Source organism: Pseudobdellovibrionaceae bacterium, assembly GCA_015163855.1.
In the GTDB taxonomy this organism is placed as follows: Bacteria; Bdellovibrionota; Bdellovibrionia; order Bdellovibrionales; family UBA1609; genus JAAOIH01.
This window is the reverse complement of record JAAOIK010000049.1, coordinates 1-42,451: the sequence shown is the minus strand read 5'-3', so window position 1 is coordinate 42,451 and position 42,451 is coordinate 1. Positions and strand designations below refer to the sequence as shown.

General features: G+C 34.4%; 38 protein-coding genes. 13 read left to right on the top strand and 25 right to left on the bottom strand.

Translation table 11 applies throughout. The features are described from left to right. Positions 1-176: 176 nt before the first annotated feature. Both HAW63_05955 and HAW63_05950 read right to left on the bottom strand, forming a co-directional pair. Positions 177-2,093: an ABC-F family ATP-binding cassette domain-containing protein gene (locus HAW63_05955; GenBank protein MBE8163510.1), complete on the bottom strand. Its 1,917-nt coding sequence runs from the start codon at positions 2,091-2,093 to the stop codon at positions 177-179. Next, on the bottom strand, positions 2,090-3,382 hold the full coding sequence (locus HAW63_05950) for an HD domain-containing protein (protein ID MBE8163509.1): 1,293 nt from the start codon (positions 3,380-3,382) through the stop codon (positions 2,090-2,092). The genes HAW63_05955 and HAW63_05950 overlap by 4 nt, the downstream gene beginning before the upstream one ends. 177 nt (positions 3,383-3,559) lie before the next feature. Between HAW63_05950 and HAW63_05945 the strand changes: the two genes are divergently transcribed. Continuing rightward, positions 3,560-4,354 carry a thymidylate synthase gene (locus HAW63_05945; protein MBE8163508.1) on the top strand — a complete coding sequence of 265 codons (795 nt, stop codon included), beginning with the start codon at positions 3,560-3,562 and terminating at the stop codon, positions 4,352-4,354. An 88-nt stretch (positions 4,355-4,442) separates the two neighbouring features. Here the strand turns inward: HAW63_05945 and HAW63_05940 are convergent, their stop codons facing one another. The 3 genes from HAW63_05940 to HAW63_05930 all read right to left on the bottom strand — a co-directional run bounded on the left by HAW63_05940 (position 4,443) and on the right by HAW63_05930 (position 7,865). Next, positions 4,443-5,942, bottom strand: coding sequence for a S8 family serine peptidase (locus tag HAW63_05940; protein ID MBE8163507.1), 1,500 nt, complete (start codon positions 5,940-5,942; stop codon positions 4,443-4,445). A 422-nt stretch (positions 5,943-6,364) separates the two neighbouring features. Then, positions 6,365-6,514: a hypothetical protein gene (locus HAW63_05935; GenBank protein ID MBE8163506.1), complete on the bottom strand. Its 150-nt coding sequence runs from the start codon at positions 6,512-6,514 to the stop codon at positions 6,365-6,367. A 76-nt stretch (positions 6,515-6,590) separates the two neighbouring features. Further along, a complete protein-coding gene (locus tag HAW63_05930) occupies positions 6,591-7,865 on the bottom strand; it encodes a hypothetical protein (GenBank protein MBE8163505.1) in 1,275 nt (424 codons plus the stop codon). A gap of 64 nt (positions 7,866-7,929) precedes the next feature. Between HAW63_05930 and HAW63_05925 the strand changes: the two genes are divergently transcribed. Both HAW63_05925 and priA read left to right on the top strand, forming a co-directional pair. Continuing rightward, complete coding sequence (locus HAW63_05925) at positions 7,930-8,718, top strand: hypothetical protein (GenBank protein ID MBE8163504.1); 789 nt, start codon at positions 7,930-7,932, stop codon at positions 8,716-8,718. A 9-nt stretch (positions 8,719-8,727) separates the two neighbouring features. After that, positions 8,728-10,845, top strand: a complete 2,118-nt coding sequence (gene priA / locus HAW63_05920; GenBank protein ID MBE8163503.1) for a primosomal protein N' — start codon at positions 8,728-8,730, stop codon at positions 10,843-10,845. Here priA and HAW63_05915 read toward each other — a convergent pair. From HAW63_05915 to HAW63_05890, 6 genes are all read right to left on the bottom strand, one after another. Next, entirely contained in the window at positions 10,832-11,881 is a 1,050-nt protein-coding gene (locus HAW63_05915; GenBank protein MBE8163502.1) for a hypothetical protein, read from the bottom strand. The two genes, priA and HAW63_05915, sit on opposite strands and share 14 nt — an antisense overlap. An 18-nt stretch (positions 11,882-11,899) precedes the next feature. Beyond that, a complete protein-coding gene (locus HAW63_05910) occupies positions 11,900-13,243 on the bottom strand; it encodes an adenosylhomocysteinase (protein MBE8163501.1) in 1,344 nt (447 codons plus the stop codon). Positions 13,244-13,449: 206 nt separating this feature from the next. Next, positions 13,450-14,205 carry a type I methionyl aminopeptidase gene (gene map / locus HAW63_05905; GenBank protein MBE8163500.1) on the bottom strand — a complete coding sequence of 252 codons (756 nt, stop codon included), beginning with the start codon at positions 14,203-14,205 and terminating at the stop codon, positions 13,450-13,452. 5 nt (positions 14,206-14,210) lie between these two features. Continuing rightward, on the bottom strand, positions 14,211-14,702 hold the full coding sequence (locus HAW63_05900) for a hypothetical protein (GenBank protein MBE8163499.1): 492 nt from the start codon (positions 14,700-14,702) through the stop codon (positions 14,211-14,213). An 85-nt stretch (positions 14,703-14,787) separates the two neighbouring features. Further along, positions 14,788-16,185, bottom strand: a complete 1,398-nt coding sequence (fumC, locus tag HAW63_05895) for a class II fumarate hydratase (GenBank protein MBE8163498.1) — start codon at positions 16,183-16,185, stop codon at positions 14,788-14,790. 72 nt (positions 16,186-16,257) lie between these two features. Beyond that, positions 16,258-16,731, bottom strand: a complete 474-nt coding sequence (locus HAW63_05890) for an EVE domain-containing protein (protein ID MBE8163497.1) — start codon at positions 16,729-16,731, stop codon at positions 16,258-16,260. Between the two features lie 65 nt (positions 16,732-16,796). Between HAW63_05890 and HAW63_05885 the strand changes: the two genes are divergently transcribed. Both HAW63_05885 and grxC read left to right on the top strand, forming a co-directional pair. Next, complete coding sequence (locus HAW63_05885; GenBank protein MBE8163496.1) at positions 16,797-18,653, top strand: APC family permease; 1,857 nt, start codon at positions 16,797-16,799, stop codon at positions 18,651-18,653. A gap of 21 nt (positions 18,654-18,674) precedes the next feature. Beyond that, positions 18,675-18,935 (top strand): glutaredoxin 3, encoded by a 261-nt coding sequence (grxC, locus tag HAW63_05880; protein MBE8163495.1) that lies wholly within the window; start codon positions 18,675-18,677, stop codon positions 18,933-18,935. Here grxC and HAW63_05875 read toward each other — a convergent pair. The 7 genes from HAW63_05875 to HAW63_05845 all read right to left on the bottom strand — a co-directional run bounded on the left by HAW63_05875 (position 18,932) and on the right by HAW63_05845 (position 28,931). Continuing rightward, entirely contained in the window at positions 18,932-21,220 is a 2,289-nt protein-coding gene (locus HAW63_05875; protein ID MBE8163494.1) for a hypothetical protein, read from the bottom strand. The genes grxC and HAW63_05875 overlap by 4 nt on opposite strands. A gap of 84 nt (positions 21,221-21,304) precedes the next feature. After that, positions 21,305-22,042, bottom strand: a complete 738-nt coding sequence (gene rlmB / locus HAW63_05870; GenBank protein ID MBE8163493.1) for a 23S rRNA (guanosine(2251)-2'-O)-methyltransferase RlmB — start codon at positions 22,040-22,042, stop codon at positions 21,305-21,307. Positions 22,043-22,053: 11 nt separating this feature from the next. Then, positions 22,054-23,301, bottom strand: coding sequence for a M48 family metallopeptidase (locus tag HAW63_05865; protein MBE8163492.1), 1,248 nt, complete (start codon positions 23,299-23,301; stop codon positions 22,054-22,056). 84 nt (positions 23,302-23,385) lie between these two features. Beyond that, positions 23,386-24,108, bottom strand: a complete 723-nt coding sequence (gene pyrF, locus HAW63_05860) for an orotidine-5'-phosphate decarboxylase (protein ID MBE8163491.1) — start codon at positions 24,106-24,108, stop codon at positions 23,386-23,388. Between the two features lies 1 nt (position 24,109). Then, positions 24,110-25,879 carry a proline--tRNA ligase gene (locus tag HAW63_05855; protein MBE8163490.1) on the bottom strand — a complete coding sequence of 590 codons (1,770 nt, stop codon included), beginning with the start codon at positions 25,877-25,879 and terminating at the stop codon, positions 24,110-24,112. 16 nt (positions 25,880-25,895) lie between these two features. Then, positions 25,896-27,053 carry a sigma-54-dependent Fis family transcriptional regulator gene (locus HAW63_05850; GenBank protein MBE8163489.1) on the bottom strand — a complete coding sequence of 386 codons (1,158 nt, stop codon included), beginning with the start codon at positions 27,051-27,053 and terminating at the stop codon, positions 25,896-25,898. A 54-nt stretch (positions 27,054-27,107) separates the two neighbouring features. Next, complete coding sequence (locus tag HAW63_05845) at positions 27,108-28,931, bottom strand: hypothetical protein (protein MBE8163488.1); 1,824 nt, start codon at positions 28,929-28,931, stop codon at positions 27,108-27,110. A 108-nt stretch (positions 28,932-29,039) separates the two neighbouring features. On the opposite strand from HAW63_05845, the gene HAW63_05840 reads away from it, so the two are divergent. Further along, positions 29,040-29,261: a hypothetical protein gene (locus HAW63_05840; protein MBE8163487.1), complete on the top strand. Its 222-nt coding sequence runs from the start codon at positions 29,040-29,042 to the stop codon at positions 29,259-29,261. Positions 29,262-29,299: 38 nt separating this feature from the next. Here the strand turns inward: HAW63_05840 and HAW63_05835 are convergent, their stop codons facing one another. After that, positions 29,300-30,808, bottom strand: a complete 1,509-nt coding sequence (locus HAW63_05835) for a DEAD/DEAH box helicase (GenBank protein ID MBE8163486.1) — start codon at positions 30,806-30,808, stop codon at positions 29,300-29,302. Then, complete coding sequence (locus HAW63_05830; GenBank protein MBE8163485.1) at positions 30,802-31,626, bottom strand: alpha/beta hydrolase; 825 nt, start codon at positions 31,624-31,626, stop codon at positions 30,802-30,804. The genes HAW63_05835 and HAW63_05830 overlap by 7 nt, the downstream gene beginning before the upstream one ends. 120 nt (positions 31,627-31,746) lie before the next feature. On the opposite strand from HAW63_05830, the gene HAW63_05825 reads away from it, so the two are divergent. From HAW63_05825 to HAW63_05815, 3 genes are all read left to right on the top strand, one after another. Beyond that, complete coding sequence (locus HAW63_05825; GenBank protein ID MBE8163484.1) at positions 31,747-32,892, top strand: hypothetical protein; 1,146 nt, start codon at positions 31,747-31,749, stop codon at positions 32,890-32,892. 80 nt (positions 32,893-32,972) lie between these two features. Continuing rightward, positions 32,973-33,206: a twin-arginine translocase TatA/TatE family subunit gene (locus HAW63_05820; GenBank protein ID MBE8163483.1), complete on the top strand. Its 234-nt coding sequence runs from the start codon at positions 32,973-32,975 to the stop codon at positions 33,204-33,206. A gap of 53 nt (positions 33,207-33,259) precedes the next feature. Further along, positions 33,260-34,768, top strand: coding sequence for an MmgE/PrpD family protein (locus tag HAW63_05815; protein ID MBE8163482.1), 1,509 nt, complete (start codon positions 33,260-33,262; stop codon positions 34,766-34,768). Positions 34,769-34,818: 50 nt separating this feature from the next. Here the strand turns inward: HAW63_05815 and HAW63_05810 are convergent, their stop codons facing one another. The 3 genes from HAW63_05810 to HAW63_05800 are packed head-to-tail and all read right to left on the bottom strand — an operon-like array spanning position 34,819 to position 37,959. Next, positions 34,819-35,991 carry a DNA topoisomerase VI gene (locus HAW63_05810; GenBank protein ID MBE8163481.1) on the bottom strand — a complete coding sequence of 391 codons (1,173 nt, stop codon included), beginning with the start codon at positions 35,989-35,991 and terminating at the stop codon, positions 34,819-34,821. A 22-nt stretch (positions 35,992-36,013) separates the two neighbouring features. Beyond that, positions 36,014-37,618, bottom strand: coding sequence for a DNA topoisomerase VI subunit B (locus HAW63_05805; protein MBE8163480.1), 1,605 nt, complete (start codon positions 37,616-37,618; stop codon positions 36,014-36,016). A 32-nt stretch (positions 37,619-37,650) separates the two neighbouring features. Continuing rightward, complete coding sequence (locus HAW63_05800) at positions 37,651-37,959, bottom strand: HNH endonuclease (protein ID MBE8163479.1); 309 nt, start codon at positions 37,957-37,959, stop codon at positions 37,651-37,653. A 397-nt stretch (positions 37,960-38,356) separates the two neighbouring features. On the opposite strand from HAW63_05800, the gene HAW63_05795 reads away from it, so the two are divergent. The 4 genes from HAW63_05795 to HAW63_05780 are packed head-to-tail and all read left to right on the top strand — an operon-like array spanning position 38,357 to position 41,565. Beyond that, the gene (locus HAW63_05795; protein ID MBE8163478.1) at positions 38,357-38,743 is read left to right on the top strand and encodes a response regulator transcription factor; all 387 of its coding nucleotides are present in this window, start codon (positions 38,357-38,359) and stop codon (positions 38,741-38,743) included. Positions 38,744-38,748: 5 nt separating this feature from the next. Continuing rightward, complete coding sequence (locus HAW63_05790) at positions 38,749-39,813, top strand: HAMP domain-containing histidine kinase (protein ID MBE8163477.1); 1,065 nt, start codon at positions 38,749-38,751, stop codon at positions 39,811-39,813. Positions 39,814-39,826: 13 nt separating this feature from the next. After that, the gene (locus HAW63_05785; GenBank protein ID MBE8163476.1) at positions 39,827-40,147 is read left to right on the top strand and encodes an Hpt domain-containing protein; all 321 of its coding nucleotides are present in this window, start codon (positions 39,827-39,829) and stop codon (positions 40,145-40,147) included. Between the two features lie 17 nt (positions 40,148-40,164). Next, positions 40,165-41,565 (top strand): FAD-binding oxidoreductase, encoded by a 1,401-nt coding sequence (locus HAW63_05780; GenBank protein MBE8163475.1) that lies wholly within the window; start codon positions 40,165-40,167, stop codon positions 41,563-41,565. Between the two features lie 71 nt (positions 41,566-41,636). Here the strand turns inward: HAW63_05780 and HAW63_05775 are convergent, their stop codons facing one another. Beyond that, positions 41,637-41,987 carry a hypothetical protein gene (locus HAW63_05775; GenBank protein MBE8163474.1) on the bottom strand — a complete coding sequence of 117 codons (351 nt, stop codon included), beginning with the start codon at positions 41,985-41,987 and terminating at the stop codon, positions 41,637-41,639. A 271-nt stretch (positions 41,988-42,258) separates the two neighbouring features. Next, the coding region (locus HAW63_05770; GenBank protein MBE8163473.1) for a hypothetical protein at positions 42,259-42,451 on the bottom strand (193 nt) is incomplete at its 5' end.

Genomic DNA, 42,451 nt, shown 5'->3' with positions numbered 1-42,451 from the left:
CTAAAAAAGAATTAAAAAATGACTATAACATGCATAGCTTTTTTATTTTTGCCGAATATAAAGTGTATAAAAGTTTATCTAAAAAGTTTGATCTTTCTAATAACATGATTAGTGCTGGATTAACTCTGGGTTTTTAAAACGATTTATAAAAATTATTGTAAGCCTGTTTGCTTGCCCTACTGCCTATCTAAATTTTTAATTTTTTCTGTATAAATTTGCTTTTTGCTGTCGTATTTTGAAAGTAAAGACTCGTATTGAAAAAACAGTTCATTTAAAACTTTTTGTTGGCTAGCAATACTTTTTCCTAAACTTTGTATTTGTTTCGCTTTTTCAATTCTTGAAACAGAAGCATCTAGCGAAGAGCTTGCATTTAACTTTAGACTTTCTTTTTCTAAATTTTTTTCTTTTTCTGCAATATTTTTTTCTAAAACATCTAATTGCTTTTTTATAGGTCGTAAAATATGGTTTTTTTCTTTTACTAAATCTTCTCTACTTTGAAACTTTTTATTTATTGTACTGTCGTCAGTGCTGTCGTTTGTGCTGGCGTTATTCAAAGCCTCTAAATTGCGTTTTTTCTTTGCTGTTTTTGTAGAAGAGCCTGCTTCTTCGTCCCAGCCCCATTTATCTAAAAACTCTTGATAAGTTCCGTCAAAAAATTGCACTCCGCTTTTTTGAAAAATAATAATTTTATTAGCTAACCTATGAAGTAAAGCTTCACTATGAGTAACTAAAACCACTGCTCCTTCATAAACACTAAGTTCATTACTTAAAATTTCTACCGACTCCATATCTAAATGATTGGTAGGCTCGTCTAATAATAATAAATTAGTTGGGTAAGCTAAAATTTTTCCCAACAACACTCGGCTTCTTTCTCCTCCAGATAATACTTTAATTTTTTTATCTGATAAATCGCCTTCAAACATCATGCTTCCACAAATATTATGAACCTGAGTAATACTTAAGCTTGCATTGCAAGAAGCCACCTCTTCTTTAATACTGGCATTTACATTTAAACGCCCAATATTAGTTTGTCCAAAATGTCCTTTTTTTACCAAATTGTGCGACTGCAAACTTCCAGAGTCTGGTTTTAGTTCTTCTGCAAGAACATTTAATAAAGTGGATTTTCCTTTACCGTTTTTTCCAATAATAGCAATTCTGTCATTAGGCTGAATAGTAAAACTTAAGTTGCTAAATAAACGGTCTTCTTCTTTTTTTGTATAAGAAAAACTAAGGTCTTTTGCCTGTAACAATATTTTTGCAGGACAATTTTGATACTGAAACCGTAGCCCCATACTTTTTTCTATCATTAGCTTATCAAAACTATCCATTTTATCTAATTGCTTCATTCTGGATTGCGCCTGAACCGCCTTAGAAGCTTTCGCCTTAAAACGAGAAATAAAACCTTCTATTTGTTTGCGTTTTTTTTCTTGATTTACTCTAGTTTGTTCATAAATTCTATCTTCCTCTTCTACCTTTTCATAATATTTAGAAGTATTGCCTTTAATTTTTTTAACGCCTGTTCTTTTAATGCCCATAATGTGGGTTGCCACAGAATCCATAAAATCTCTATCGTGGGTGATGATAATTACCTCTCCAGGAAAGGTTTTTAAAAAAAACTTTAACCACCTTAGGCTAACAATATCTAAATAGTTGGTGGGTTCGTCTAATAATAGCAAATGAGGATTTTTTAATAACGCCTTTACTAAATTAATTCTAATTTGGTACCCCCCAGAAAAAGTAGAGGGGTGCTTTTGCATATCTTTTTCTTCGAAACCTAAACCAAAAAGTAATTTTTCTGCTTTGTAATAATCGTAATGCTCTTCTTCTGGCAAAACTTGCATACATTCGTCTATAACACTGTTTTTAGAAAATTGAATATGCTGTTCTAAATTTCCAATTGTATAGTTTTTAGGAATAGAAATTTCACCAGAATCATAGTCTATTTTATTTAATAAAATATTAAATAAAGTGGATTTGCCACTTCCGTTTTTCCCCACTAACCCTAGCTTCTCCCCTTTGGACAAAGTAAAACAAACATCGCTAAGAAGCTGGATAGAGGCAAAGCTTTTGTTTAGTTGGCTAACCTGAATCATTTTAGTATTTTTTGTGCCTCTAGTTTATCTTTTGGATCAACATACAACCTTATCATATACCTACTTTGGGCGTATTTTTGAAAAATATCTGTGCACTCTTCAATAGGAACCGCCTTAACCTCGGCGTTCTTTTTAGATTTTATAAATATAGGGTAAAATATTTCTGAATTTTTTACCTCTACATTATAGTAATTGCTCATTTTCATTTTAGAGTGTGAACGGATGTAGGTGATATTGTTGTCTTTTAAAATTTTCTCTGCCTTTGTAGCTTCTGCTTTTGGTTCGGCAGAGTTTAAAAAAGCGGAATGCCATTCTTTTACTTTGGCAAATTCTGTTTGCGTGCTAATTCGTTGAGCCCAAACATTTTTCGACTTTGCTAAAATTTGGTATAACCAAAAATCCGTGCATTTGTGGTATTCTTCTAATTTTGCAGGCAAAACAAATGGCGTTTCATCTTCTGCAAAGTACCGCCTTAGCATTTCATCATAAATCACAGACCTGTGATGGCAGTAAACCATTAAGTACATATTTTGACGAGACAATAAATAGTCATCAAACGAATATAAAGCTTTATGGTCTAAAGCCAAATACACCGCCCCTTCGTGTTGGTGCCAAGTCAGACGATTTAAAATCCATTCAAATTCAAACTCACCATACTTTGTACCACAATAATAAGCATCTCTTTGTAAGTAATCCATTCTGTCCATGTCTAATTCTGAGCTAACTAGTTGGCTTAAAATGGGCCGGTAATCTATGCCTTCATATATAAAAAAATCATTTTTAGGATTTAAATTTTTATTAATTAAACACGCTACATGAATGGCGTCACACTCAAAGTTTTCATTAATAATTTTTGTAAAATCGGATTGTAAAATAAATTTAAGGCTAAAATCTTCATGAGAAGCTTGTCTATCTTCTGCAAATTCGCTAGAAATGTCCGACATATTTAACTCTGATAAAGGGGGCATCACCACTTCGGCCACATGACTTAAAGGTCCGTGCCCTATGTCGTGCAACAGACCTGCTAAACGCACTGTTTTTTTTAATTTTTTCTTAAACACTTCATCACAAGGAGCATTTTTAAAAATAACATCAAAGGCTTTGGACACTAAATGACAAGTTCCTAGGGAGTGAATAAACCGACTATGGCTAGCTCCTGGAAAACTAAACTCCGTAAACCCCAGCTGTTTAATAAAGCGTAAACGGGAAAAAAAAGGATGTCTTAAAATTAAGTTCTCTTCACTACTCACTGCAATAAAACCGTGAAAAGGGTCTCGAATTTCTAACATATAAGCTATCTCCCTAAAACTATAGACCTTTTTAAAAACACAAAATAAGCCATGTCCCTACAGGCATTTAGTATAGTACTAGGTAGCTTATTTTACGCATTATGGCAAGTGACTCCCAAGGGCAAGAGTGGTAAATACTTTTTATAAATCGTGATATTTAAACACCAAAGGACTGTTATGCAAACTTACCTTAACCTTTTAGAAAAAGTATTAGCAGAAGGACAAGTAAAAACGGATCGCACACAAACGGGAACTTTAAGTTTGTTTGGTCATCAAATGCGCTTTGATTTAAAAAAAGGCTTTCCTTTACTGACTACAAAAAAATTACACCTACCTTCTATTATACACGAACTTTTATGGTTTTTGTCGGGAGATACCAACATAAAGTATTTAAAAGATAATTCTGTAAACATTTGGAACCCCTGGGCCGATGAAGAAGGCAATTTAGGACGAGTTTACGGGGCACAATGGCGCGATTGGAGAAATTCTAAAAACCAATCGGTGGATCAAATTACCAATGTTATTGAACAGATAAAAAACAACCCCGACTCTAGAAGACACTTAGTTGTGGCTTACAACCCTGGAGAAGTAAAAGACATGGCCCTTCCTCCTTGCCACGCTTTTTTTCAATTTTATGTTTTGGGAGGAGAGATTTCTTGCCAGCTTTACCAAAGAAGCTCTGATGTATTTTTAGGTTTACCTTTTAATATTGCCAGCTACGCCCTTTTAACTCATATGGTTGCTCAAGTTTGTGATTTACAAGCTAAAGAACTTGTTGTCAGCCTTGGTGATGCTCACCTTTATACTAACCATATTGAACAGGCCAAACTACAACTAAAAAGAGCCCCTAAGACTTTACCAAAGTTACACATTAACCCTGATGTTAAAGATATTTTTCAATTTAAATTTGCAGATTTTCGGATAGAAAACTATTTGCCAGAAGAAAGTATAAAAGCCCCTATATCTATTTAATTTTTTAAAAGAGAGCCGTATAAAAAAAAGCCTTTATGTTTTACATAAAGGCTTTTTACTATTTATAACTAAAACTAATTAGTTAGTTTTACTTTCCTGGGCATACTCCAGGGATAGGAAATATCTTACAAATCACTTCACAAAGTGCTGGGTCTCCAATAGGGCAACTTCCGCCACCTCCACCACCAGATCCTTCTTTTAATTCACCCACAGTAACATCTAAAGAACTTGCTGCGTTACCTTGAGCGTCTGTAACAGAAACTCTAGTTACACCATCTTTTACTGCAGTTAAAACACCTTTTTCATCAATAGTTGCTACTTTTGGATTAGAGCTTTCAAACTTCACATCAGAACTTGCAAAAACAGCGTGAAAGGCCTGCGTTTTTCCCACCGATAAAGTTTTTGTTGCAGGAGCTACAAACATTTTTTTGTTCACTAAGCTTTCCATAGCTGCACCCATATCAATGCGGCAGTTACAGGCAGTTTCAATGTCCACTTGAGCACCACTAACTTGAAGTAAAGAGCGCAGTTCTTCACCAGTTAATTTATCATTTTGTGATAACAATAAAGCCACAGCTCCAGCAACTAAAGGCGTCGCCATAGATGTTCCTGATAAGTTACCATATTTATTTCCTGGTAAAGTACTTATGATTTTTAAACCAGGAGCTGCAATATCCACTCTTCCGCGTCCGTAGTTAGACCATTGTGGTTTTTCATCTTTAGATCCACTAGCAGCAACCCCAATAACATTTGGAAATTTAGAGTTTACTGGGTAAAAACCAACTTTATCATTAGACTTACCACTGTTACCTGCGGCAGAAATAAAAATTAAACCCGCTTTATCTGCTCTTTCAATAGCTTCAATTAAAGCCTTAGCTTGTGCAGCACCCACTTGAGCACCCCAACTTGCAGAAATTACTTTTGCACCATTTTTAATAGCAAAATCAATAGATTTAATAGCAGCATCTAAATCTCCACCAGATCCACTAATAAAACGAAGAGGCATAATAGATACTAAAGGACTTGCTCCTAAAATTCCATTAGCAGCTGTTCCTGTTGCTCCAATAATCCCAGCACAATGTGTACCGTGACCTGGATTTTTGTCATCCACTGCAGTATCTGTTGGGTCGTCATCACCATCTAAGTAATCGTAACCATCAACAATGTTACTAGCTAAAGACTCGTGAGTTAGTTCTACCCCTGTATCAATAACAGCAACAATAACTTTTTTAGAACCTTTGTTTCCTGCTAATTCCCAGGCTTTTTCTGCATTAACTTTTTTAATAGCCCACTGATCGCGATTAGCTAAAGTTTTTACAATCTCTGAAGCTTTAGGACTAAATAATTTTATACGAAAATTTTTAACTACATATTCTACCGAGGGATCTTTATATAGTTTTATTAAAGCAGAAACTTCCGTACCATCTTTAATATCCACTTTAACTAAGTTTCCTGCTTCATGAAATCCTAGAACTTTCATTCCTTTTACTGTTTTAACAGAAAATAAATCATGACTAGTTTTTTTCTTTACTAAGTATTCTGCTGCTTGTGCCGAAAAAGAACCTGCTAGCAATAAGCTCAATATCATTTTTATCCGTAACACTAAAACCTCCGTTTTTTATTGTTATTAAGTCTAGTCCAACTAGACTCATACAAATCCTAGAAAAAAAACAATTGGATGTACAGCTAGGCTGAAGTTCATATTTTAAAAATTGATTATTTTCTTTAATGTTTGCCAAAAGAAAAAGTAATGCACTTTCCAGACCTTTAGGTAGAGTTTAGCGAAATTTAAGCGATTTATTTTAAAAAAAATGCTTTTCTATAAAACTTTTTTTTAAAAAAGCTAGCGATAAGCAAAAAATATTTCCTAAAGTCTAGTTTTTTAAATTTATTAGTATTTACACAAGGTGTTAAAGTTTTTTAGCTCGCATACAAAAAAAACGGTAAAAAAATTCTTTTTATTTTTTAAAAAAGGTAGTTAGTAATAGAAAGTATTAATGAAGAGGTGTTTTATTTTGCCGCTTTTGCAGGCTTGTCTTTAAATAGTTCGGCAGCGGTTAAAGTGCTACCTAATCGGCGCAATCGCCCTTTTCTTACCACTCCGCGAGTAGCTCGTTTTCTTTTTCGGATAGAGTCTGTTCTTCTTGATGCAGCTGCCATAGTGACTATTATATGAAGTTTTTTCTAAACTTTGTCAATAAGCAGCCTAGGAAAAACAGGAAAATTCAATACATTCTTAATTGCTGTGTCTCCAACAGGCGCTTAAGAAATGGGGACAATAAGGAGAACTCGAACTTGAAGAATCGCAAGGTGAAGAATTATCTACAGGGGGTTGATAGGCTACCTCTTTATTGGTTCTGTCGGCTAACGCAACCTCATCGTAACAAACATTATGAGTCGTTCTGTTCTCTGTGGAGCTTGCTTTTGTGTTTAATTGAAAAACTGCACATTTTTTATCATGATCGAATTTCCAAAACCCTGTGGAGCCCCATACATTTTCCATAGCCCGTTCTAAAAGTTTTGAAGGTTCTGAAGATATTGTCGAACCGCCAGAAGAAGTGGCACACCGCGCTCGATCTTTGTGCCTCATTACTTGGTAAGAACCACAGCTCCAACCCACAGAAGACTCTTTTGTTCCCACAGCATTTTTTACACGATATTCAGTAACCCTCACTAGCTTTCTTCTATCTTGCGGACTCTCCTCTCCCACAGCGTTAAAGCTTAGTGCAAACGACCGACCTGTACCATTACCACTGGCCTTAATAGGAATGGGGTTATTAGGGGCCGTGGCGGCATAAAGAGCAGTTAATCTACGCCTATTAGTGTGTAACTCATTTATAGCATCGAAAGAAGCACCTAAAAAAGACAGACCCCTTCTTCCCAAACTTTGCTCAAAATAAGAGTTGTTTAGGCCAGAATTTCCCTTCGCATAACGGAGGTAAGGATCGTCCTTTTTAAATTCTGCTAAATTTAATAATTGAGTTAAAACTTGAAAAGAACCGTACTGTCTATTAGGAAAAAGAACATGGTAATCTGTTCCCCGCGCGGCCACACCTCCTTCAACAGGCCATATCTGATTCAGTGAATTTGTATTAGACGAATTAGGGTCACTACCTCGTACACTTAACTGTATCGACCATTGTGCTTCACCGCTGCGGGAGTAAGACGCATTAAAACTATTTTCTCTTCTAAAAAATCTTTTCGCTGCTGTTAAGTCAGAATAGGCTGTGGCCTTTAAAAAATCAGAGGATAATTTTAATCCTGCCCCTGGGTTATAAGCCCCCACCTTAAAAGTAAAAAATGTGCCACGAGGATACTGCGACCCTCCCGCAGGGTTACTGCAAGACATATAGGCAATGGTATCAAATACAAACTCGTAAGGGTTGGCTGTTAAGTTGGCATTCACTATGGGCGAAGAAGGCACCGAACCGTCGGTGACGCCCCCTTTTTTGGGACTATCTTTGCACCCAGAAAGAAGCCATAGGCAAAAAAATACAAAAATAATCTTCATATATACTTATCGGACAAGATAAAGAAAAGTTTACAACTCACGCCTATGCTGGCATACATTATTTATGCATTTTTTATACCGTCGAAAGTCCAGTTGGTTGTTGGGTTTAATCGTATTGCTAATTAGCAGCACAACAAAAGCCTATGTTCCCTCGGTAAAAGGCTTAGCACAATTGGTTACCGCACAACACGGCAAGGGCATTTACCAAGTTCAACAAAAAGTTTTTTTTTCTGATAATAAATATACCCTTTATGAAACTTGGTACATTAAAGACAACCTAATTAAACTTAAAAGCTCTTATAAAAATACTTTTAGCGTTTACTCCACTAACAAAAAGCAAGTTTGGCAAGAATCGAAATATTTTATAGCTCCTGTTGGAGAGTATTTTTACCAAAACTTTTTTTTTAGCAAAAACTCTTCTCGTTTTTTTAAAGCCGCTAAAAAAATAAAACTAAGCGTAAGTAAATCTTTTAGCCACTTACTTCGCTATAACGGAAACCCGCAATACATTATTAATAATCTGTCTAATATTTCGCAAACAAAAGTTCCTGCAAAGTACGGACCAAATATTATTATTGATAATTTGCGATTTTATATTAAGCAAATTTTATTTAAAACTAATATTTTTTTACAAGCTTCTAATTACAAAAGGTATACAAAAGGGCTTTGGCTTCCAAAAAATATACAAGTTTTTTTTAACAAACAAAGCGTTACTATTTCAACAATCAAAGTTAAATCCATTAGCTCTTATCAATTTAATCAAGCAAAACCTAAAAACGAAACACCAAAAGAGGTGGCGGTCTTTAATAAAGGCTCTGACAGTTTGTTGTTTTTTTTAAAGCATTTTCGCTAAAAAAATATTATGTTTCTTTATCAAGTTGCCGTTTTTGCACCCTTAAAAAAACCCTTAACTTACTCTTATTTAACCAATGATATTTTGCCCGGCCAACTAGTTAGCGTGCCTTTGGGGAAGCGTTTAGTGCAGGGTTTAGTTATAAAAAAGGGCGTGGATAAAGACGGCGTGGATAAAGACGAAGCGGGTAAGGCCAAAGCGGTTACCCTAAAAGCCGAAAAAAAGGAAAAAGCAAATGCGGTGGCAGAAAAAAGTAAAAAAACATTTCCCATAAAATCTATAAAAGAAATTCACGAAATGGACTACCCCGTTACAGAACGCTATTTGCAATGGCTACTTTGGCTTTCTAACTACTACCTTCATCCCATTGGGTTAGTAAGCAAGCATGCCTTTCCTCCTCTAAAAGCTAGCACAAGAAAAAATAAAAAAAAATCTCCTACTCCACAAACCGCTTTACAAAAACCACCCGTACTTACTAGTGAACAAAAAAAAGTCATTGCCAATATAAAAAAACATACTGGCTTTAACACTCATTTACTTTTTGGAGTAACAGGGTCTGGAAAAACAGAAATTTATATGCAACTTATACAAGCTGTTGTAGAAGAAAAAAAACAAGTCTTATTATTGGTTCCAGAAATTTCACTAACTCCTCAACTAATACAAAGGTTTACTTCTCGATTTCCTAACCAAGTGGCTACTATTCATTCTCAATTAACACCAAGAGAAAAAACTAATCAGTGGCTGTCTATTAGCAATAAAGAAAAATCTATACTTATTGGAACTCGTTCTGCTTTATTTTGCGATATTCCTAATTTGGCCTATATTATAATCGACGAAGAACACGAGCAAAGTTTTAAACAAGAAGAAGGTTTAAGGTATCATGCTAGAGACGCTGCTATTGTTAGAGCCAAATTAAAAAATATTCCCATCCTGTTAGGCTCGGCCACCCCCAGTTTGGAAAGCTGGAAGCAGGCACAAGATAAAAAATATTTATTACATCAACTTCCCAATAGAATTTCTTCGCACCCACTGCCTACTGTAAATATATTAAATTTATGCAAAACTAACGAAGAAGTAGACATTAGTAAAAAACCAAAATTTTTTAGTAAAGATAAAAACATTCCCTTTTGGCTACATGCTAAATTGTTAGAAGCTATAAAAAATACTTTAGAAAAAAAAGAACAAATTGCTTTACTGCTTAATCGGAGAGGTTTTTCTTCGCAAGTGCTTTGTGGTCAATGCGGATATTCCCCCGAGTGCCCAAATTGCAGCATTCACTTAACACTACATAAAAAACAATATTTAGTTTGCCATCACTGTGAGTATTCGGAAAGTTTTAATCCATCTTGTGCTAAATGCTCATCACAAGAATTAAAACCAGTGGGCTTAGGAACAGAACAAGTAGAGCAAGATTTGCAACAGCTATTTCCACAAGCAAATGTTGCGCGAGCCGATAGAGATGAAATTACAAAAAGAGAAGATTACGAAAATTTAATTAAAAATATGGAAGAAAGAAAAATAGACATATTAATTGGTACACAAATGATTGCAAAAGGCTTAGATTTTCCTCACCTTAGCTTAGTTGGTGTTTTATTAGCGGACAGTAGTTTTTATTTTCCTGATTTTCGCAGCAATGAAAAAAGTTTTCAATTATTAGTGCAAATGAGTGGCCGCGCAGGAAGGGCCGAAAAAAAAGGTGAAGTTTTTATTCAAAGCTTTAACCCCGACCACCCTTGTTTAGATTTTGTTGCTACGCAAAATTATATCGACTTTACAAAGGCGGAATTAAAAAACAGAAAAGACTTTATGTACCCTCCTTTTAATAAAATTGCTTTAATAAAAGTACATAGCCTTAGTGAACATTCTTCTAACCAGTACGCAAAAAATTTAGTAAAGCTAGCTAATCAATGGATTAAGCAATATGCTTTTTACAAAAATATTGTTGTTAAAGGCCCCTCGCCGGCTACCTTATTTAAAGTACGCAATAAATACCGCTATCAAATTTTAATTAAATCTGATGATTACAAAATGCTAAATCACTTTTGCAAAGAGCTGCTAAACAATAAAATTAAAAAGCCTTCTAATATTAAGTGTGATGTTACTATCGACCCTATTAACTTTCTATAATCAACTTGCTTGCTTCTTGAAAAGAAGTCCACAAAGCGGGAACAGAAGTGCTAGGGTACACTTTAGAACTAATTGCAAAAAATAAATTTTTATTTTCTTTTTTACAAGCTTCGTTGATAACATTTTGGCTATCTAAAACTAATTTATTTTTTTTACCAGAAAAGCCTTTAAAAAATTTGTTAGAATACAAACTAGTTTCTACAATAACTTTTTCTTTAGAAGTTATTTCTAATAACTGAGGGCAAATGGTTTGTATTTTTTGTTTTAAATAATGTATCGCCTTTATAGATAGGTCGGTATTAAATTCAAAATCTTCGTAAGGAATAAAACAAGTCCAATAAGATTGGCCCTCTTTTACCCTTCCAACACAATGTTGAAAGTTTTTATTTTGAAAAATGTGTAAATCTTTTTTTTCTAAATCCTCTTTAAAAAGATCGGTGTTTTTAGGGTGCGTAAGCTTTAAATGTACAGCTGTATATAAAAAAGGTTTTAAAGATTTAGAAAAAGAAATTAATTCGGGGGCTAGGTTACAAAAGTTTTCTAAGTTTTGTAGAGAATTTAAAGAAATTAATTTTTTTGCAGTAATTTCTTTTTCCTCAGAAGAAACTTGCACTTTATAAAAAGAATTTTCTGCATTTTCTTTTTTAACTTGAACTAAGCCAAAGGTGTCTGGCTTACTTAAGGCTCTTTGTTGAGTAGTCCAGTCCATCATGGCATCTAAAGAAAGAACTTGGCTATCTTCTTCGTATGCTTTCCACAACGGCGATGCTTTTTGCTCTTTGTGAGGTAAAATATTTACCTTTAACTTACATTTGGAATCTATCAGCGTGCAATCTAAAGTGGATTCAAAATTAATTAAAGCCTGTTTTTGTTCTTCTGTGTTTTCTAAACCATAAAAAAATTCAAAATAATTTTCTTCATGATTAAACACCTCTAATAAAGCCACAGAAAAACCCTTGCTGTTTAAGTGTTTTTTTAAAGTCTGTGCTAAAAAATGAGTGCCAATTAAAGCCACATCATATGTTGTATTTGTCACAACTAACCTCGGTTACTTTTAATAACGATAATATTCTGGCTTAAATGGCCCTTTTTTATTTAATCCTAAGTATTTTGCTTGCTTGTCGCTTAATGTGCTTAACTTAGCACTCACTTTTTGTAAGTGCAAAAAAGCCACTTCTTCGTCTAAAGTTTTAGGAAGCGTATAAACGCCGACTTTATATTTATCTGTGTTTTTATTTTTCCATAATTCCATTTGTGCTAAAACTTGATTGGTAAAAGAATTACTCATTACAAAAGAGGGGTGCCCTGTGGCACAACCTAAATTCACTAACCGCCCTTTGGCTAACACAATAATTTCTTTTCCATCGCTAAACCTATGAATATCTACTTGCGGTTTAATTTCGCGCATCTTTGTGTTGCTGTTTAACCAAGCCATGTCAATTTCAATATCAAAGTGTCCAATATTGCACACAATACTTCCCGGCTTCATAACTTCAAAATGTTTAGCGGTAATAATGTCACAACAACCTGTAGTGGTAACAAAAATATCGGCTCGCCCCGCAACATCTTCCATAGTTGTTACTTCAAAGCCTTCCATAGAAGCTTGCAATGCACAAATAGGGTCAATTTCTGTAATCACCACTCTAGCCCCATAACTACGCATAGAACTTGCACAACCCTTTCCTACATCACCATAACCTGCAATTACAATTAACTTTCCCGCCAACATAACATCAGTGGCTCGCTTAATGCCGTCGGCCAAAGATTCGCGACAGCCATATAAATTATCAAATTTAGATTTAGTAACAGAATCATTTACATTAATTGCAGGACATTTTAATTGTTTTTCTGCGTGCAGTTTATATAAGTTATGCACTCCCGTGGTGGTTTCTTCAGATAAACCAATAATATTATTCATTATCGAAGCAAAGCGTTCTTCATGCATCATATTAGTTAAGTCGCCGCCATCATCTAAAATTAAATTAAAACCCTCTTTGCCCCACTCGGTAACCGTCTGTTCAATACACCAATTAAACTCCTCTTCGGTTTCTCCCTTCCATGCAAAAATGGGAATGCCTGCTTGGGCTACGGCCACAGCAGCATGGTCTTGCGTAGAATAAATATTACAAGAACTCCACCTTAACTCGGCCCCCAACTGCACCAAAGTTTCCATCAGCACTGCCGTTTGCACTGTCATATGTAAACAACCAGAAATGCGAGCTCCAGCCAAAGGTTTACTAGTGCCATAGCGGTTTCGTAAACTCATTAAACCTGGCATTTCGGTTTCGGCAATAGTAATTTCCTCTCTTCCCCACTTAGCCAATTTATCAAAAATGGCTTTATCTTCCATGGCCTCTTTGCAAACTTTATAATCTCTTTTTACTTTAGAGTGGCTCATTATGTATGATGGTGTATTTTTTTCTGTGGAGTTTTGTAGCACTTTATGTTCCTGGATAATGTTTTTTTACAAAGCCTATTTAAACCTCTAGAAAAAGCCTGCACTTTGCTGCGTCCCTTTTGGGGCTGAACGGTTTTTGCCAGAGGTTTAAATAGGCTCTGTAAAAAATATTAGTACTGTTTTTTGAGGTTGGCAAAATAAAAAAATTAAATTTGCGTTAAAATTTCGTAACCGGTGTCGGTAATAAGAAGTGTGTGCTCAAATTGAGCAGATAAGGTTTTATCTCCTGTTAAATAATATTTAATTTCAGAATTAGAAATAGAAACCTCTTTTATAGGGGTTGCCGTTTCGTTAATCATCGGTTCTACGGTAATGCAGGTCCACGGTTTTAACTGTGCCCCCTTTCCCTTTTTTCCAAATGAAGGAACAAAAGGATCATCGTGAAATTTTCGGCCGATACCGTGGCCTCCTATTTCTTTTACTACAAAGTACCCGTTTCGAGTTACATATTTGTTAACAGCAAAGCCTATGTCTCCCGTGCTGCTTTTTCCAGAGACTTGTTCAATGCCTTTGTTCATAGCTTCGTAGGCACACTGAGTAATTTTTTTAGCAGATTCACTAACATTACCTACAAAAAAAGTTTTGGAACTGTCGCCAAAAAATCCATTTACAATACAAGTAACATCGATATTAACAATATCACCTTCTTTTAAAGCACTGTCATCAGGAACGCCATGACAAATACAATCATTAACCGAAGTGCATATAGATTTAGGAAACCCGTGATAATTTAATGGAGCAGGTATTGCCCCTTTGGACAAAGTGTAATCATAAGCCAATTGATCTAGCTCGTTGGTAGTTACCCCAGATTTAACATAGGGCTCTAGATACAATAAAAGCTGAGCAGTTAATTGCCCAGCTTTTTCCATAGATTTAATATCACTTGCCTGTGATAAAGTCATAAAACCTAGCTTAAATGTTTACTAATAATTTTAGCCATGTCGAACATAGAAACTTCTGCTTTTTTAAACAAAGGTTTTAATTTTGCATCAGCAATAATGTTACGACGATTTTTAGGGTTTTGTAAGTTGTACTTTTTAATATAAACCCACATTTTTTTAACCACTTCTGTTCTTGGTAAAGGACTTGTCCCAACAATTGCCGCTAAAATGGCACTAGGAGTCATAGCTTTCATAAAAGCCGGATTAGGCTTTCTTTTTGTTTTTGTTTTTTTCTTTTTAACTACTTTCTTTTTTTTAACTACTTTCTTTTTTTTAGTAACTTTTTTCTTCTTAGTTACTTTTTTCTTTTTAGTAACTTTTTTCTTTTTAGTTACTTTCTTTTTCTTAACAACCTTCTTCTTTCTAGTAACTTTCTTTTTTTTAGTTACTTTTCTCTTAACTACTTTCTTTTTTGCCACTCTCTTTTTAGTTACTTTTTTCTTCTTTTTTACTGCCATATTGGCCTCCTTATTTTACCTAAAAACTAGGTTCTTTTATAATCATACAAAATTTATACCCTTTGTCCAAAGAAATTTTTTATTTTTATTTTTGAGGATTTAACATATTTTTAGGATTTACTATTTTATCAAATTCTTCACCCGATAAAAACTGTAATTCTACGCTTGCTTGCCTTAAAGTAAGGCCTTTTTTATGGGCTAGTTTTGCAATTTGTGCCGCTTTATCATAGCCAATGTGAGGGTTCAAACTAGTTACTAACATCAAAGATTTTTTTAAATACTCTGCAGAAACCTCCTCACAAACCTCTAAACCTTCCACACACTTGTTTTGAAAGCTTTTCATAGAGTCCGATAAAAGACGAATAGAGTTTAATAAATTAAACACAATCAAGGGCTTAAAAACATTTAACTGCAAATTACCAGAAGCTCCTCCAATAGAAATAGCGGTATCATTTCCCATTACCTGAGCACAAACCATGGTCATAGCTTCACACTGGGTGGGGTTTACTTTACCTGGCATAATGGAACTTCCTGGCTCGTTGACGGGCAATTGCAATTCGCCCAACCCACACCGAGGGCCACTACCTAACCAGCGAATGTCGTTGGCTAACTTCATTAATGCGCAAGCCAGTTTTTTTAACACACCACTTAACTCCACCTCGGCATCGTGAGAGGCCAACAAGGCGAATTTATTTTTTCCACTAACAAAATTTAATTTTGTCTCTTTGTTAATAAATTTAATAGCTGTTTCGGCAAAATCAGGGTGCGTGTTTAACCCCGTTCCCACAGCTGTGCCACCCAATGCCAATTCTTTTAAAAAAGGCAAAACCTGTTTTATACTTTTTTCCACCTGATCTAGTTGATAAACAAAAGCGGAAAACTCTTGCCCCACCGTTAAAGGGGTGGCATCCATTAAATGCGTTCTTCCCACCTTAATAATATTTTGAAATGCTTTTTGTTTTTTTTCTAAACCTAGTTTTAAATCACTTAAAGAGAGCAACAGTACTGATTCCATTTGCTCTACAATAGCCATTCTCATCGCTGTGGGAAAAGTATCGTTAGAAGACTGAGCCTTATTAACATCATCATTGGGGTGAATGCTTTTAGAGCCCATCTTTCCATCTTTTAAAAAACTAGCACGATTAGCAATAAATTCGTTGGCGTTCATGTTGGTTTGCGTACCACTTCCTGTTTGCCAAACTACTAAAGGAAACTGATCGTTCCACTCTCCTTTAATCACTTCGTCTGCAGCCTTTACAATAAACTCTAGCTTAGTAGAATCTAGTAAGCCCAATTTTTCATTAGCCAAGGCCGCCGATTTTTTTAAAATTCCAAAGGCACGAATCATTTCTTCGGGAAAGCGATCTTTTCCAATTTTAAAATTTTCTATAGATCGTTGCGTTTGGGCGCCCCAATACTTGTCTTTAGGTACTTTTACCTCTCCCAAACTATCGGTTTCTATTCGGTATTCTTTGTTGCTCATTTTTTTCCTCCACTAATTACTCTCATACAATTAACAACACTTTATCCGCATTTACAAAAAATACATCTACTTTTAAACAAAGGTGCTTCCTTGCCCACCTTTTTTGCACAAAAATCGAAAGTGTTTTTTTAAAACGGGCTGTATAGATAAACGCATTCCTTTTTTTAACAATAACATTCCGTCTAAACTTTTTAAAAGTTTTAAACTTGCCAAAGGCAAATCTTGTTTAAAGTGTGCAACATACTCTAGCTCTATACAGTGCCAGCGAGGATTTTCTGCCGTAGATTTTGGATCATAATACACCGACTTTTTATCAAAAGAGGTAATGTCTGCAATGGCTTTCCCCGACACTTTTGCCAGCCCCACAACCGCCGATGGTTTAGCATTAGAGTGGTAAAACAAAACTCCATCCCCAACACTCATATTTTTTTTCATGTAGTTACGCGCTTGATAATTACGAACACCTTCCCATCGTGTTTTTTTATCTTTTTTTAATGCATCTAGAGAGTAACTAGATGGTTCTGATTTCATTAACCAATAGCGCATAACTAGTATATATAAAGACTTTTACCCTTGACAACAAGTGAAAAAATGCCGACTGTTTTCTCCGTATGCCAAGTAAAAGACCACAAGACGAATTAGGTTGGATTATTGCTGCAGGTATCGTAGGAGCTGATATTGGCACCTCGATATTTTATAGCACAGGTATTCTTTTTCCCATCGTGGGTTATTACGCCCCTTTGTTTGTATTAAGCTGTTGCCTAATGATGTGGCTCTTTAAAAAAACTTACGAAGAAGGTTTAGCCATGAGCCCCTACAATGGCGGAGCCTACTCTATGATTTTAAGAAGTGTAGGTCGGCGAGGAGCTGTGTTTGCAGGGGCCCTTACCTTTGTGTCCTACCTTGCCACTGCGGCCGTAAGCGCTCTTTCTGGTAGCTTTTATTTATCTTCTTTATTCCCCAACCTAACCGCTGTGCACATTGTATTGCTTTCTTTTATTCCCATTATAGGTTTTGGACTGCTAAACACCAAAGGTATAAAAGAACCAGCGAAACTAGTAACCTTAATTGCTGGTTTACATTTTTTACTACTTATTATCATTGCTATTTGGGGAGGAACTTTTTTAATTACTAACTGGAGCAGCCTTAGTTTTGAACGCTTTACTTCACCCACAATAAGTTTATCTTTTAGTACCTTTATGTACGGGTTTGCCTCTGCCTTTTTAGGAATTACCGGCTTTGAGTCGGCTGCACAAATTGTAGAAGAATTAAAAACCCCCACGCTGGTTACGGTACATAAATTATATAAGACCGTAATTATTTTAGTAAGTGTTACCGCCCCCGCCATTTCTTTTTTATGTTTAATTTTACTAAGTCCCTTAGAAATTCAAAATAATATAAATTATCTTCTTTCGGGCCTTGCCATGAAATTAGGGGGAAAATCTTTACTCACTGTGATTGTTGTCGATGCCACACTAACTTTATATGCTGCAGTAAATACTGCTTTTGTGGGCTTTATTGGACTTGTAAAAACCATGGCTAAACAAGGAAATTTACCAGAAAAACTTTTGTGGAGAGTCGCTCACATTTATCCTAAAATTAAAGGTTATCCATTAATTGCCCTACCTTTTGCAGTAATAGCCTTAACCATGTCTGCCTTAGTAGCTGGCGAAGTGGGAGTTTTAGCTAAAGTTTACGAAGTGGCCTTTTTAGGAGTAATGGTTAGCTTTTGTATTGGAGTTATTTTATTAAGAAATCAACCTTTAAAAAAAGGTACTCCAACAAAATACTTATCTAATTTACTGTTTGTATTTAAAGATAAAAAAATTCCACTGGTGCCTTTGTTTTCTGGGTTAGTATTAGCTCTTGCAAGTGCTACTTTAATAGCTCGCGCTCATGCAGGCCCACTTTTGATGTTAGTATTTTTACTAGCCCTTACCTTGCTATTAATGGCTTACTACCGTTGGGGCTTATTAGAAAGTCGCCTAGAGCGCCGAAGTGATTTACGCCTTGGCCTGGGAAAATTTAAAAACCAACTCGAACTTCCCAAAGAACTTCCTCATTACATTTTATGTACAGGAAGTATTCGAGGACAATGGCTTATTAACAGAACTTTAAAACATATTTTAAAACATGACAAAAATTCTTTTGAGCTTGTAATTTTTCACGCAGAAGAAGGCAAAGACTCCGAGGGGTTTTTCTTTGAACAAATTCAAAGAATTGTTTCTCAGCAAGTTGCCCCTCTATATACTCAAGACATAATATTAACTGTTAAAGTATTGCCAGGAACTCTATCCGAAGGCTTACACACTTTGCACAAACAACATAACTTTAAAAAAGTAATTATAGGTATGTGGCATTACCTAGAAGGTAAAAATGTTCGCGACTGGGTTGCTGACCTTGCTACGGATGTAGATGTACCTGCCATCAGTGTAGATGATTTTTTAAAAGACACGCACTTAACTTAAACCATTATAAAAAAGGAATTTATGTCTATAGTTTTATACAGTACCGATTACTGCCCATTTTGTATTCGCGCAAAAAAATTGTTAAAATCTAAAAATTTAGACTTTAAAGAAGTTAATCTTTCTTCTAATGCAGAAGAACTTACAAAGCTAAAACAAAGAACGGGAATGCAAACTGTTCCGCAAATTTTTATTCATGATAAATTAATTGGCGGATTTCAAGAGTTATACGAACTAGAGCAAAGTGCCAAGTTAGACGCGCTTGTAAACACGCCCTCTAATTAAAATTTAATATTGTTATTTAAGTATTCAAATTTTTGAGAAACTTCTTCTATCGAAACTTTTCTTTGATAATAATAATAATAGCAAGGCTCATTAAATGAAGGTTTATTCTTTGGGTTTAATTTATACTTCTTATCCCCTTTAGTTAAAATAGGCAGCCCTTTTTCTTTAATTAATAGATCTTTACAAAATAAACCCAAAGAAGAAGTTTCTTCTAAATTATTAAATGAACTGCTGGTAAAATCGTCGTCATTATCGCTATTAGAAAAATTCCAGTCCTCTGTAGATGCTTTAGAACTAACACCATTAGATGAAAAAGTATAATCTAAATTACTGCCACCTAAGTAGGGCAAAAACAATGCACAACTATGCAGAAGTTCTCGCTTTTCTTTTTTATGAGAAGAAGCCTTATAGCGCCTTACCAATCCCTTTAAGTGCAACTTCATGGGTGGCAAAAATACTTTTAAAAAAGAAGACTGAATATCTGCCATTAAAGACAAGTTAGAACTCCCTGCAAAATTAGGCTGAATTAATCTGTCTTGATATTTTTTATATAAATTAGCTAGTACATTAAATTTAGAAAATTTTAAAGCCACTTTTTGATCTTGCAATAAATAATATCTAGCTATGGATTCAAAATAGTTAGCAAACTTTCCCTCAATAAAAGAAATATATAACACCCCACCAGAACGGCCATTATTAGAAATAGTAGCTAGGGTTTCGTAAGTGTTTTGCGCCTCTTGTAAAAATAAGGCTTGTGTATGCTTTCTAGCATTTAATAAGCGGCGCAAAGGTTTTACAATTTTTAAAATGTCTTGAGCAAATAATCGTAAAGGACTTTTTAAAAAAAACTTGCTGTACAAACTAAATTGATTAAGCAATTTGCTTAAAGAATATTCCTGATAGTCAGGGTCGCCTTTGTAAACCTCTTGTTCGCTTAGTAAGGTATATAGACTTTGTAAGCTAGGAAAAGCTCTAACTTGAATGTTTAATCGCCTCTGCTTTTTTAAAGTATTAATCAACGCAGGAACAATAATCTCTTTTATAAACTCGCTTATTTCTGAAGCTTGAGTTAAAGTGTGCGCTCGACAAGCTGTTTGATTAGTAGACCATTTAACAGACCTTGTACAAGTGTTACTAACTTCCAAACCTAAAGAACTGCTGCTTAAAAAGTAGCGATGATACCAAGTAGACCATTTTAATTGATTTAAATCATAAGAGCTCCACACACCAACGACACCTCCAACAGGAAAGCCCTCTTTTTTTAAAGCGTCTAGGTAAAATTTATTTTTTAAAGGTGGGTTTTTAGGCTCTAAATCTAACTTAGAAAAAATGGATTGCAAAGTTACTATTTCAGTTAAAGCGTCAAAGGTTTCTGGAGAATTAAATAATCTTTCTACCTCTTCAATTAAATTAAAAATTCTATAACTGTGCCTTTCTAAGTCTCTTAAAATTTTAAAATTTCCTGTTTCATCTAATTTTAAAATGCTTTTTCCAAACTTAGGTAATTGCAATTTACCTAACATATGTTCTTCCTCTAAAAGCGAACAGGTGATTTTTTCAATATTTTTAAAGGCGCATTTATAAGAGGTGTAATAATTAGATGATTGAGTTAACTCTTTTAAACTCACATAAGAGTTTTCATTAATTCTTCCTGCATAAGACACAAAGCGCGATACCAATTGTGCAAATCCTGCAATCAGGGGAGCACTAAAGGCACTGACCCCAGAAGAAACTACTCCAGATAATTGCCCCAATATACCAATGCTTGGCCCCACAATATGAGAGCTAATAGAGGCTGCGCATTTAGGGTGCTTTTCTAAATCCTCTAATAAAGTAGACGACAACTGAAAGCTTTGTAACAAGGCATTAGATTTTTTTCTTTTTTTATTAGATCGAAAAGCTTTTTTTTTTAAAACATTTAATAAAAGAGTGTCATGCCGTCCATCGTATGGTGTGCCATTCAGACTTAAACGCTCTATTTCGGAACGAACCACTCGCTCTTCGCTGATGGCTTGTTGCAAGTCTTCTTCTCGCTCTAACATATAACTTAAATAGGTATCTAAAAAGGCTTTGGAATTACTGTGTAAAGATTGACACTCTTCACGGTTTTCTTCAATTTGGTTTAATACTTTTAAAGAAGCCTCTAAAGAAGCCATCACTTGTTCGTTATCTACAAAACTACATTCTTTAGTTAAGTTAGAATTAAACTGCACTCTCATGTTGGGAATACCTGCCCAAACAGAGTTACTTATAAAAAAAGAAAGTAAAAAACTAATCCACTTCATAATATAAAGAAAGTAACACAAAACTTCTTTTTAACTGAAAGGTTGTATTAAAATGCAAATATTACTTACACAAAAATGTAAAGTCTACAAACAGCCTCTGGACAAAGCTAAAGCGCCAGCTACAGACATATTATAACTAGCATTTGCGGAAACTTGAGGGATTTTTAATAACACATCACAAGTATTTTCTACAGATTTACGAATGCCTCCCGACTCAGAACCTAATACAAAAGCCATATTATTGGCGTAGTTACATTGGTATATGTCTTCTTTAGCTCTATGAGACAAGCCATAAACCCAGTAAGATTTTTCTTTTATTTTTTCTATTAAAAATGGCAATTTAGTGGTAAATACCACGGGAACATATTCGGCCCCACCGCAAGCTACTTTATAAACGGTGGGCGTTAAAGCATTTAAACCCTGATGTTCTGCTACAAAAATAGCTTTAACCCCCATTAACCAAGCCGTACGAATTAAAGCGCCTAAATTATGAGGATCTTCGACTCCATCAATGCACAAAATCATACTTTTTTTACTTTCTTCTGCGTTTTCTAAAGTTTTCCAATCTAACTCAAGACAAGCATTTACTTTCAGCCCCAAGCCTTGGTGATTAAAGCTCATTAAATCTAAAAAAGATTTTTTTACTATCTCTGTAGGAATGTTATGCTTCTCTAATAGTTTTTTTATCTTAACAAATAAAGGATCTTGTTTTGTGCGAGAAATATAAGCTTTTTCTACATTTTTTGGTCTATGTAGTAGGCATTCATAACACGCATGTAAGCCTACCCTGTTTTGTGAAGTAGCAAGTTTTGGTTTTTTCATATAGTTTACTCTTATAAATGGTTAATTCTTGTTACAATATCGGGGTGAGAGTAATGATAAGTAGCATACCATGAATCCGGTGTTAAGGTAGCTGCATTATCTTTACTTAATTTTAATAAAGCCGTTTTTAAATCGCTGGCTGAAGCTTTTTCTTTAGCAAATTGATCGGCTTCAAATTCATTTTTACGGCTAGATAAATTACTAAATGGTGCTAGCCAAAAAGTAAAAACCGACAAGGACAAAGAAAACAGAATTAAAAAATTCCATATAAAAGTACCCTCAACCCCTAAACCTTGGTGAAACCACGCTGCATTTAATAGCTGGCCTAAAATAAAAAAAGCAACAAAGCTAATAGCTACATAACGCAATAAAAATTTTTGAATATGCTTGTGGTGAAAATGCCCTAGTTCATGAGCAAGTACGCTTTCTATCTCTGAAGTGTTTAGCTGTTTTAACAATGTATCGAAAAAAACAATACGCTTTTTTGAACCCAAACCAGAGAGATAAGCATTACCGTGACTGCTTCTTTTAGACCCATCCATTAAAAAAACTCCCCCTCCATTAAATCCACAGCGCTTTAGTAAGTTTAAGATAACGGTTTTTAGTTTTTCATCTTCTAAGGGAGTAAATGTGTTAAACAATGGGGCTAAAATAACTGGATAAGCCCATTGCATTAGCACCATAAAACTAACCCAAAATAACCAAGTATAAACCCAAGCATAAGTTCCCATACTTTGTAATAGCCACAAAATTAAAGCAATTAAGGGAAAGCCTATTAAACTTAACAAAAACAATTGTTTAAAAAAATCTAAACAAAATGTTTTTAGCGTAGTTTTATTAAAACCAAACTTTTCCTCTAAAGAAAAGGTTTTAAACAAAGAGAAAGGTAAAGATAATATTATATTTAAACCAACAAAGCTTAAAATCATTAATACAGAAAGATACCAAGCGCTAGTGGCACTTAAAGCAAAGTACTGATTTAATATTGCAAGCCCTCCCGCCTTTGTCCAAAAAAGCAAGATAGCAACCCCCCAAAGTAACTCTACTGAAGATAGTTTTAATTTTGCAATACTGTAACTGGCTGCTTTGGTATGTTCTTGTAAGGTAATTTCTTCTTGAAAGTATTGGGGAACTGTTTTGCTATTTTTTTTTACATAACGAAATTGTCTAAAATTTAAATACAGCTCAACAAGGGTGTGTAGAACCAAAGCTATAAGAAAGATGTTAAAAAATTGACTGGCTGTAAATAGGCTTTGCATTTTTCCCTTTTAAGTTAATGGCTTTGTATTCTGCTTTGTTCTGCTTTGTATTCTGCTGTATTCTGCTTTGTATAGACTTACAATCTAAAGTACAGACTTACAATCTAAAATGATAGATTGCAAAATATTTTCGGGATTTTCACTATTATATATTGGCCTACCAATCACCATAGCATTGCTGCCTGCTGATAAGGCCTCTAAGGGAGTTAAAGTTCTGCTTTGATCATCTTCGGCCAATGCATTATGGTTAGAAGTTAAACGAATACCCGGAGTAACAAAAAAAAAGTCGGGATTTAATGGCTTTAAGTATTTTACTTCTTGAGGGGAGCAAACAAAACCATTTAAGCCAGACTGTTTAACTAAAGATGCAAGAGCCTTTACTTTATCTTTAATTGCCCCTTCTTTCCAGTGAGGTAATTGTTGCTCTTCAGAAAAGCTAGTTAAAATACTTACTACTAAAATTTTAAACGGCCTGGACTTATTGGCTTCTTCTTGAAAATTATAAAGTAACGACAAAGCTTCTTTTCCAACAGACGCATGTACAGTAACAAAACTAGCACCTAAACGAAAACTTTCCTTTACCGCAGCTAAAGTTACCGAAGGAATGTCATGAAATTTAAAATCTAAAAATACAGGAGCTATTTCGGATGCTTTTTTTATAAAATCCCAGCCCGCTTGTAAAATAAGTTTAGGGCCAAGCTTTACCCCTCCAATATTATCGTGATGAGCTTGCAAAAACTTCCACGCCTCTTCGGGATCTTTTTTATCTAAAGCTAAAAAAAAAGGATATTTTAATATGGGTTGCATTTTATAATTTTATTTTTTCTAAAATAGTTTTTACTACGGTATTTACAGGAAGCAATTTTTTGTCATGGGTTTTTCTTTCTACCAACTCTACCCCTCCCTCTTTTAAAGACCTTGCTCCAAAAGTTAAACGCAAAGGCATTCCCAATAAGTCGGCATCTTTAAACTTAAAGCCTGGTCGTTCTTTTCGGTCATCTAGTAAAACGCTTACTCCCTCGCTGATTAAAGCTTGATAAACTTCTTCGCAAATTTTACTAACTTGCTCGTCTTTAGGGTCTAGCAAACAAATATGCACTTTATACGGAGCTAAAGCCATTGGCCAAATCATTCCGTCTTCGTCATGAGACTGCTCTACTATGGCTTGCATAAGCCTAGAAACTCCCATGCCATAACAGCCCATTTCCACAGGGCAGGTTTTTCCATTACTGTCTAAAAACTCGGCTTTTAATTTTTCAGAATAGGTTGTTCCTAAATAAAAAATATGCCCCGCTTCAATGCCTCTGTATTCCACTAACTTTCCCTTTCCGTCAGGAGATAAGTCGCCAGCCACTGCCCATCGTAAATCGAAAAATTCTTTGCAAGAAAAATCAGAATGATTAACATTTTGCATGTGATAATCCGTTTTATTAGCGCCCACAGTATAATTAACTAACTCTTCAACAGAAAAATCTGCATAAATTTTTGCCTGACCTTTTAAATTTACTGGTCCACAACTGCCAGGGTTAGCCCCCGTTAATGCTATTACTTCTTTTTCGGACAACAACTCCACCTCGGTGGCCTTTAACAAGTTTTTTAATTTGTAAGGATTAACATCATAATCGCCACGAACTAAAATCACCACTGGTTCTATGCATTCTTGTGTTTCTTTTTTTACTGTTTTTTCTGTTTTAATATTAAAAAATAAAGTTTTTACTAATTGATCTTCTTTTATACTTAAAAACTTTGATAAATCGGCTATGCTTTTTATGTTTGGTGTTTCAACAAGCTTTTGCTTTAATTTTTTCACCTCTTCTTTGTTAAAGTTTTCTTTAAATAATTTTTGTCTTTCTTTAGTAGATAAAGTTTTACAAATTTCACTGTTAGCTGCAAAGTCACTAGCATCAGACACTAAAAGCATATCTTCACCACTGTCTGCCAATAAATGGAACTCATGAGACTGACTTCCTCCAATATCCCCTGTGTCGGCTTGAACAACACGATAAACAACCCCTAATCTGTTAAAAATATTTTGATAGGTTTTGTACATATCGTAATACGATTTTTGAGCTTGCTCTAAATTAATATCAAAGCTGTAAGCGTCTTTCATGATAAATTCTCGACCTCTCATTAAACCAAAGCGAGGGCGAATTTCATCGCGGTATTTAGTTTGAATTTGGTAAAAATTAAGGGGTAAGTTTTTGTAACTTTTAATAAATGGTTTTATATATTCAGTAACCACCTCTTCGTGCGTGGGCCCTAAACAAAATTCTTGCTGTGTACGATTTTTAAATCGCAACATAGTGTCTCCCATTTTATTCCAACGGCCTGTGGTTTTCCATAAATCTGCAGGCTGCACCATTGGCATAAAAATTTCAACCGCGTTTGCTTTTTCCATTTCTTCTCTGATAATGCTTTCTAAATTACGAATAACTTTTAAAGCAAGGTGCCCGTAAACAAAAATTCCTTGGCTTATTTTTTTAATATAGGCAGCCCTTAACAAAAGCTGATGGCTAATTAATTCTGCCTCTGCCGGCACTTCTTTAGTAGTAACAATTCCAATGTTTGTCCAGCGCATACAATTATCCTTAAAGTTATATTATTTGCTTGATGTCTTGAAGATTTAAATTTTGCTTTTTATAAACGATATAAATTTTTTCTATAAAATTTTTTAATTCTTTAATATGAAATTTCCATTGATGATTTAATAAAAAATTTAAAGCCTCTTTATCTAAAAACTTTAACGCACAAGGTTCTTTTTTAGAAAAGTGTGACAAAAAATAAAAAATTAAATCTTGCAAGTCTTCTTTTCTTTCAGATAGCGGTGGCACTTCTATTATTTCTTCAAATGCTTCGTATAGTTTTTTTAAAAATGTTTTTTGCTTTACTTTTTCTTTTAAATTCGATGCCGTGCTAGCCAGTATATGAACATCACTGCTATGTTTTTTATCAGAACCTACAGACTGGTATTGTGAGGTTTTAATAAAATTATATAACTGTTCTTGGGCTTCTAAGTTTAAAAATTCTATATTTCTTAAAAACAAACTGCCTTTATGGGCATAAGATAGTTGTGACCGTTGACCTTCCTCTTCAGAAAAGCGAAAAGCTTTTTCTCGCCCAAAAATCTCTTCTATCTGTAAGTTTTGCGCAGAATGAGCACAAAAGTAAGAAATAAAATCATAAGAAGAACGACCTCCCATATAATGAATGTTTTTTGCTAAAATTTTTTTTCCTAAAGAAGCTTCTCCGTAAATCAATACAGGAGAAGAAGACTTACTAAGCGCTAAAATATTTTTTTTGCAATTTTTTATAAAAGAACTACTTCCTATTAAACTAATATCTTCGCGCAACCTAGATAATAAAAGGTTTTTTTCTTTTTTTTCTTTTTGAAAAATTAAAATCTGTTTGATTAAAATATGTAATTTATCAAAAACCAAAGGTTTTTCTAAAAACCCCCAAGCCCCTACTTTTGTAGCTTGCACTGCGGTTTCGATGGTGCCATGACCTGACATCATAACAACTTCTGCTAAACTGCCTTTAGATTTAATTTCTTTTAAAACATCTAGCCCGTCTAAAGAGCCCGGCATCCAAATATCTAATAAAACAATATCTGGCCGAAAACTAGCACTCAACTTAAGAGCCTCTTCTCCATTAAAAGCGCCTTGTGCCTCGTAACCTTCATCTGCTAATAAATCTAACAAAACTTGCACAATAGAAGGCTCGTCATCTACCACTAAGATTTTTGTTTTCATAATAAAATTACTATAGCGTAATTTTTAAAGTAAACAAATTTATTTTTAAAAAACTTATGCAGGAAAAGTAAGTATTACCTCGGCCCCTTTTGTGGGTAGATTTTTTATACTTACCGACCCTTTATGTTCTGTTAAGATTTTATATACTATGGGAAGGCCCAGCCCTGTTCCAAAGGCTTTATCCGTAACATAAGGTTCAAAAACTCGACTAAGCATGTCTGGTTTAAACCCAGGTCCGTTATCAGAAAAAGTAATCTGCACATTCGCGCCTTTTTGAACCACCCCAATCTTCACCTCTTGGGACTTGGAGGAACTCATGGATTCAATACTATTAGCAATTAAATTTGTAAACACCCTGTTCATTTGTTCTTTGTCAAATAAGCAATCCAAACTGGGCAAGGTGGTATTTAAAGAAAATTTTACCTCGGGGTGAGACTCTGTGCAAAACAAAACCACATCTTTTAGTAAATCTATAATGGAATGTTTTTTTAAATTAGTTTGAGGAAGTCTTGAAAATAACGCAAATTCGTTTACTAAATTTTTTAGTATATTTGTATGCTCTATTATCATTTTAATGCTTTTATTAAACCTTTCGTCATTAAGAGTTTTAGAAAATAATTTATTTAGCCTTTGTGCAGACAAACTAATAGGGGTTAATGGATTTTTTATTTCGTGGGCCATGCGTCTGGCCACCTCTGCCCAAGCCTCTACTCTTTGTCTTTTTAAAGTTTCCGCCTTAGATTTACGAATTTCTTCTGCCATAAATTGAAAGTCTTTTAGCAGTTGCTCAAACTCTTTAGAGGTCGATTTATAGTCTAAAGATCCAAATAAAGACAAATCTTTTTCGTCTAAAATACTTCCTTTAGCAATTTTATGACTAGCTTGGCTTAACAACTCTACAGGAACAGTTAATCGCTTGGCTAAATAAAAACCAAACCAAGTAGCCATAAATATAATAACCAAAACCATTACGATTAAAGTAGAAAAATATATCATTTTAGAAGAGGTAAAAATAAACGATTTTTTATTTAAAACCTTATACACTTCGTCAATATCTTTAGCTTGCGTTAAAAAATGGGTAGAAACAAAAGTCCCCACAGAAAGGACTCTAACTTGGCCCTCTAAAACAAAGGTGGCAAAACTTTCTACAAGGCTTTGCGACCCAAAAACAGACACTTTGCTAAAGTTTTCTCCTCCTACCAAAGGTTTGTTAACTTGTGCTCTAGGTCCGTTTTCTTCAAGCCTTTTCCATTCTTTTTTTGTATACAGCATTACTTTATCTAAAAAATATTGTTTTTTAAAACTCGCCATAAAGTTTGCCATTAATCGATTTTTTTCTTTTTGATTAAGCCTCTTCCATCGACCCTGATGAGATTTTAATTGTTCTTGAAAAACATGGGCCACTTTATAATTGGTACGCTTTACACTATCTTGATAGTAATCCCCTACATTTACTACTTTGGCTAAAGCGTCTGTGATTTTATAATCAAACCATTTACTAAAACTATTATTTAAATAAAATACCGACAAAATAGCTACAATGCCTGTGGGGATAAAGCTAAAAAATATAAATGCAGAAATTAATTTTGTTTTTAAACTTTTTCCAAAGATTTTTGAATAATCTCCAAAAATTTTAGTGAAATTTTTAAAAATCAAAAATCCTAAAAGTAAAAAAATAAGAATATTAAAGTTAATTAGTGATAAAAAAAAGAAAGTGTCGCTAAAAGATAAGCTTCGACTAACTTGTAGTAAATATAACTCTACCCAAGTTAAAAATAAAAAAATACAAAATAAAAAAACAATCGCTTTAATTTCTTTTTTCTTTTTCTTATTATCTTCAAAAAAATAAAAGCGCTTTGTAAAAGGTGTTTGCTTCAAAGTAGTTTAAGATTAAAAGAAAAAGCATTTCTTGTCAAAAAATAGCATGCTCCGTATAGTAAATAAAAACCCCTGTAAACCACCAATACAGACAGCAGAAGCATTATTATGACTTTTAACAAAAAAAAACTTAAACAAGAGCCTATTTCGCCCAGTATATTTAATACCAAAAAGTTGGTTTACTCCTGTGAGGATTGTAGTTTTTTTATTAATGAGAAAAAAACTTGCGAAATAGGCTTTAACTCTAAATTGTACCAACAAGAACAGCAAAATAGTTTGTACAACAAAGAGGGAAAATTAAATATTTGTCTTTTTTTAGAAATAGACTAACCAAAATTTATATTGACCAGTAACAGTAGTTATAAAAATTACTTAAACCAAGAAGCCACTTTAGAAAGCAAACCTAAAGAAGCTCCCCCCGTTGTCCCTTTTCTAAAAGAGCGCTTAGTCCCCGCCCTAGCCTTAAAAGAAGAGGACTTTGGCTTGGCTTTTTGATAGTGCTTTTGCACTTTAGAAGGTGTAAATTTTTTAGGCGCGTCTTTTTTAACTGTCGCTGAGTTTCCGGGCTTAGAAGGCACAAATTTTTTAGGAGCGTCTTTTTTTAAATTCCCCCGCCTTGCCTTAGTTACATGTTTGCTGTGGTGTGTAGAAGAGTCTATAAAAACGGAGCTTTTATAAGGAACAAAATCTGTAACTAAGTCTTTATCTTCAATCCAACCAATAGGAATTTTTATTTTTAAATCTTCCTCTAACTTCACCAACCACTCGGCATCTTTATCGCTTACCAAACTAATTGCCTCTCCCTTACTGCCTGCCCTACCTGTTCTTCCAATACGGTGAATATAAGGGTCGGAGTTTTGAGGAATGTCATAATTAATAACTAAATCTACGCCTTCAATATCTAAACCTCGAGCGGCCACATCTGTAGCAATTAACACCATTTTTTCTTCACAAGACTTAAACTCGGTAATGACTTTATTCCGCCTAGCTTGAGTTAATACGCTAGATAGTCCCAAACTTTTTATACCGTTGGCGCTTAAAAAAACTTCTAAATCTAAAATTTGATTTTTGTAATTACTAAACACAATGGCCTGACGCCAAGTTTTACTTTTTAATAAAGATAGTAAATATCGAGATTTTTCAAAACGCGAAATGTGGTACAAAGACTCTTCAATTAAATCTTTTTGAATTTCTCTTTTGCTAACACTTAACTCCACAGGCTGAGCTCCAAACTCATACCCCATATATAAAGCCTCTAAACTTAAGGTGGCGCTAAATAGTAAAAACTGACGATGCTTAGGTATTCTTGTTAAAATATATTTTACATCATCAGCAAAACCCATATCAAACAACCTGTCGGCTTCGTCTAAAGCTACCGCCTCCACTTGCCCTAAATGCAAACTATGGTTTTTGTATAAATCAATTAAACGACCTGGAGTAGCAATAATAAAATCCAAAGAGTTTTGTAAAGCTTCCACATCTTTTTCGATGGGCAAACCTCCCACAAAAACTGCTGAATGAATATTTAAGTCCGTACTAAACTCTTTAATATTGTCTTGAACTTGAAAAGCCAACTCTCTTGTGGGTACTAAAATTAAAATATAGGACTTATCCGTCCAACGAGAAAAGCTTTCTGATTTTAGGCTTTCGTCATTAGCGCGACTATTTAAAATTCTATGAAGCAAAGGAAGAACATAGGCTGCGGTTTTTCCCGTTCCTGTACGAGCAAGACCCGCCACATCCTTGCCTTTAATCACTAAAGGTAATGCGGAGTTTTGAATAGGGGTTGGGGTGTCAAAACCCTTAGCTTTTAAACGCTCTAAAAGATCAGAATGAAGGCCTAATGAAGAAAAACTCATACGCCCACTAACTAGCATAAGCCCCTAATAAAGTCGAGCAAAGCTTTTGAAAACTCCTCGCACTGTTCAAAATGAACCCAGTGCCCACTAGAAAGCTCCACTCCTTGGGCCTTTGTGTGCGTTAGCATTTTTGCATACTCTGCGGGAGGTAAATCCTCTGATCGACTTCCATGAATAACTAAAATAGGACATTTAATGCTAAAATACTGAGGGTAAAAAGAGCTTGCTCGCGCCTCCCTTAAACTATCTATCACTCCATTTCTATGAAATCGCCACTGCCATTGGCCATTGTCTTTTTCCACAATATTCATCTTTAAAAAGCTGCCTAACAAATTAGGTTGAAAAAAATTTTTGGTTAAGCCAGGCACCTTTTGTTCAAAAAAGGTTTTATAACTAGCCGTATCTTTAAATGGTGTGGGAATGGATAACAATAGCTTTTCTATTTTTACCCCAATATCTTTACGAGGCTCCATACTAATATCCTCAATACATAAAGATAAAACCTTGTCTGGATAGGTTGCCGTATATTCGCAAGCCACTATTCCTCCCGAAGAATGGCCTATTAAATGAAATTTATCCCAACCTAGCTGGTTAGTAATGTATTCTAAATCTTTAGCATAGTCGGCGGTTTTGTAGGCCTCTTTATGGCAACTGCGACCATGACCCCTTTGGTCGAAAATTAAAATTTCAAAATCGTTTTTAAAGTGAGTGACCACCTTTAACCAATTATTTAGCGAGCCCATTATGCCATGTAAAAACACCATGCGCGGCGCCCCTGCCTTGCCTAAAATTTTATAATTCCAATCACTTAAATTTTGTTGTGTCTCTTCTTTCATAATTCCTTTTAAAAGACAGCCTAGACCAAGCTAGTAATTCGTGATAGGTATTATTTTTACTCAACTACCACAATTATCACAACTGTCACAATACAAGCACATAAAAAGTACATTTAAATTATGGGTATATCAAATAAAATTAATCACTCACTAATCCCCACAGACGCTATTAAAATTATAAAAACACTAAAAGCCAAAAATTTTTCTTGTTTTTTAGTGGGAGGCTGTATTCGTGACATCTTATTAAAAAAAAAACCAAAAGATTTTGATATTGTTACCTCTGCCACGCCTTCGGAAATTCGCAAAGCCATTCCAAGAGCTTATATTATTGGCAAACGCTTTCGGTTAGTTTTGGCACAAAGAAGCAATCAACAATATGAAATCAGCACCTTTAGACAACAAAACCAAGAACAAGACACCGAACTTTTAGGGGAAGACAATACTTTTGGAACTCCAGAAGAGGATGCCTTAAGAAGAGATTTTACCATAAACGCATTGTTGTACGACCCTGTTCAAAAAGAATTGCGAGATTATACTAATGGCCTTGAGGATTTAAAAATCGGCCAAATAAAAATGATAGGCGATCCATTTATTAGAATGTTTGAAGACCCCGTGCGAATATTAAGAGCCATTCGGTTAACTCATAAAATTCACTTTAACTTAGACACTCCCATAAAACAGGCTATTATTAAGCATGCTGCATTACTAAAACAATCTCCTTTATCTAGAATTAGAGAGGAGTTATTAAAGTTTTTAAAACTGCCTGACCCCTCCATAGCTTTTGTTACTTGTCATGATTTAGGCGTGCTAAAAGTAATTAGCCCTAGCTTAAATAAAGACTTTAAACATTTTATTTATCAATCTTCTAAATTTTTACTTTTTAAAACTCAAGACCTTTATAGCGAAGAAATTAAACCCGAAGAACTATTTGCCAAGTTATTTTTTGCCTATATTTATGAAAATCCTTATTATGAACAAACTATTGCATTACTGTCTAAAAAAAGTTTAGTTGAGCTTAATGCACAATTTGGCACTATGCTTTCGCAAGAGTGGGGTTGTTTTAAGTACGAACAAGAAAATATACTAAAAGCCTTAAAGCTGCAGGTAGCTTTAAACCAAGCTCCCAACTATACCTCCCATGAATTACACACCGTAATGCACCGAAAAACCCTTAAACTTGCTATTAAAATGGCGTTACAGTTTGATTTATTAAATTCTGAGGCCAAAAGTTTTTGGTTAATACAAAATGCCCTACAAAAAACATAAATGGAATTGGACTTATCCTTTAAGCTTTGATACAAAACACTCATAAAGAACAATAAGTATTAAAAACACAGGGAGTTGTTATGGGATTATCTGTTCCACAAATTATTTTAATTATTGCTGTTGTAGTTTTAATTTTCGGGCCAAAGCGCATTCCTCAATTAGGAAAATCTATTGGGGAGGCTATTCGTGGTTTTAAAAAAGGGCTAGAAGATAAGGACAGTTCCGCTGCCAATATGGAAGCCAAAGGTGAAAATTCTTCTTCCGACATAGGTTTTAAAAAAGAAGAACCTACACGCTCTAAAGAAAATTCTTAACTACTGTTTTTTAAAAAATTTAATAAGCCCTATTTTACCCAAAAGGATCTTGCATGCAAAAACATATGGTAAAAGTTTACCCCTCTAAAGCACAACTTCCACAAAGTGAACAACTCGCTTGGAAAATAGCCGAAATGGCTTCTACAAATTTTCCCATAGAAGAAGAGGTAACCGATATGGTTATCAATCGTATTATCGACAATGCTTCTGTGGCCATAGCCTCTATTAATCGGCAACCTGTTAGCAACGCAAGATCACAAGCTTTAAGTCATCCCAAAGATGCCGGTGCCACGGTTTTTGGAATGTCTAATAAATTTACCGTTTGTGCAGAATGGGCAGCTTGGGCTAACTCCACTGCGGTAAGAGAATTAGATTATCATGACACTTTTTTAGCCGCCGACTACTCTCACCCAGGCGACAACATTCCCCCTTTGTTAGCAGTTGCTCAACAAAAAAAATGTACAGGAGCACAACTTCTTGCAGGTATTATTACTGCCTACGAAGTTCATATTAATTTAGTAAAAGCGATTTGCTTACACAAACATAAAATTGATCATATGGCTCACCTTTGCCCTGCTACAGCCGCGGGGATTGGTAGACTTTTAAATTTAGACACACAAACTATTTATCAAGCTGTTGGGCAAGCCGTTCACACTTCTTTTAGTACCAGACAATCTCGAAAAGGAGAAATTTCTAGCTGGAAAGCTTATGTGCCTGGTTACTCGGCTAAGTTAGGAATCGAAGCTGTGGACAGAGCTATGAGAGGAGAAAAGTCGCCCTCTCCTATTTACGAAGGAGAAGATAGCGTCATTGCATGGATGCTTGATGGGCCCGAAGCCATTTATCATGTAGAGCTTCCCAAACCAGGAGAAGCACAAAAAATTATTTTAGAATCTTACACTAAAGAGCACTCTGCAGAATATCAATCGCAAGCTTTAATTGATTTGGCCTGCAAGATGAGAACAAAAATTAACAATTTTTCTGACATTGAAAGTATTGTTATCCATACCAGTCACCACACCCACTATGTTATTGGAACGGGCTCGGGCGACCCTCAAAAATTTTCTCCCACTGCAAGTCGTGAAACTTTAGACCACAGTATTATGTATATTTTTGCCGTGGCTTTAGAAGATGGGTCTTGGCATCATGTAAATAGTTACACCTCAGAAAGAGCTCAGAGAAAAAACACTGTGGAACTTTGGAAAAAAATTAGCACCGTAGAAGACCCTGCTTGGACTAAGCGTTATCATGAAATAGACCCAAACAAAAAAGCCTTTGGCGCAAAGATAGTTATTAAAATGAAAGATGGTAGTAAAATAGAAGACGAAATGGCCTTGGCCAATGCTCACCCTGCTGGGGCAAAACCTTTTGTAAGAGAAAATTATATTCACAAATTTAAAACTTTAACTGCAGATATTATTACACAAGAAGAGTCTGAAAGATTTTTACAATTAGTACAAAGACTTCCAGAGCTTACCGTTAAAGAGGTTGCCCAACTTAATGTGGTCGTAGAAGCTAATAAAGTAGACAATAATAGCGCTGACCAACGAGGTATTTTTTAAAAGGCCTGTTTAAATAAAATTGTAACCAATTACATACATGGTTTTATAATTTAAATATAAATTTTATTTTTAATTTTATCTAAAATAATTTTTTCTGGCACTGTAATGTCTTTAGGGTCTACAGAAAATAAAGCCTGTTGTTCGCAACGGATTTTGTTTTTTAATAACCACTTAAGCACTTGAGCTAATTTTTTATTTTTTGCGTCTTTAAAAAATGGGTCATTTTGCAGGGCATCTCTAGCTTTCTTTAATGACCTAGCCTCTGAAGCGTCTTTTTCTTTAACCGAGTAACAGTCTAAATCATATTTTTTTACATCTTCTGGCAACACTCCTAAAAATTTTACATCGGGTGCGCAAAAATTTTTATTTCTAATTAAGCTGGCCGCAGAACCACTTTTTAAAGTTCTATAGATATTTTGTAAAGTATATGCATCAAGGTCACCAAAAAAATATACGGGAATTTTTAACTGGTCTTGAATAGTTTTAACCCAGCCCCTTACTCCGTTACTTGGAACCCCCTGGGCACCTACAACAATGCATTTATTTCTTTTAGTAATGCCATTAGTAACTAAAGTATTGGCCGTACCCTCTGACTCCACCACCAAACAAAATTTAATTTTTGACTTCATTGATAAGGTAAAACTTTGTGGGCGATTTTTAGGCTGAAAAGGAGTTGTCCCCATGCTGCCCAAGTCAATCTTAGCCTTTGTTCCGTCGGGCATATGCTCGGTAACAATTAATTGTTGAGAATAAGTCTGCCCACCCCTGTCATTAGCTACGCAGTTTAACTCCTCTCTATAAATTTCTAAAGCATCACATAAAAAACTAATAATAGAGTCACTCTCTTCTTGCCCCTCAAAATCAATAGGGCGTAATTCAGGATCTTTTTTAATCCAACCTTTTGCCCGGTAATAAACTTCTCTTTTTGTATTAACACCACCGGCTTTTAAATTTTCTAAAAAAATATCTAACAAAAAAATACTTCTGGCCATTTTTTGCACAGAAGACACATTAAGTTCTGTTCGTACTCTTTTTTCCCCTGGAGTAAAAAAGCCCACTTTAGCACTGTAAATAGCATTATCTAAAGAACACTTAATGGCTTCAAGGGTAGGTCGCTTAGCTTTTTCTAAATCTTTTAACATAGTGTCGCACAATGCATAGGCTAATTTTCCCACATCTTTTTGTGCGTGATTCATTTTAAAAACAGATTTTAGCTTAGCCATATTTTTCCTTATTACTTTAATTTTACTTTAATTTTTCTTTAGCCTGAGTTAATTCTGCTTCAGCACTTTTAGCATCGCGGCCTAAAATTTTCATTAATCCTAATTCTGCTTTTTTCTTACGGCTAGCGGGGGCTTTTGTAATCTTCACTAAACCTCCCACTAAAATAGGAGCAAATTTTTCAATGTGCTGAATTTTTCTTTCTAAATCAAATTCTTTTTTTTCTTTACGAATGTAGCGACCTAATTTTTGCCCTGTTTGAATTAAAGCTTTGCGAATTTCTTCCACTAGCTCATCACTGGCATCAATGGTTTCTTTAGAGGCATTTTTAAATTTTATAAATGGCGAAGTCATAGAAATGGCCAAAACATAAGGACCCCCAGGTACACTATTTTTGCTTTGCTGCAAACCATAAGCTTTCCAATTTACACTTTCTACTGCTTTTGTAAGCGCACAAGAAGATTTATCAAATTGTAAAGGAACACGATTAGCAAATCGCAAAAGTTGTAACGAGGCTTCTTCTTTGCCTTTTACATCAGATAACCTAGCCATAGCCACTTCAATAACCACAGGTTTAAAATCGCAAATTCTTGGCTTGCGAGTAACTACACTAAAAAAATCTACATCTCCTATGCGGTGAATACTTTGTGCCAAAGCCTCTTCTCCAATAATTAAAACACTATTGGTTTGAGGGTTCATCAAAGGGGTTTCTTGCAAAGATTCAAATATTTTTTTAAAGTCGGCATCAGATAGCTTAGGCAAAGGAAGGTTCATTAACGATGATTTTATTTTTCCTTTTTTAAATAGTTCTTTAACAGTAGCGTCAGACACTCTAGAAAACCCTGTTTTTAAAAACTTAGATGTACTCATTTTTCCATATAAATGAGAGTAGGTAATAAATTCTCCCAGCTTCATAGTATGCGGGTGAGGCAAGGTTGGCGGCGGAACTCTGGGGATAATATCGCTAACTCTTTTTACATGTACAGGGTCATTGTCTAGCAAAGTATAATGCATCTCTAAGTGAGGGTTTACCAAAGCGGTTCCTTCAAGATAAGTAATTAAACCACCATCGCCGTTTAATTGCACTTTTCCATCAATAATAAAAGCGGCTTTTAATCCGTGCTTTTTAGAAGTCCACTTTACATTGGTTTTTTTTTTAACCAGCCCTTTGTTATTTTTAATATCCACATCAATAACCATAGACAAAGCTTGGGGCATCTTTTTTGTTTTACTTTCTACATAAACTCCTGTGGCGTTAGTTAATTGTGCCCATGTAGTGGCTGCCGAAATACCAATACCTTGTTGCCCTCTTGAACATTGCCCTTTTCCAAATTTAGAAGACGCTAAGTACTCACCAAAAACCGCTGGTAAATCTTGCGCCGATAAGCCTGGCCCATTATCTTCTATTACTATTTTTACTAAATCAGTATTGCGAGAAGAACCTTTACCTATTTTACTAATCTGCACTTTTATATGAGGTAAAATTCCATCTTCTTCACAAGCATCTAAAGAATTATCCACAGCTTCTTTTAAAGTAGTTAATACTGCTTTTAATGGAGAAGAAAAGCCCACTTGTTGTAAGTTTTTAGAAAAATATTCTGCCGTACTACTAGTTTTTATTTTTGACATTCATTCCTTTTTTTACTCTTCTTTTATAATTACTATTTTTCTTTTTCGTTAGAGGTTAGCATTTCTACTACCGTGCTATGCTTTTTTTTAGTATTACAATCCTTACAACATAAGACTATATTGTTTTTTGTACTTTTTCCACCTTTTGAAACAGGAACCTTGTGGTCCATAGTTAAAAATTTTGGGTCTACTTTTAAATCACAATAATAACATACGCCCTCTTGTAATTTATTTTTCCACCAAGAGCTATGCCTTAAATCTCTAGCCTTAGCCCTTTCTTGCTTTTTTTGACTTTCACTAACTAGTATAAAGTCTAAGCTAGCAACTTTTTCTTTAACCATAAAGCCCTCAAAATTTTAACTTTTAATACTACCTACTTTTACAGCTTATTTATTATCTATATATTTATATCCATATGTATAGACTTTATCTACATACTCTTTTAATATATAAACGAGACCGTAAGACTTACACTACAAACAAGTCGTTTTTTACGACAAAGGTCTAGGTATTTTTTTATGAAACTTTATCTTTCTAACTATCAGCGCATTTTTCGTGGCATTTGCAGCATTGTATTACTAACTTGGCTTATTATTGGAGGGCCTCTTTGGACTATACTTGGCGTTTACCTGCTTTTGACTAGTTCTTGGGGGCTATGCCCCATTAAAAACTATTATTATAAGAAAAAAAATAGCCGATAAGCCTTAAGTATAACACAGTTATAAACTTAAGGGCTTTATGCAGGTACTACTAGTAGAAGATAATCCAGATATTTTAGAACTTACTAAAATAAGTTTAGAAATGATCGGAAACCATCAAGTCGAAACCGCTACCGATGGACAAATAGCTTTGAAAAAAATAAAAAGCCAAGCCTACGATCTCATTCTTTTAGACGACATGCTTCCCCTCTTAAATGGCTTTCAAATTTATGAAACTTATAAAAAAACACCCGCCCCACATAGCCCTATTATTTTTTTTACAGCCAATACTAATAATACTAAATTAAAAATAATTAATAATATTGTTTTGGGCTTAATTACAAAGCCTTTTGATCCAAAAGGCCTCTGCACAACCATCGATCAGCTAGTAAGTAATTTTAAAAAACAACAACAAACTGCGAGTTAATACTTATGGGAAATTTATCTAGTAAAATTAGTTTTATTATTATTCTTAATACCCTTAGTACAGGACTGCTTTGTTTACAATTATTTTTTTACAAACAACCTTGGAAAACACAAAAAGACTTTTTATTGTTTAATTCGGCCTTTTTGTTTTTAAGCCTTGTTTATATTTACTCTGTAGGAAGATTTCAAATGCTTTCGCAAATTAAAATTTTAACAAAAAAAATTCAATTCTTTTTTCATAATAAAGATTATCCAGTAAGCACCTCATTACCCTCTAACGAACTGGGAAACTTAGAAGCAACTTTTGATTCGGTAATTCAATCCTATTCTGCGGCTTTAAAAGATCACAAACAGCTAGAGCAGGCAAAAACACAATTTGTAAGCATTGCCAGCCACGAGTTGCGAACTCCTCTTACCTCTATAAAGGGCTCTTTAAATTTAGTTAAAAATGGTTATTTGGGGGATATCCCTCCCAAAGCTTTACAAACTATTAAAATTGCAGAAAGAGAATCTGACCGGCTAATTTCTATTGTAAACACCTTACTAGATTTAGCAAAAATAGAATCTGGCGAGTTAAAAATTAATAAACAATGGACTTCGCTACAATCTATTATTTTACAAACTTGCCAAAGCCTTTATAGTTTAATTAAACAAAAAAATATTAATATTGAAAATATACAAATAACGGGCTTAAAAGTTTTTATTGATGCCGAACTAATTCAACAAGTTTTGTACAACTTACTATCTAATGCGATAAAATACAGCCCCAACAACAGTAATATTATTATACAACAAAAAATTATAGATAACTCACAAGTAGAAATTAATATTAAAGACAGCGGGCCCGGCGTCCCCAAAGAAGATCGACACAAAATATTTGAAAGCTTTAGGCAGTCTATAAAGCCCAAGGATTCTTTAGTGAAAGGTAGTGGCTTAGGCCTTTCTATTGCTAAATCTATTGTAGCACAACACAATGGCGAAATTGGAATAAAAGATAACGATGGACAAGCGGGCAGTGTATTTTTCTTTAAATTACCAAACATAAGACAAGCCACTAAAAAAGTGGCCTAACTAGTTAAGTGTTATGAAAACAGACCAAGATTTTCAAAAAATGATAAACGGCTTAAGTGGCGACTATCTCGATAAAGTTCTTAAAACTGTCGAAAAACTTATTAAAGAAAATAATATTCAAAATATATACGAAGAAAGTCACAAGCTAAAAGGTAGTGGAAAAACTTATGGCTTTGTTAAAATTTCTGATATTTCTTCAGAGGTTGAAGAATTATGCAAACAATTATTAGATAAAAAAGAAGAACATATTAAAAAAAATAAAAATATTATTATAAAAAAAATAAAACAATTAAAATGCTTAACAAAAGACTATCAAAAGCTTAACATAAAATAAACAGCAACATACTTTTAATGCAAAATAATCACGATAGCTTTTTAAACGATATTCAAAACTGCTTAACAGAAAAACAAGTGTTAACTAGTAGTGAGGATATAAAAATTTACTCTACGGATAGCTCGAAAGATTTTTCTGGACATGGGTCTTTAGTATTACTGCCCTACTCTACAAAAGAAGTTCAAAGCATCATACGCTTAGCTAAAAAATATAATGTTTGTTTGGTAAGTTCGGGAGGAAGAACTGGGCTAAGCGCAGGGGCCACCGCCACTAAAAAAGAAGTTATAGTTTCTTTAGAAAAAATGAACAGCATTGTTAAGTTTATTTCTGAAGAACAAAGTTTGCTTTGCCAAGCTGGAGTGATCACTCAACATATTCAAGAAGAAGCTTTAAAACATAATTTAATTTACCCTATTAGCTTTGCCGCCACAGGCTCTAGTCATATTGGAGGCAATGTGGCCACTAATGCTGGGGGAATTCAAGTTTTGCGCTACGGTAACACTCGTGATTGGGTTACCAGCCTTACCGTGGTAACAGGAAACGCAGAAATTTTACATCTTAAGAAGGCTTTAATAAAAGATGCCACAGGTTATGATTTAAGCCAGCTGTTTATAGGTAGCGAAGGCAGCCTTGGCATTATTACAGAAGTTACCGTAAAGCTAAGTTCTTCTGTAAAAAAAAGCATTAGCCTGTTGTTAGCCAGTGACAGTGTTAATAATTTACTAAAAGTGTACTTTCAATACAAAAACAAAACCCCTTTAATGGCCTTTGAATTTTTCACAAAAGAGGCTTTAAAATACAGCCTAGAACACTGTAAAAAAAACTGCCCTATTAGTGATCAACACCCCTTTTATGTTACCGCAGAAATAGAAGTACAAAGCGAAAGAGATGAAGAAGTGTTAATGCAAATTTTAGAAGAAAACTTAGAGCAACAATTAGTGATAGATGGAACCATTTCTCAAAACAAAGATCAAAGCAAACTTATTTGGGATTTAAGAGAAAATATTTCTGAATCCATACACTACAAAAACCCTCACAAAAATGATGTGTCTGTGCGATTATCTAATTTAGAGCCATTTATAAATGACTTGCAACAATTAATATCTAAACTACCCGACAATTATGAACTCATTTACTTTGGACATATTGGTGATGGAAATTTGCACATTAATTTACTAAAGCCTTTGGAAGAAAGTGCAGAAAATTTTCAAACAACTTACAAGCAGTTTGACTTAAAAATATTTAATTTAGTAAAAAAACACAAAGGCAGCATTTCTGCCGAGCATGGTGTGGGCCTTGTAAAAAAAGACTATTTAAATTTTAGCAAAACTCTAGAAGAAATAAATATTATGAAACAAATAAAAAAAATATTTGACCCTAATAATATTTTAAACCCTGGAAAAATTTTTGATTTATAGGTTACAAAAAGACACTGCTAATTTTGTAGTGTTTTTTATTTTTAGCTAACATCCTAGCTATTTTTTAATGCCTAATAAGAACAGTCCTTGTTAAGGCTTACTTTTTTTAGAGTAATCTTGCCATTTTTCTTAGTAGTAAACTTTGTTTTACAAGTATAACCAGTATGATAAAAACAACCATGAATATTTTTACTTTGTTGAATGAAAAAGGTTAAAGCTCCATTAAAGTCAATTTTTAATACCCTAACCTGAGGTTTTCCACAGTCTACACCATCATCGCCAAACCAAAAGTTTGTTATGGCACTTGAATTTACAATCACCTTTTGTAAATTTTTTTTAAATTGGTTTAAATTAATAGCATTGTCTGCCTGTGCGACTACAACACTAAAAAAACAAAACAAAGAAGTTAAAAATAATTTCACATGGCCTCCTTGTGACTTTTTATTTATATAAATAAAACCTACTTCTTTTTCTTGTAAAAACCAAAGAATATCCAGCTTAATGCAGCGACAGAGTAATTTTTACAAAAGAAAATGCTAGGTTTCCTAGCCTATTTATAAAAATGAAAACTAGTGAACAAAAAAAAAGACACTGCTGTAATTTTAGCAGTGTCTTTGTTGTTTTTTAGCTTTGATAAAAAGCTAGTTATTTTTTTTAAAGTGCAGAGTTTTTATTTGTATTAAAAACAAAAACTTACATCATTGGCATTCCGCCCATTCCGCCCATTCCACCCATTCCGCCCATTGGGGCAGCCGGAGCTGCAGAGGCGTCATTAGATTTTGGAGCTTCGGCAATCATAGTTTCTGTAGTTAGCATTAAAGAAGAAACAGAAGCTGCATTTTCTAATGCACAACGAACTACTTTTACAGGGTCAATAACCCCTGAT

Excerpts from the sequence above, each read along its gene's own strand:
- HAW63_05795 (MBE8163478.1), top strand. The coding sequence starts at position 38,357 with ATGCAGGTACTACTAGTAGAAGATAATCCAGATATTTTAGAACTTACT.
- HAW63_05890 (MBE8163497.1), bottom strand. The coding sequence starts at position 16,731 with ATGCGCTATTGGTTAATGAAATCAGAACCATCTAGTTACTCTCTAGAT.
- HAW63_05835 (MBE8163486.1), bottom strand. The coding sequence starts at position 30,808 with ATGCTAGTTAGTGGGCGTATGAGTTTTTCTTCATTAGGCCTTCATTCT.
- HAW63_05875 (MBE8163494.1), bottom strand. The coding sequence starts at position 21,220 with ATGAAGTGGATTAGTTTTTTACTTTCTTTTTTTATAAGTAACTCTGTT.
- HAW63_05910 (MBE8163501.1), bottom strand. The coding sequence starts at position 13,243 with ATGAGCCACTCTAAAGTAAAAAGAGATTATAAAGTTTGCAAAGAGGCC.
- HAW63_05940 (MBE8163507.1), bottom strand. The coding sequence starts at position 5,942 with ATGATATTGAGCTTATTGCTAGCAGGTTCTTTTTCGGCACAAGCAGCA.
- HAW63_05900 (MBE8163499.1), bottom strand. The coding sequence starts at position 14,702 with ATGGCAGTAAAAAAGAAGAAAAAAGTAACTAAAAAGAGAGTGGCAAAA.
- HAW63_05815 (MBE8163482.1), top strand. The coding sequence starts at position 33,260 with ATGCAAAAACATATGGTAAAAGTTTACCCCTCTAAAGCACAACTTCCA.
- fumC (MBE8163498.1), bottom strand. The coding sequence starts at position 16,185 with ATGAGCAACAAAGAATACCGAATAGAAACCGATAGTTTGGGAGAGGTA.
- map (MBE8163500.1), bottom strand. The coding sequence starts at position 14,205 with ATGACTTTATCACAGGCAAGTGATATTAAATCTATGGAAAAAGCTGGG.
- HAW63_05945 (MBE8163508.1), top strand. The coding sequence starts at position 3,560 with ATGCAAACTTACCTTAACCTTTTAGAAAAAGTATTAGCAGAAGGACAA.
- HAW63_05785 (MBE8163476.1), top strand. The coding sequence starts at position 39,827 with ATGAAAACAGACCAAGATTTTCAAAAAATGATAAACGGCTTAAGTGGC.
- HAW63_05925 (MBE8163504.1), top strand. The coding sequence starts at position 7,930 with ATGCATTTTTTATACCGTCGAAAGTCCAGTTGGTTGTTGGGTTTAATC.
- HAW63_05840 (MBE8163487.1), top strand. The coding sequence starts at position 29,040 with ATGACTTTTAACAAAAAAAAACTTAAACAAGAGCCTATTTCGCCCAGT.
- HAW63_05855 (MBE8163490.1), bottom strand. The coding sequence starts at position 25,879 with ATGCGCTGGACAAACATTGGAATTGTTACTACTAAAGAAGTGCCGGCA.
- HAW63_05830 (MBE8163485.1), bottom strand. The coding sequence starts at position 31,626 with ATGAAAGAAGAGACACAACAAAATTTAAGTGATTGGAATTATAAAATT.
- rlmB (MBE8163493.1), bottom strand. The coding sequence starts at position 22,042 with ATGAAAAAACCAAAACTTGCTACTTCACAAAACAGGGTAGGCTTACAT.
- grxC (MBE8163495.1), top strand. The coding sequence starts at position 18,675 with ATGTCTATAGTTTTATACAGTACCGATTACTGCCCATTTTGTATTCGC.
- HAW63_05950 (MBE8163509.1), bottom strand. The coding sequence starts at position 3,382 with ATGTTAGAAATTCGAGACCCTTTTCACGGTTTTATTGCAGTGAGTAGT.
- HAW63_05935 (MBE8163506.1), bottom strand. The coding sequence starts at position 6,514 with ATGGCAGCTGCATCAAGAAGAACAGACTCTATCCGAAAAAGAAAACGA.
- HAW63_05885 (MBE8163496.1), top strand. The coding sequence starts at position 16,797 with ATGCCAAGTAAAAGACCACAAGACGAATTAGGTTGGATTATTGCTGCA.
- HAW63_05820 (MBE8163483.1), top strand. The coding sequence starts at position 32,973 with ATGGGATTATCTGTTCCACAAATTATTTTAATTATTGCTGTTGTAGTT.
- HAW63_05790 (MBE8163477.1), top strand. The coding sequence starts at position 38,749 with ATGGGAAATTTATCTAGTAAAATTAGTTTTATTATTATTCTTAATACC.
- priA (MBE8163503.1), top strand. The coding sequence starts at position 8,728 with ATGTTTCTTTATCAAGTTGCCGTTTTTGCACCCTTAAAAAAACCCTTA.
- HAW63_05865 (MBE8163492.1), bottom strand. The coding sequence starts at position 23,301 with ATGCAAAGCCTATTTACAGCCAGTCAATTTTTTAACATCTTTCTTATA.
- HAW63_05780 (MBE8163475.1), top strand. The coding sequence starts at position 40,165 with ATGCAAAATAATCACGATAGCTTTTTAAACGATATTCAAAACTGCTTA.
- HAW63_05930 (MBE8163505.1), bottom strand. The coding sequence starts at position 7,865 with ATGAAGATTATTTTTGTATTTTTTTGCCTATGGCTTCTTTCTGGGTGC.
- HAW63_05805 (MBE8163480.1), bottom strand. The coding sequence starts at position 37,618 with ATGTCAAAAATAAAAACTAGTAGTACGGCAGAATATTTTTCTAAAAAC.
- HAW63_05800 (MBE8163479.1), bottom strand. The coding sequence starts at position 37,959 with ATGGTTAAAGAAAAAGTTGCTAGCTTAGACTTTATACTAGTTAGTGAA.
- HAW63_05825 (MBE8163484.1), top strand. The coding sequence starts at position 31,747 with ATGGGTATATCAAATAAAATTAATCACTCACTAATCCCCACAGACGCT.
- HAW63_05850 (MBE8163489.1), bottom strand. The coding sequence starts at position 27,053 with ATGAAAACAAAAATCTTAGTGGTAGATGACGAGCCTTCTATTGTGCAA.
- pyrF (MBE8163491.1), bottom strand. The coding sequence starts at position 24,108 with ATGCAACCCATATTAAAATATCCTTTTTTTTTAGCTTTAGATAAAAAA.
- HAW63_05810 (MBE8163481.1), bottom strand. The coding sequence starts at position 35,991 with ATGGCTAAGCTAAAATCTGTTTTTAAAATGAATCACGCACAAAAAGAT.
- HAW63_05955 (MBE8163510.1), bottom strand. The coding sequence starts at position 2,093 with ATGATTCAGGTTAGCCAACTAAACAAAAGCTTTGCCTCTATCCAGCTT.